The organism is Nocardia sp. PLKS1-43 (assembly GCF_059510335.1).
On sequence record NZ_JCAJZQ010000007.1, the window covers coordinates 286,063 to 342,861 of the forward strand.

Annotated in this window: 57 protein-coding genes and 1 other RNA gene (2 of these 58 cut by a window edge); 31 read left to right on the plus strand and 27 right to left on the minus strand. The window is 67.5% G+C overall.

Translation table 11 applies throughout. The features are described from left to right. Window positions 1-231, plus strand: the 3' portion of a protein-coding gene (locus AC5WS7_RS25395) for a class I SAM-dependent methyltransferase (protein ID WP_495957069.1). 486 nt of this gene lie to the left of the window's left edge; only the last 231 of its 717 coding nucleotides appear in the window; the start codon falls outside the window, past its left edge; the stop codon is at window positions 229-231. A gap of 428 nt (window positions 232-659) precedes the next feature. On the opposite strand, the gene ssrA is transcribed toward AC5WS7_RS25395, so the two are convergent. Further along, window positions 660-1,029, minus strand: a transfer-messenger RNA (tmRNA) gene (gene ssrA / locus AC5WS7_RS25400). Between the two features lie 271 nt (window positions 1,030-1,300). Here ssrA and AC5WS7_RS25405 point away from each other — a divergent pair. The 4 genes from AC5WS7_RS25405 to AC5WS7_RS25420 all read left to right on the plus strand — a co-directional run bounded on the left by AC5WS7_RS25405 (window position 1,301) and on the right by AC5WS7_RS25420 (window position 4,121). Next, window positions 1,301-2,722, plus strand: coding sequence for a WGR domain-containing protein (locus AC5WS7_RS25405; RefSeq protein ID WP_495957070.1), 1,422 nt, complete (start codon window positions 1,301-1,303; stop codon window positions 2,720-2,722). 113 nt (window positions 2,723-2,835) lie between these two features. Next, window positions 2,836-3,282, plus strand: coding sequence for a nitroreductase/quinone reductase family protein (locus tag AC5WS7_RS25410; protein WP_495957071.1), 447 nt, complete (start codon window positions 2,836-2,838; stop codon window positions 3,280-3,282). Between the two features lie 84 nt (window positions 3,283-3,366). Beyond that, a complete protein-coding gene (locus AC5WS7_RS25415) occupies window positions 3,367-3,606 on the plus strand; it encodes a hypothetical protein (RefSeq protein WP_495957072.1) in 240 nt (79 codons plus the stop codon). Between the two features lie 53 nt (window positions 3,607-3,659). Further along, entirely contained in the window at window positions 3,660-4,121 is a 462-nt protein-coding gene (locus AC5WS7_RS25420) for a nuclear transport factor 2 family protein (RefSeq protein WP_495957073.1), read from the plus strand. A 35-nt stretch (window positions 4,122-4,156) separates the two neighbouring features. Here AC5WS7_RS25420 and AC5WS7_RS25425 read toward each other — a convergent pair whose 3' ends face one another. The 3 genes from AC5WS7_RS25425 to AC5WS7_RS25435 all read right to left on the minus strand — a co-directional run bounded on the left by AC5WS7_RS25425 (window position 4,157) and on the right by AC5WS7_RS25435 (window position 6,903). After that, on the minus strand, window positions 4,157-5,020 hold the full coding sequence (locus AC5WS7_RS25425; RefSeq protein WP_495957074.1) for a DMT family transporter: 864 nt from the start codon (window positions 5,018-5,020) through the stop codon (window positions 4,157-4,159). Further along, the gene (smpB, locus tag AC5WS7_RS25430; RefSeq protein ID WP_495957075.1) at window positions 5,017-5,490 is read right to left on the minus strand and encodes an SsrA-binding protein SmpB; all 474 of its coding nucleotides are present in this window, start codon (window positions 5,488-5,490) and stop codon (window positions 5,017-5,019) included. The genes AC5WS7_RS25425 and smpB overlap by 4 nt, the downstream gene beginning before the upstream one ends. A 366-nt stretch (window positions 5,491-5,856) precedes the next feature. Further along, window positions 5,857-6,903, minus strand: coding sequence for a YeiH family protein (locus AC5WS7_RS25435; RefSeq protein ID WP_495957076.1), 1,047 nt, complete (start codon window positions 6,901-6,903; stop codon window positions 5,857-5,859). Between the two features lie 101 nt (window positions 6,904-7,004). Between AC5WS7_RS25435 and AC5WS7_RS25440 the strand changes: the two genes are divergently transcribed. Then, complete coding sequence (locus AC5WS7_RS25440; protein WP_495957077.1) at window positions 7,005-7,931, plus strand: LysR family transcriptional regulator; 927 nt, start codon at window positions 7,005-7,007, stop codon at window positions 7,929-7,931. Here AC5WS7_RS25440 and AC5WS7_RS25445 read toward each other — a convergent pair. The 10 genes from AC5WS7_RS25445 to prfB all read right to left on the minus strand — a co-directional run bounded on the left by AC5WS7_RS25445 (window position 7,916) and on the right by prfB (window position 17,356). Next, a complete protein-coding gene (locus tag AC5WS7_RS25445; protein WP_495957078.1) occupies window positions 7,916-8,554 on the minus strand; it encodes a DUF4232 domain-containing protein in 639 nt (212 codons plus the stop codon). The genes AC5WS7_RS25440 and AC5WS7_RS25445 overlap by 16 nt on opposite strands. A gap of 682 nt (window positions 8,555-9,236) precedes the next feature. After that, a complete protein-coding gene (locus AC5WS7_RS25450; protein WP_495957079.1) occupies window positions 9,237-10,202 on the minus strand; it encodes a helix-turn-helix domain-containing protein in 966 nt (321 codons plus the stop codon). Window positions 10,203-10,311: 109 nt separating this feature from the next. After that, complete coding sequence (locus tag AC5WS7_RS25455; RefSeq protein WP_495957080.1) at window positions 10,312-10,554, minus strand: WLR motif membrane protein; 243 nt, start codon at window positions 10,552-10,554, stop codon at window positions 10,312-10,314. 89 nt (window positions 10,555-10,643) lie between these two features. Then, window positions 10,644-10,877 (minus strand): WLR motif membrane protein, encoded by a 234-nt coding sequence (locus AC5WS7_RS25460; RefSeq protein WP_495957081.1) that lies wholly within the window; start codon window positions 10,875-10,877, stop codon window positions 10,644-10,646. A gap of 53 nt (window positions 10,878-10,930) precedes the next feature. Next, the gene (recQ, locus tag AC5WS7_RS25465) at window positions 10,931-13,024 is read right to left on the minus strand and encodes a DNA helicase RecQ (protein ID WP_495957190.1); all 2,094 of its coding nucleotides are present in this window, start codon (window positions 13,022-13,024) and stop codon (window positions 10,931-10,933) included. A gap of 391 nt (window positions 13,025-13,415) precedes the next feature. Further along, window positions 13,416-14,321: a permease-like cell division protein FtsX gene (ftsX, locus tag AC5WS7_RS25470; protein ID WP_495957082.1), complete on the minus strand. Its 906-nt coding sequence runs from the start codon at window positions 14,319-14,321 to the stop codon at window positions 13,416-13,418. Continuing rightward, complete coding sequence (gene ftsE, locus AC5WS7_RS25475; protein WP_495957083.1) at window positions 14,321-15,010, minus strand: cell division ATP-binding protein FtsE; 690 nt, start codon at window positions 15,008-15,010, stop codon at window positions 14,321-14,323. Before ftsE ends, ftsX begins: the two co-directional genes overlap by 1 nt. Window positions 15,011-15,083: 73 nt before the next feature. Further along, window positions 15,084-15,242 carry an Rv3103c transmembrane domain-containing protein gene (locus AC5WS7_RS25480; protein ID WP_495957084.1) on the minus strand — a complete coding sequence of 53 codons (159 nt, stop codon included), beginning with the start codon at window positions 15,240-15,242 and terminating at the stop codon, window positions 15,084-15,086. Further along, a complete protein-coding gene (locus AC5WS7_RS25485) occupies window positions 15,229-16,089 on the minus strand; it encodes a mechanosensitive ion channel family protein (protein WP_495957085.1) in 861 nt (286 codons plus the stop codon). The genes AC5WS7_RS25480 and AC5WS7_RS25485 overlap by 14 nt, the downstream gene beginning before the upstream one ends. 148 nt (window positions 16,090-16,237) lie before the next feature. Then, complete coding sequence (gene prfB / locus AC5WS7_RS25490) at window positions 16,238-17,356, minus strand: peptide chain release factor 2 (RefSeq protein ID WP_495957086.1); 1,119 nt, start codon at window positions 17,354-17,356, stop codon at window positions 16,238-16,240. A 345-nt stretch (window positions 17,357-17,701) separates the two neighbouring features. On the opposite strand from prfB, the gene AC5WS7_RS25495 reads away from it, so the two are divergent. Continuing rightward, window positions 17,702-18,505, plus strand: coding sequence for an SDR family oxidoreductase (locus AC5WS7_RS25495; protein WP_495957087.1), 804 nt, complete (start codon window positions 17,702-17,704; stop codon window positions 18,503-18,505). Between the two features lie 30 nt (window positions 18,506-18,535). After that, window positions 18,536-19,321 (plus strand): histidinol-phosphatase, encoded by a 786-nt coding sequence (gene hisN / locus AC5WS7_RS25500; protein ID WP_495957088.1) that lies wholly within the window; start codon window positions 18,536-18,538, stop codon window positions 19,319-19,321. Between the two features lie 3 nt (window positions 19,322-19,324). Here the strand turns inward: hisN and AC5WS7_RS25505 are convergent, their stop codons facing one another. Further along, on the minus strand, window positions 19,325-19,534 hold the full coding sequence (locus AC5WS7_RS25505) for a hypothetical protein (RefSeq protein ID WP_495957089.1): 210 nt from the start codon (window positions 19,532-19,534) through the stop codon (window positions 19,325-19,327). A 186-nt stretch (window positions 19,535-19,720) separates the two neighbouring features. Here AC5WS7_RS25505 and AC5WS7_RS25510 point away from each other — a divergent pair, with 186 nt between their 5' ends. Both AC5WS7_RS25510 and AC5WS7_RS25515 read left to right on the plus strand, forming a co-directional pair. Continuing rightward, window positions 19,721-21,112: an acyl-CoA dehydrogenase family protein gene (locus AC5WS7_RS25510; RefSeq protein ID WP_495957090.1), complete on the plus strand. Its 1,392-nt coding sequence runs from the start codon at window positions 19,721-19,723 to the stop codon at window positions 21,110-21,112. Between the two features lie 70 nt (window positions 21,113-21,182). Continuing rightward, on the plus strand, window positions 21,183-22,421 hold the full coding sequence (locus AC5WS7_RS25515) for an acyl-CoA dehydrogenase family protein (protein WP_495957091.1): 1,239 nt from the start codon (window positions 21,183-21,185) through the stop codon (window positions 22,419-22,421). A 110-nt stretch (window positions 22,422-22,531) separates the two neighbouring features. Here the strand turns inward: AC5WS7_RS25515 and AC5WS7_RS25520 are convergent, their stop codons facing one another. Beyond that, window positions 22,532-22,783, minus strand: coding sequence for a hypothetical protein (locus tag AC5WS7_RS25520; protein ID WP_495957092.1), 252 nt, complete (start codon window positions 22,781-22,783; stop codon window positions 22,532-22,534). A gap of 118 nt (window positions 22,784-22,901) precedes the next feature. Between AC5WS7_RS25520 and AC5WS7_RS25525 the strand changes: the two genes are divergently transcribed. After that, window positions 22,902-23,165, plus strand: a complete 264-nt coding sequence (locus AC5WS7_RS25525) for a Scr1 family TA system antitoxin-like transcriptional regulator (RefSeq protein WP_495957191.1) — start codon at window positions 22,902-22,904, stop codon at window positions 23,163-23,165. A gap of 152 nt (window positions 23,166-23,317) precedes the next feature. Here AC5WS7_RS25525 and AC5WS7_RS25530 read toward each other — a convergent pair whose 3' ends face one another. Beyond that, window positions 23,318-23,995, minus strand: a complete 678-nt coding sequence (locus AC5WS7_RS25530) for a hypothetical protein (protein ID WP_495957093.1) — start codon at window positions 23,993-23,995, stop codon at window positions 23,318-23,320. Between the two features lie 197 nt (window positions 23,996-24,192). On the opposite strand from AC5WS7_RS25530, the gene AC5WS7_RS25535 reads away from it, so the two are divergent. The 7 genes from AC5WS7_RS25535 (at window position 24,193) to AC5WS7_RS25565 (ending at window position 33,560) form a co-directional block, all read left to right on the plus strand. Beyond that, complete coding sequence (locus tag AC5WS7_RS25535) at window positions 24,193-24,762, plus strand: dihydrofolate reductase family protein (protein ID WP_495957094.1); 570 nt, start codon at window positions 24,193-24,195, stop codon at window positions 24,760-24,762. 14 nt (window positions 24,763-24,776) lie between these two features. After that, window positions 24,777-25,130: a YciI family protein gene (locus AC5WS7_RS25540; RefSeq protein WP_495957095.1), complete on the plus strand. Its 354-nt coding sequence runs from the start codon at window positions 24,777-24,779 to the stop codon at window positions 25,128-25,130. A gap of 13 nt (window positions 25,131-25,143) precedes the next feature. Beyond that, a complete protein-coding gene (locus AC5WS7_RS25545; protein ID WP_495957096.1) occupies window positions 25,144-26,424 on the plus strand; it encodes an RNA polymerase sigma factor in 1,281 nt (426 codons plus the stop codon). Between the two features lie 313 nt (window positions 26,425-26,737). Then, a complete protein-coding gene (locus tag AC5WS7_RS25550; RefSeq protein WP_495957097.1) occupies window positions 26,738-28,390 on the plus strand; it encodes an acyl-CoA synthetase in 1,653 nt (550 codons plus the stop codon). A 147-nt stretch (window positions 28,391-28,537) separates the two neighbouring features. After that, complete coding sequence (locus AC5WS7_RS25555) at window positions 28,538-30,196, plus strand: acyl-CoA synthetase (protein WP_495957098.1); 1,659 nt, start codon at window positions 28,538-28,540, stop codon at window positions 30,194-30,196. Between the two features lie 57 nt (window positions 30,197-30,253). Further along, window positions 30,254-30,832: a hypothetical protein gene (locus tag AC5WS7_RS25560; RefSeq protein WP_495957099.1), complete on the plus strand. Its 579-nt coding sequence runs from the start codon at window positions 30,254-30,256 to the stop codon at window positions 30,830-30,832. A 781-nt stretch (window positions 30,833-31,613) separates the two neighbouring features. Beyond that, on the plus strand, window positions 31,614-33,560 hold the full coding sequence (locus AC5WS7_RS25565) for a PepSY-associated TM helix domain-containing protein (protein WP_495957100.1): 1,947 nt from the start codon (window positions 31,614-31,616) through the stop codon (window positions 33,558-33,560). A gap of 47 nt (window positions 33,561-33,607) precedes the next feature. On the opposite strand, the gene AC5WS7_RS25570 is transcribed toward AC5WS7_RS25565, so the two are convergent. After that, window positions 33,608-33,784, minus strand: a complete 177-nt coding sequence (locus AC5WS7_RS25570; RefSeq protein WP_495957101.1) for a hypothetical protein — start codon at window positions 33,782-33,784, stop codon at window positions 33,608-33,610. A 397-nt stretch (window positions 33,785-34,181) separates the two neighbouring features. Here AC5WS7_RS25570 and AC5WS7_RS25575 point away from each other — a divergent pair, with 397 nt between their 5' ends. Continuing rightward, on the plus strand, window positions 34,182-34,784 hold the full coding sequence (locus AC5WS7_RS25575; RefSeq protein WP_495957102.1) for a TIGR03086 family metal-binding protein: 603 nt from the start codon (window positions 34,182-34,184) through the stop codon (window positions 34,782-34,784). Between the two features lie 38 nt (window positions 34,785-34,822). Here the strand turns inward: AC5WS7_RS25575 and AC5WS7_RS25580 are convergent, their stop codons facing one another. Then, window positions 34,823-35,413: a TetR/AcrR family transcriptional regulator gene (locus tag AC5WS7_RS25580; protein ID WP_495957103.1), complete on the minus strand. Its 591-nt coding sequence runs from the start codon at window positions 35,411-35,413 to the stop codon at window positions 34,823-34,825. 71 nt (window positions 35,414-35,484) lie between these two features. On the opposite strand from AC5WS7_RS25580, the gene AC5WS7_RS25585 reads away from it, so the two are divergent. After that, window positions 35,485-36,417 carry an NADP-dependent oxidoreductase gene (locus AC5WS7_RS25585; RefSeq protein ID WP_495957104.1) on the plus strand — a complete coding sequence of 311 codons (933 nt, stop codon included), beginning with the start codon at window positions 35,485-35,487 and terminating at the stop codon, window positions 36,415-36,417. A gap of 228 nt (window positions 36,418-36,645) precedes the next feature. Here AC5WS7_RS25585 and AC5WS7_RS25590 read toward each other — a convergent pair whose 3' ends face one another. Both AC5WS7_RS25590 and AC5WS7_RS25595 read right to left on the minus strand, forming a co-directional pair. Continuing rightward, window positions 36,646-36,882, minus strand: a complete 237-nt coding sequence (locus AC5WS7_RS25590; RefSeq protein ID WP_495957105.1) for a hypothetical protein — start codon at window positions 36,880-36,882, stop codon at window positions 36,646-36,648. A gap of 12 nt (window positions 36,883-36,894) precedes the next feature. Continuing rightward, the gene (locus AC5WS7_RS25595; RefSeq protein WP_495957106.1) at window positions 36,895-38,640 is read right to left on the minus strand and encodes a sodium:solute symporter family protein; all 1,746 of its coding nucleotides are present in this window, start codon (window positions 38,638-38,640) and stop codon (window positions 36,895-36,897) included. 228 nt (window positions 38,641-38,868) lie between these two features. Between AC5WS7_RS25595 and AC5WS7_RS25600 the strand changes: the two genes are divergently transcribed. The 4 genes from AC5WS7_RS25600 (at window position 38,869) to AC5WS7_RS25615 (ending at window position 42,824) form a co-directional block, all read left to right on the plus strand. Continuing rightward, entirely contained in the window at window positions 38,869-39,417 is a 549-nt protein-coding gene (locus AC5WS7_RS25600) for a pyruvoyl-dependent arginine decarboxylase (protein ID WP_495957107.1), read from the plus strand. After that, on the plus strand, window positions 39,414-40,034 hold the full coding sequence (locus AC5WS7_RS25605) for a hypothetical protein (protein WP_495957108.1): 621 nt from the start codon (window positions 39,414-39,416) through the stop codon (window positions 40,032-40,034). Before AC5WS7_RS25600 ends, AC5WS7_RS25605 begins: the two co-directional genes overlap by 4 nt. Beyond that, window positions 40,034-41,728, plus strand: coding sequence for a diguanylate cyclase (locus AC5WS7_RS25610; RefSeq protein WP_495957109.1), 1,695 nt, complete (start codon window positions 40,034-40,036; stop codon window positions 41,726-41,728). Before AC5WS7_RS25605 ends, AC5WS7_RS25610 begins: the two co-directional genes overlap by 1 nt. Before the next feature lie 325 nt (window positions 41,729-42,053). After that, window positions 42,054-42,824, plus strand: coding sequence for a PRC and DUF2382 domain-containing protein (locus tag AC5WS7_RS25615; protein WP_495957110.1), 771 nt, complete (start codon window positions 42,054-42,056; stop codon window positions 42,822-42,824). A 93-nt stretch (window positions 42,825-42,917) separates the two neighbouring features. On the opposite strand, the gene AC5WS7_RS25620 is transcribed toward AC5WS7_RS25615, so the two are convergent. Beyond that, window positions 42,918-43,676, minus strand: a complete 759-nt coding sequence (locus AC5WS7_RS25620) for a DUF6319 family protein (RefSeq protein WP_495957111.1) — start codon at window positions 43,674-43,676, stop codon at window positions 42,918-42,920. A gap of 378 nt (window positions 43,677-44,054) precedes the next feature. Between AC5WS7_RS25620 and AC5WS7_RS25625 the strand changes: the two genes are divergently transcribed. From AC5WS7_RS25625 to AC5WS7_RS25640, 4 genes are all read left to right on the plus strand, one after another. After that, window positions 44,055-44,840 (plus strand): DinB family protein, encoded by a 786-nt coding sequence (locus AC5WS7_RS25625; RefSeq protein ID WP_495957112.1) that lies wholly within the window; start codon window positions 44,055-44,057, stop codon window positions 44,838-44,840. 134 nt (window positions 44,841-44,974) lie between these two features. After that, window positions 44,975-45,784: an SAM-dependent methyltransferase gene (locus AC5WS7_RS25630; protein ID WP_495957113.1), complete on the plus strand. Its 810-nt coding sequence runs from the start codon at window positions 44,975-44,977 to the stop codon at window positions 45,782-45,784. A gap of 29 nt (window positions 45,785-45,813) precedes the next feature. Next, window positions 45,814-47,127, plus strand: coding sequence for a diguanylate cyclase domain-containing protein (locus AC5WS7_RS25635; RefSeq protein ID WP_495957114.1), 1,314 nt, complete (start codon window positions 45,814-45,816; stop codon window positions 47,125-47,127). A gap of 77 nt (window positions 47,128-47,204) precedes the next feature. After that, window positions 47,205-47,846, plus strand: a complete 642-nt coding sequence (locus AC5WS7_RS25640) for a trimeric intracellular cation channel family protein (protein WP_495957115.1) — start codon at window positions 47,205-47,207, stop codon at window positions 47,844-47,846. Between the two features lie 12 nt (window positions 47,847-47,858). Here the strand turns inward: AC5WS7_RS25640 and AC5WS7_RS25645 are convergent, their stop codons facing one another. Both AC5WS7_RS25645 and AC5WS7_RS25650 read right to left on the minus strand, forming a co-directional pair. Continuing rightward, window positions 47,859-49,463 (minus strand): ABC transporter substrate-binding protein, encoded by a 1,605-nt coding sequence (locus AC5WS7_RS25645; RefSeq protein ID WP_495957116.1) that lies wholly within the window; start codon window positions 49,461-49,463, stop codon window positions 47,859-47,861. Window positions 49,464-49,519: 56 nt separating this feature from the next. Then, a complete protein-coding gene (locus tag AC5WS7_RS25650) occupies window positions 49,520-50,473 on the minus strand; it encodes a transporter substrate-binding domain-containing protein (protein ID WP_495957117.1) in 954 nt (317 codons plus the stop codon). 332 nt (window positions 50,474-50,805) lie between these two features. Between AC5WS7_RS25650 and AC5WS7_RS25655 the strand changes: the two genes are divergently transcribed. Continuing rightward, window positions 50,806-51,372 (plus strand): TetR/AcrR family transcriptional regulator, encoded by a 567-nt coding sequence (locus AC5WS7_RS25655; protein ID WP_495957118.1) that lies wholly within the window; start codon window positions 50,806-50,808, stop codon window positions 51,370-51,372. Between the two features lie 31 nt (window positions 51,373-51,403). Here the strand turns inward: AC5WS7_RS25655 and AC5WS7_RS25660 are convergent, their stop codons facing one another. Further along, the gene (locus AC5WS7_RS25660) at window positions 51,404-52,252 is read right to left on the minus strand and encodes a hypothetical protein (protein ID WP_495957119.1); all 849 of its coding nucleotides are present in this window, start codon (window positions 52,250-52,252) and stop codon (window positions 51,404-51,406) included. A 212-nt stretch (window positions 52,253-52,464) separates the two neighbouring features. Between AC5WS7_RS25660 and AC5WS7_RS25665 the strand changes: the two genes are divergently transcribed. Both AC5WS7_RS25665 and AC5WS7_RS25670 read left to right on the plus strand, forming a co-directional pair. After that, window positions 52,465-53,001 (plus strand): hypothetical protein, encoded by a 537-nt coding sequence (locus AC5WS7_RS25665; protein WP_495957120.1) that lies wholly within the window; start codon window positions 52,465-52,467, stop codon window positions 52,999-53,001. A 98-nt stretch (window positions 53,002-53,099) separates the two neighbouring features. Continuing rightward, entirely contained in the window at window positions 53,100-54,455 is a 1,356-nt protein-coding gene (locus tag AC5WS7_RS25670) for a hypothetical protein (protein WP_495957121.1), read from the plus strand. Here AC5WS7_RS25670 and xdhC read toward each other — a convergent pair. Then, on the minus strand, window positions 54,446-55,330 hold the full coding sequence (xdhC, locus tag AC5WS7_RS25675; RefSeq protein ID WP_495957122.1) for a xanthine dehydrogenase accessory protein XdhC: 885 nt from the start codon (window positions 55,328-55,330) through the stop codon (window positions 54,446-54,448). The two genes, AC5WS7_RS25670 and xdhC, sit on opposite strands and share 10 nt — an antisense overlap. Then, window positions 55,323-56,799, minus strand: the 3' portion of a protein-coding gene (xdhB, locus tag AC5WS7_RS25680; RefSeq protein ID WP_495957123.1) for a xanthine dehydrogenase molybdopterin binding subunit. 1,007 nt of this gene lie beyond the right edge of the window; the window shows 1,477 of its 2,484 coding nt (coding positions 1,008-2,484); its start codon lies off the right edge, out of view; its stop codon occupies window positions 55,323-55,325. Before xdhB ends, xdhC begins: the two co-directional genes overlap by 8 nt.

Sequence of the window (56,799 nt, forward strand, 5' to 3'; positions counted from 1 at the left end):
GCCGAACACGGCGAGCTCTACTCACCACACCCGGTGTCCGAACAACAGCTCCGCACCGCCTTCTCGGAGCCGACCTGGTCCGTCACCACCCTGCGAACCGATCGACTGGAAACCAACCCAATGCCCGCCCATATGCTCGAACGATTCGCACAACACAACTTCCACCCCGAATTCACCGAGACAGGAGCACTATTGCTACCCGTGCTCGTCCTCGAGGCAAGCAAGGCCTGACACGCACCAGAGCCGTGGTTGAAGCCGGGACATCCGGCTTCATTCCGCAACGTTGCGGTCAGGATTGTCGATTACCGGACCGGGGGCCGCCCCAAACATGTCGATCGGCCTTTCCGCCTACGACGACAGCACCCTCGGGAATGCCGCGTACGGCGCCGAACAGATCAGGGAAGCGGACCACGTAGGTCAACATCATCCAGCACAGCGGCGCGAATGTGAAGACGATTCAGCGCCAACTCGGGCACCTGACGGCGACCATGACGCTCGACAACTATGGGCATCTGTTCGAGGACGACCTCGATGGCGTGGCTGTTCGGATGGGCACCGGATTGCGGGCCGCTGCGGAGAAGTGTGCCCGAAATGTGCCCAGATCTACGACTGGTCGGGCATGAAAAGGCCCCTCACCTGCGGTGCAGGTGAGGGGCCTGTGGTGGAGCTGCCGGGAATCGAACCCGGGTCCTCCGCCGCTTCTCCAGGGCTTCTCCGTGTGCAGTTCGCGTTGTCTCTGCTTGGATCTCCCGGTCTTGCGAACGAGCCGAGATGACGATCCCAGTCGCTGTTGGATGTCCCGCCCTACTCCGCGACCGAGTCGGACGGTGAGCCTTCTAGCTGATGCCAGGGGCCGGGCCGAAGGCGAACCCGGGCTGACAGACACGCTCTACTGCTTAGGCAGCGAGAGCGTAGTCGCGCTGATGAGAATCGGCGCTTATAGGGTTGCAGCGACGCTTACGGTGGTCTCCTGCCTGCACCGACACGCTTCCCCTGAATCGACGCACGTAGTCGAAACCGTTCAGCCCCGTACTTCAATCCAGTTGCCCGGCTTGTGACCGGGCTGTTCATAGTAACACCTCGTGTACGGAAGACATTCCCGCCATGCCACGGCCCGCGCCGACCGGCCGCCCCTCCGGCCGGATCCGCCGGACCGCCGACCGGAACAGCACGCGCAACAGGCAGCGCATCAGCGACTCCGCCGCGTGACGGCGGGCCGGGGAACGCGGCGATCGAAACTTGTCGGTACCCCCTGATACGTTCTGGCCCATACCGATGATTCGAAACATGAGGCGATGCAATGACTTTCGGGGGCACAACCTATCTCGAGCTGTCCGAGGCGAACGGCTCTGCGCACAAGTTCTACGAGGTCGCCGTCGCGGGCACCCAGGTCACGATCCGCTACGGGCGGATCGGGGATGCCGGTCAGACACAGGTGAGTTCGTTCCCCACGACGGAGAAGGCCGCGGCGGCGGCCGGTAAGAAGGTCGCCGAGAAGATGCGCAAGGGCTACGCGCCCGCGGTCCTTGGGGCGCGCGCCAAACGCCAGGTCACCCGCCGGGCCATCGTCAGCCAGCGTTCGACGGCGAAATCCGCTCCGGTGCTGTGGACGTTCGACTCGGGCGCACCCGCGTACGGCATCTTCGTCGACGAGTCGCGCTGCTGGGTCGGCAACGAGGCGGGCGATGTGTTCACGCTGACGCCCGAGGGCGCCCCGATCGGCCGGTTCCGGCTGCCCGATTCGGTGAAATGCATTGTGGCCGACGATTTCTGGATCTACGCGGGCTGCGACGACGGACGTGTCTACGACCTGTCGGGCAAGGTGCCCCGGGCGGCGTACGACATCGCCTCCGATGTCGACATCTACTGGCTCGACATCCACGACGGCATCCTCGGCGTCTCCGATCGGCAGGGCGGGATCACCGTGATCGATCACGAGGAGGAGTCGTTGTGGAGCAGGCGCAGCACCGGCGATTCCGGGTGGATGGTCCGCGTTTCCCGCGAGGGCGTCTGTCACGGTCACTCCCACGGAGTCACCGCGTATGACCTGACCAGCGGCGAATCCCGCTGGCACGTGAACACCGGACCGGTGCTGTTCGGCTGGCAGGAGACCACCTCGGTCTACGCCGGAACCAGCAGCGGGGAGGTGCGCCTGATCGCCGAGAACGGGCGGTCCGAGCGCGTCTACCAGTGCGACGCGGCCGTATTCTCCTGTGCCACATCACCGGACGGCCGCTACGTCTTCGCCGGCGACAATCACTCCTCGGTCTACTGTTTCGACTCCGCCGGCCGGCGGCTCTGGAAACTGGCCACTGGCTGCGGCTCGGCGTTCTCGATGCAGTATCACGCCGACCGGCTCTACCTGGTGACCACCAATGGCACGCTGGCCTGCCTGGATGTCAGCGAATCGGGCATTCGCGACGCCGAGCAGGGCGTGCTGCCGCAGACGGTGTCGGTCAAGGCCCCCGAGATCGCCGCGGTAACCCCCAGCGCCGCCCTCGAGGTGACGGCCGATCCCGGCACGGGCGTCGTGGTGGAGTGTGTCCGCGAGGGCGGAAAACTTCGCGTCCACGTGGCCTCCCCCGGTTATGACGGTTCGTGGAATGTCCAGTTCCCGAAGGAGATTCGCGAGTACGGCGCGCGATACGTCGTCGATGCGGTCAGCGAGTCCGCGCGTGGCGGCTTCTATCGCGTCCGCGGCGACATCCGCAGACTGCACTGATCCGCGCCCGTGCATCGCCAACGGGCCGGACGTCCACGGGCGAGACCGCGGCCCGAACAAATATGATGTTCGCACTATATGCGCCTCGTATCATTCGGCGTACGATCGATCGCATGAACGCAGACAGATACCGCCGGATGACCAACACGATCAACAAGGCCATCACCGGGCTGCAGCGCCTGGGCATCGCCTTCGGGCCGATGCAGCTGCTGACCGTCCCGGGCCGGCGCAGCGGGCGATTGCTCACCTTCCCGATCGCGGTGAACGAACTCGACGACGGCGGCCGATATATCTTCCAGGCGTTCCCGAAGGCCGCCTGGGTCGCCAACGTGCGCGCGGCCGACACCGTCACCCTGACGCGCGGCCGCAGGTCCACCACGGCCCGCCTGGTGGAACTGCCGGTGGATCAGCGCGGTCCGGTCCTGCGCAATCTGGTCGCCACCAGCCCGGCCAGCGTCGGGTCCCGATTCGTCACCACGGGTCTGGCGGACGAGGCGACACCCGACGGAGTCGCCGCGGCCGCGGCCCGGATCGCGGTGTTCCGCGTCGAACCCGCCTGATCCGACCCGCTGACACCCCACCGCACTGGCCCGCCTGGCCGGGTGCACCCGGCCAGGCGGGCTTTGACCGGGACTCTGGACCGCATGCGGAAGGCGGGCTGGATCGTGCCCGAGCGCGATCCGGAATCACCCGACCGCCGCGCGGTCACGCTGCGGCTCGTGCGTGACCGCAATCGCGTTCTGTTCCAACTCTTCTCGGGAATGGCCCAGCGGATGGACGCGGTCTGCGCCAACCATTCCGAGGCCGAGCTGGGGGTCATCACCGACTTCCTGCGACGCACCAGCGCCGCCGGTCACGAGTCCGTGGCGGAACTGGAACACTAGTTGTCGCCGGTCATGACTCCAGCACCGACAACCCTGCCGAAGGAAGGTCACCGATGAGCGAACCCCGCCCGCCGTTCCCGCCGTTCACCGCGGAGACCGCACGCCAGAAGGTGCAGGCAGCCGAGGACGCGTGGAATACTCGCGACCCGCAGCACGTGGCGCTGGCCTACACGCCCGATTCAGTGTGGCGTAACCGCGACGTGTTCGTCACGGGCCGCGAGGAGATCGTCCGGTTCCTGACCGCCAAGTGGGAGCGCGAACTCGACTACGCCCTGCGCAAGAGCCTGTGGGGTTTCCGGGAGAACCGCATGGCGGTCCGGTTCCAGTACGAGTGGCACGACTCGGCCGGTCAGTGGTGGCGCAGCTACGGCAACGAGTTGTGGCAGTTCAGCGCGGCCGGCCTCATGGAACGACGCGAGGCCAGCATCAACGACGTACCGATCAGCGAAGCCGACCGGCGGATCTTCGGCCCGCGATCCGACGACGATCTCGGCGTGGAGATTCCCCTGCAGTAGCCGGGACAGCGACTCGCCCGACGGGGGCGGCCGGTTCAGGCCGTGGCGATCAGCGCGACGGAACCCAGCGCCATCGCCATACCGATCTTCTGCAACGGTCCGGCCCGCTCGCCGAGCAGGACCATCGCCAGCAGGACCGTTGCCGCCGGGTAGAGCGAGCCGATCACGCTGATCAGGGACAGCAGGCCGGAATGGAACGCATACTGCATGGCCACGTTCGCGATCACATCCAGGACGCTGACGTAGCACGCCAGCCGCAAAGGCTCACCGCGCGGCGCTCGGAATTGACCGGCCGCCAGCGCGGCCACCCAGACGACCAGGGTCGCCGCGACGCGCGAGAACAGTACCGGCCAGATGCCCGACGCGGTCGTCGTCTCGTGCAGACAGACGAAGGCGAGTCCGAACGCCAGACCCGAGCCGACCGTCAGCAATGCGACGCGACGGTCGAAACGCAACTTCCGGCCCCCGGTGATCTCCTCGGTCACGTCATCGGGCGATTCCTTGCTGACCAGCACCACCGCGATCAACGCGAGGCCGATCCCGACATAGGCCGGCGGACTCGAACGTTCCCCGATCACCATCCCCACCAGCACCGGAACACCGGCGACCAGCACCGCGGTCAGCGGTGAGACCACCGCCATCGGCCCGCTGGCCAGCGCCGCGTAGAACCACCACACGGCCAGCCCGCTGGCCACACCCGACGCCACGCCCCACAGCAGCGAAGCCGTGTCACAATGCCCGCCGACCAGCGGCGCGACGACCGACAAGATCAGCACCGACAGCGGATAGGACACGATCACCACCCGCAACGCGGCAACTCGCCGGGACGCGACCCCACCCGCGAAATCGCTCACGCCGTAGCCGATTGCCGCCAGCAGCGCCAGCAGCACTCCGATCAACGGATGCCCTTCACACGCCGACCGAGCTCCCGAGTCACCTCCCGCTCCATCGTGCGGCGGGCCAGATCCTGACGTTTGTCGTAGTCCTGCTTACCCTTGGCCAACGCGAGCTCCACCTTGACCTTGCCGTCGGAGAAGTACATCGACAGCGGCACGAGCGTCTGATTGCTCTCCTTCACCTTGCCGGTGAGCTTGTCGATCTCCCGGCGGTGCATCAGCAGTTTGCGGGTGCGGCGCGGTGAATGATTGGTCCACGTGCCGTGCCCGTATTCGGGAATGTGCAGCCCCCGCAGCCACACCTCACCGTCGTCGATGGTGGCGTACGCGTCCACCAGCGACGCCTTACCCTCGCGCAGGCTCTTGACCTCGGTACCGACCAGCGCGACCCCGGCCTCGTAGGTATCGAGGATCGCGTAGTTGTGCCGCGCCCGCCGATTGGTGGCGATGACCTTGCGCCCCTGCTCCTTCATGTACACCCTTCTAACACATTCGCCCTGGTGAGCGGCAATCGATTTACCCCCGCCCGCCGCACGCCCACATCGCCCGACCAGCTTACGGACGCGGACGGGCCCAGCGCATACGTCAACAACCCGGCGGCCCGAAAACGTCCGACAGAAGGCAAGCACGCGCGTACGTCACATTCGGCGCTGGATTCGCCATCCCCGGCAAGGTCTCGGCCGATGATCGCGCCAACGGGATGGGCCCGAGCCGGCCGGAAACCATGCGGTGCTCCGAACTTGTTGTGCACCAGACTATTTCACGTACAGCGGCCACCCCCGGGCCCTCGAGGCGCGGCCGGACGCGGCGGCGGCCGGGCGCAAAGCCCGGCGGGTGAATCACGACGCGATCAGCACACCGACGAGGGCGATCGTCGCCACCCAGACGGTGGAGGCGACGGCGAGGATCAGGGGGCGGGCGCCGACCTTCGCGATGGTGGTCGCGCGGACGCCGCAGCCCAGGGCGAACATCGCGGCGGTCAGCAGGAGTGTCTGCGCGGTTTTGGCATCGTCGAGAATCACGGTGGGCAGCAGGCCGGACGAGCGGAGCAGAACGCAGCCGAGGAAGGCCACGACGAAGAAAGGGACCAGCGGTGGGCGCTTCACGTCGAGGTCCGCGCTGCCCCGGTTGCGTTGGCGCACACCGAGAACCAGCATGACCGGGGCCAGCATCAGCACGCGGGCGAGCTTCACCACCACCGCGACGCCCAGTGCCGCACCGCCGATCGCGCTGCCGGCCGCGACCACCTGAGCGACCTCGTGGATCGAACCGCCCGCCCACAGACCGGCGGTCGCATCGGACAGGCCGAGCGCGTGCGACAGCAACGGGACGATCGGAATCATCAGCGTGCCGAACAGGATGACCAGCGCGACCCCGGCGACCACCTCCTGCTCGTCGGCATCGACCACACCGTCGACCGCGGCGACCGCCGCCGCGCCGCAGATGGAGAATCCGCAGGCGATGAGCAGTCTTTGCGTCCAGCCGATGCCGAGAAGTTTTCCGGCGAACATCGTCCCGCCGATGCCCAGGAAGACGATCGCCATCACCACGACGATCATTCCCCAGCCGAGGTCGAGGACATTTCGGAGCGTCAGTTGCAGACCGAGAAGTGCCACGCCCGCTCGCAGAAGCCGCTTCGCGGAAAAATGTAATCCGGGCTGAATTCGCACGGGTATTCGTGTCACATTGGCCAGAACGGCTCCGAGCACTATCGCGATCAGCAACGGGCTGACGGCCGGCAAGAAATGATTGACCGTCATCGCCGCCGCCGTGGCCAGGATGCACAGCGCAAGCCCCGGCGTCAGCGCGGCAATACTGCGTGAACGGCGTGATCGAGTCACGCCAACGGCCGATATCTCCGCTTCACCATTCACCCGAGTGCTCATGCGTTCACGATCGAGTATTCCCGGAAGATGCGGAAGACGGATTCTTCGCATGGGGCCATATCAGATGGACATACCCCAGCGCGCGGCTATATCGTCGACGCATGTCTCGGCGGTTCCCGGATTTCGCTGCACTGGAACTACTGGTGGGCGTCGACGACTACGGAAGCCTCAGCGCCGCGGGCCGTAAGCTGGGGATTCCACAACCCAATGCGAGCAGGGCCGTCAAACGCCTGGAACGGCAGTTCGGGCTGCCGCTGCTCGAACGCAAGACCAGCGGCTCGTCGCTCACGGCGCAGGGAACCGTCGTCGCGCACTGGGCGCGAATCGTTCTCACCGACGCGAACAAACTCCTCGATGTCGCCGAGGGGCTACGCATCGGACATGCGCCGGAACTCACGGTGGGCGCGAGTATGACGGTCGCCGAGCACCTCCTGCCGCGCTGGCTCGGCCGCCTGCGCGGATTGCATCCGGAAATCACCGTCCATCTCCAGGTATACAATTCCACTCGGGTATTCGAGCAGGTAATCAGCGGTGAATGCGGAGTGGGCTTCGTGGAGTCACCCACGGTTCCACCCGAATTGCACAGTATCGCCGTCGCCCGGGACAGCCTCGTCGTCGTGGTGCATCCGGAACATCCGTGGGCCCGACGCGGCAAGCCGATTCCGATCGCCGAATTGGCAGCCACGCCACTGGTGGTTCGAGAACCCGGATCGGGCATGCGGAACACGCTGGACGTGGCGTTGCAGGAATACGACCGGGCCGAGCCGCTGCTGGAATTGGGCAGCGCCGCGGCTATTCGCACCAGCGTATTGGAAGGGGTCGGTCCCGCCGTGCTGAGCACCTTGGCGGTCGCCGACCACCTGGGTTCGGGCGCACTGCGGACCGTCGAGGTCGATGGCCTCGACCTGTCGCGGCTGCTTCGAGCGGTGTGGCGCTCACCTCGCCGCCTCGAAGGCCCCGCGGGCGAACTCGTCGACCTGGCCTGCCGAGGCGATCGAGACGGTGGCGACCATCAGGCTCCGGCCTGAATCGGCTGGATGTGCGCAGCGGCGGTACCGGACGCCTGGTCCGCGTTGTCGACCGGATTTCCGACACTCCACGGCACCGACAGTTGCGTGGTTTCGTTCGGCGGGGTGACCGAGACCTTCGTCGGCGTCCACAGCGACCCCTGCTCGCCTGGCGGGAGACTGCCAGAGGGGTCGATGTAGTAGATGACACTGTGCGCGCTGGCGCCCGGGGCGAGGGTCACCGGAGACGCGTCGCCGACTCGCGGCAGGGAGTAGGCCGAGCCCGGTCCGACCAGATCGACGCCCGGGAAGCCGGACATGACGCAGGCATGCGCCGAGTGATTGGTGAAGATGAGCGGCAGATCGTAGTGCGTACCAGCGGCTCCCAACTGCCCCTGGGCGTTCACGGGGACCTGCTTCTGCGCGCCGAGCCGCGCCGAGAGGTCCGCGGTGCGGCAGGGCGAGGCCGCGTTCGACTGGCGCTCCTGCGTGCCGGCGGAAGCCGCGGCGGACGCCGCCTGCTGCGCGGACGATGCCTGCGGTGTCGTCCCCGGCGCCGCCGAATCGTTCCCCTGACAACCCGAGACCGACAGCGCGAGCCCGGCCGCGGCGACAGCGATCCCCACCGAATTCCCGTATTTCACGCCCACTCCCATCGGAATTGCGAAAGAGGTTTCGCCAACCTCACATGGTGTCCTGAATCCGGTGCAGACCTTACCGCGTCACCACCGCATCCGTGGCACGACGACCTGTTCGCGCCGAATTCCGATGTGCGCGATTTTTCACAGGTCCGGCTTGTAAACGCCGCACCGCTGCGGTGCGATATTCACCGGACCTCGGTGCGGAATTCGGCGACACCCAGGCGACCCGAGGGGACGCCCGGGATCGGCGTGGCAGTCACCTGCGACGCATCGGAATTCCTCCGATGCCATGGAACCGGTCGAAGTCGTCCGCTATCCCCGTGCGGGCGACCCGGCGAAACCGGCGAGACAATCCGCGCTGTGAATGTATTCCCCTCCGAAACATCACAGTGCCGGTCATCGCGGTCGCAGCCCGGACCACGCAACTTTCTCTTTGTGCAACACACTATGCGGGTTGTCGGCGTGAGTAATTTGCTATCGGTATCAATTTCTACTTTTTCCTGGGGTGCTCCGAGCAGGCCCGGCGGGCGGGGTTCGCTTCGTTCGAGAACGTTAGGCGTCGACGTGGCCGGGTCTCTACCGTTTTCCGGCAAAGTTGCGACGTTTTTCGGCAAGCCGGGTGCCGTATCTCGTCATCGCGGCATCGCAGCCGTATTGTGGTGCACCGCAGGATGATTCGTGCCGGTTATCCGGCGTCGTCCACGCCGAGCAGCTGAGCGCGCCACTGGGCCGGGCTCTGCCCGAAGTGCTGGCGGAAGCTCTCGCGGAACCTGCGTGTCGTGCTGAAGCCCGTCTCGAAGGCGATCCGATCCATATCCACCGGAAACGGGGTGGACAGTCTCCGCCGTGCGCGGTCCAGGCGGATCGTGCGCAGCATCGCACCCGGCGCGAGCCCCTCGGCCTGTTTGAGGGCGTTGTACAGCGTGCGCGGGGAGCAGCCGCACATCTTGGCGATGGCCTCCGGTGTCACCGTGTGGTCACCGGCGTGAACCTCCATGAACGCACGCGCCCGTCGAGCCACGCCGGAGAGATTGTCGGGCGCGACGGGCCGGACCGGGTCGAGCATGCCTTGGAGCAGGGTGAGCGCACCGGAGAAAGCGACGGTGAAATCTTGCGCGGTCCACTCCTGGCGGCAGTCGACGAGCTCGCGGACCTGATTCGCCAGCAGGCGTACCAGCGGTCGTCTCTCGTCCAGGGCGAGCGGGGCGTCCGCGGCGCGGGCGAGGGTGACGGACTGCTCGGGAACGGTCATGATCAGCGCACGAAGCGTTTCGTCCTGCCGCATGTACATGGGCTGGCCCCAGTGGAAGAACGCGAGCTTGCCCGGCTGAATGATCTCCCGCGAATCACCCTGTGCGAACTCGAATTTCCCTTCCAGCGGGATGAGGAGCCGATAGCTGTTGTCACCGTCGTCTCGGACATTCCGCTGCGAGCGCTGGTAATCCAGCGGGTCGGACTGGAACTCGACGATCTGGAGCGGGCCCACCTCCTGGGCGAACGCCGCGGAGTGGAAGTCCTCGCCGCTGCGGAAGGCGAGCCCGACCGACCCCTGCCTGGTATGAAGATAGTTGTGCCAGAGCGCGGTTCGGTCGGCTTTGGTTTCGACATCGTTCGTCGAGACATGTTCGGTCCGGTACTCGGGATCGGTCACACGGACACCCTTTCGCGTACCGCTTCGAGGCTACAAGGGCATCAACATATCAAGGAACCGAACCGGACGTGCCCGCCCGACATCCGAACTCCGTTGTGCTCGAACCGGATCAGCCGGTGTGTACCTCGAGGTACAGGACGAACAGCGCGACCCACACGAGCAGCAGCAGGATCGTCGACACGCGCGGATGCCCCAGATGACGGTAGGTGTGCGGACGCAACCAGCCGGTGTCGACGGTTCCCTCGAGCACCCGAACGCGAAGGCCGGCCGGCTCCGGAGCGTCCGGCGCATCCCGATCGGAACCACCGGACTGCGCGTCGCCGCCATCGGACTGATGGTTGTGGTGGACCATGCCGGAACGCTATCCGGGTACGCGGGCGAGTGGGGGAAACTTGCCCGAATCGAAATGGGTTCGTGCGGCGGTGGCAGGCCCGCACGGACTCATGCCGGGCGTACCTCCAGGTACAGCGCCAGCACCGCGATCCAGACCGACATGAGCACGAGCGTGGACACCCGAGGACGACCCAGCTGTTGCCGACGAGGCCACAGCCGGTGCCGGCGAGTGTGGCCCGCGCCGGCCTGCTGCGCCTGCGGGTCGGGCCCTGTCACCGTGAGGGTCGGCTCCTCGGTGGGAGCGCCGCCACCACCGGTGACATCATCGTTACCGAGCGTCATATCGGAAAGTTACCCACGTTTCGGGTCGTGATAAACGGATCGTCCTGGCACGTTCAGTACATATCGTCCGGCGGTGGTTCGAAATCCCAGTCCGGGGGCGGTTCGTGATCCCGTGCCGAGGCCGGCGAAACCGGTTCCCGGGCCGGTTCCGGCCGGGCGGCGGCCCGAGTCCGCGACGACGCGGAAGCCGGGCGGGCCGGCGACGCGGAAGCAGCCGGGCGGGCGGGCGCGTCGGTCCGGGGACGAGCCGGGGGCCGGCTCGGGGCCGCCGCGGCGGATGTGTCCGACCCCGGCTCCCCCGTGACCGTCTCCAGCACGCCCTCGCCGTACTTGGCGAGCTTGTTCTCGCCGATACCGCTGATCTCGCCGAGCTGAGCCAGGCTCGCGGGCCGGCGCGCGGCGATCTCCCGCAACGTCGCGTCGTGAAAGACCACGTACGCCGGAACCCCCTGCTCCTTGGCGGTTGCCGCACGCCAGGCCCGCAGCCGCTCGAACAGCCCGGCATCGGCCGGAGCCAGATCGGCGGCGGCGAGCCGAGATGTCTTGGCGCGCGGCGCTTTCGCCACCTTGACGCGTTCGGGTTCCCGGCGCAGCGCCACCTGACGCCCCTTGAACAGCACCTCCTCGCTGGCCTCGGTGAGCACGAGAACGCCGTAGTCCCCGTGCACGGCCAGCAGGCCCTGCGCGAGCAGTTGCCGAATTACGCCGCGCCATTCGATATCGCGCAACTCTGCCCCGACGCCGAAGACCTTCAGCTCGTTGTGCTTGTGCTGCACCACTTTCGGATTGGACTTGCCGACCAGGATGTCCACGATGTGCCCGGCGCCGAAGCGCTGCCCCCGCTCGCGCTCGAGCCGCAACACCGCCGAGAGAACCTTCTGCGCGGGCACCGTGCCGTCCCAGGATTCGGGCGGATTCAGGCAGGTGTCGCAGTTGCCGCACGCTTCACCACGCTGGCCGAAATATGCCAGCAGCTGAGTGCGGCGGCACTGCACCGTCTCGCACAGCGCGAGCATCGCGTCCAGATGCAGTTGCAACTGACGGCGGTGCGCGGCATCGCCTTCCGAGGAGTCGATCATCTTGCGCTGCTGCACGACATCGTTGAGGCCGTACACCATCCACGCGGTCGAGGGCAGGCCGTCGCGACCGGCGCGACCGGTCTCCTGATAGTAGCCCTCCACCGATTTGGGCAGATCGAGATGCGCGACGAACCGCACATCGGGCTTGTCGATGCCCATGCCGAACGCGATGGTCGCCACCACGACCAGCCCGTCCTCACGCAGGAAACGCGACTGGTTGGCCGCGCGGGTGCGGGCGTCCAGGCCCGCGTGATACGGCACCGCCTCGATGCCGTTGCGGGTGAGGAATTCCGCGGTCTTCTCCACCGAGTTGCGCGAGAGGCAGTAGACGATGCCCGCGTCACCGGCGTGCTCGGCGCTGATGAAGCTCAGCAACTGCTGATCGGCCCGGTTCTTCGGCTCGATCCGGTACTGGATATTGGGGCGGTCGAAGCCCGCGACGAAATGCTTGGCGCCGGTCAGATCCAGGCGCTCGGCGATCTCGCGGCGGGTGGCCTCGGTGGCGGTTGCGGTCAGCGCGATGCGCGGCACATCGGGCCAGCGCTCGTGCAGTACCGACAACGCCAGATAGTCCGGCCGGAAATCGTGGCCCCACTGCGACACACAGTGCGCCTCGTCGATGGCGAACACCGACACCTTGCCCTTGTCCAGCAGTTGCAGCGTGGACTCCAGCCGCAACCGCTCGGGGGCGAGGTAGAGCACATCGAGTTCGCCGGCCAGGAACTGCTGTTCCATCGTGCGGCGCTCATCGGGGTACTGGGTGGAATTCAGGAAGCCCGCGCGCACGCCGAGGGCGTTGAGCGCGTCGACCTGATCCTGCATCAGCGCGATGAGCGGCGAGATCACGACGCCGACCCCGGGCCGCACCAGCGCCGGAATCTGATAGCACAGCGATTTGCCCCCGCCGGTCGGCATCAGCACCAGCGCGTCGCCGCCCTCGATGACCTGCGTGACGATGTCGTGCTGTAATCCGCGGAAACTGTCGTATCCGAATACCCGCCGCAGAACCTGTTGCGCCGCATCGGGTTCGGCGCCCACGCCGGACTGATCGATCAGCGAATCGGCCACCGTCTCGAGCGTCTCCCGCGAACTCACCTTCGACATGCTATCGCCAGCCCGCCGCCCCGGGGCTCCAGCGGGTCGTAAGGGACGCGCAATTCGCCGCTTCGGGCCGGCGGCGGGACGTCTTCAGTTCTGGACATACCCGCAGATTTCCCATATACATGCGAAATCAATTGTCGCGCAGCGAGAATCGATCGATCTGTGCGTGCGCGGGATGGGAGCCGATCATGCGTCGCCGCACACCTTCCACATGGCAATCGCACCCGTTGCACATGGCGAACGCATATTCTCCGTGGGACAACCGCACCCTTTCGGGGATCGCAACCGCACCCTTACTCCAAAAAGCCGCACCCGCTGCCTCGACGGGAGCGGGTGCGGCTTCAGTGGACGCGCGAACTCACTCGCGAACGTAGTAGCGCAGCGTGCCGTAGGCCGTCACGGCGGCGAAGACGATGCCGACCGGAATGATCGTCATCGCGACCAGCGTGACGTCGTCGCCGGTGATGCGCGGGAACACCTTCGACTCGAACAGCGAGCCCAGCGCCCGATCGATCACCAGCGGCCGGGCCGCGAGCAAGCCCAGCACCGCCAGTACCGAACCGACGACCGCCGCGGCCACCGCCTCGAGCAGGAACGGCAACTGCGTATACCAGCGGCTCGCGCCGACCAGTCGCATGATGCCGACCTCCTCGCGTCGGGTGAACGCCGCGATCTGCACCATGTTCGCGATCAGCAGCACCGCCGCGAACGCCTGGAGCACCGCCAGACCGAACGCCGCGTTGCGCAGACCGTCGAAGAGACTGACCAGCCGGTCGACCACGTCCTTGTCGTTGCGCACGAACTTCACCCCGGGCCGGGCCTGGAATTTCTGCAGGATGCTCGGATACGTCCCGGCATCGGTCATCTTGACCCGCAGCGAGGCGGGCAGCGGCGACTGCGCGACGTAGGCGGCCAGCTCCGGCTGATCCTTGAACGTCTTCTCCTTCGCCTCGCGGACCGCATCCGCGCGGTTGAGGTACTGCACCGACACCACGCCCGAGGTGTCCTTCAGATCCGCCAGCAGCGTCTTGCACGGATCCTTCGAACAGTCCACATCGGTCGCGGACACGGTGTCGTCGAGGTACAGCCGCACCTCGAGCCGGTCCAGGAAGTACTGCTCGGTCTTGTCGGCCATCTTCACCGCCAGCAGACCGCCGCCGAGCATGGTCAGCGATACCGCGGTGGTCAGGATCATCGCGATGGTCATGGTGACGTTGCGGCGCAGGCCGTTGAGGACCTCGCTGAGTAGGAACGCTCCGCGCATTACCGGCCCACCCCGTACACGCCGGTCGCCTCGTCGCGGACCAGACGCCCGCGATCGAGTTCCACCACGCGCCGGCGCATCGCGTCGACGATGTGGTTGTCGTGCGTGGCCATCAGCACCGTGGTACCTACGCGGTTGATCCGTTCGAGCAGGGTCATGATGTCCTGACTGGTATCGGGGTCGAGGTTGCCGGTGGGCTCGTCGGCGAGCAGCACCAGCGGCCGGTTCACGAACGCCCGCGCGATCGCGACGCGCTGCTGCTCACCGCCGGACAGCTCACTGGGCAGCCGGTCGGCCTTACCGGACAGGCCCACCAGATCCAGCGCCTCCGGCACCGCGCGGTTGATGAACTTGCGGTTCTTGCCGATCACCTCGAGCGCGAAGGCCACGTTCTGCTCGACGGTCTTCTGCTGCAGCAGCCGGAAGTCCTGGAAGACGCAGCCGATCCGCTGCCGCAGCTTGGGCACCTTGCGCCCGGCCAGGCGGTCCACCCGGAAGTCCGCGACGTGGATCTCGCCGGTGGTGGGCCGCTCCTCCTTGAGCAACAGGCGCATGAACGTCGACTTACCGGAACCGGACGGCCCGATGATGAACAGGAACTCGCCCTTTTCCACCTCGACCGAAACATTGTCCAACGCGGGACGCGTCGAGGTTTTGTATGACTTGGTGACGTTCCGCAGGGTGATCACGAGGTGCCAGTGTAACCAGCAATGCAAGTGCGCTCTCCGGCACACACCCGGTAATTGCCTCGGGACATTCGCGTCACTTGGTCTGAGTGGACGAAATCACCGATTTCGGAATCGTATTGGCAATCGGTGAGAACCCGCTGCGATCGGGCGTAGTGGGCTTGACGAATACGTACAAAACGAACGTGGCGACCCAGACGGCGATCAGGGCCGCAGTGGATTTACGCAGTTTCACTCATACCCTCCCGGCGTAATGCCGCGGCAACCCGCACCCGGAGCTCGCGGCCGACTTCGAACTGTTTGCCCGGCAGCGTCCGGGCAACCATGCGGATGTTCATCTGGTCGACGGTGAGGTCCTCGAGTCCCATCACCGTGGGCTCGTCCAGCAGCAGCGATTTCAGTTTGCGGTCGGCGAACGCCTTCGCGCCGACATCGTGCAGGATCTCGTTGACCTTGGTGATGTCGGCGGTCGCCGGAACCGGCACGTCGATCGCCGCGCGCGCCCAGTCCTTGGACAGATTCGTGACTTTCACGATCTGCCCGTTGGGCACGGTGATCACCTCGCCGTCGGGATTGCGCAAGGTGGTGATCCGCAACGTGATGTCCTCGACGGTCCCCTCGGCCGGGTAGGTCTGGCCGGTGACCGCGATACTCACCACATCGCCGAACCCGTACTGCCGCTCGGTGATCAGGAAGAATCCGGCCAGCAGATCCTGCACGATGCGCTGCGCGCCGAAACCGAGCGCGGCACCGATCACCGCCGCCGGGGCCACCAGGCCGCCGAGCGGAAAGCCCAAGCGCTGCAACACTTCCAGCGCCACGAGGAAGTAGACGACGGACAGCAGCACCCAGGTGACCACCTGCGCCAGGGCGTGCCGGTGCTTGGCCGCCTCCGAGCGGACCAGTGAATCACTGCCCTGGAAGCCGGCGTCGATCCGGCGAATGATGCGGTCCCGGACGAACTGGGCGAACCGGCTGAACAACATCGCGCCGATCACGAACAGTACGATCTCCAGCCCGCCCGAGCGCGCCCAGGCCCCGACTCCGGCCAGCGTGGAGCCGTCAGCGAGATTCGCGGTCATTCCCTCACCTCTGCCGATCTCGGCCCACACCCGTCACAATCTGCCCTCTGGCCACCCGAACACACGCCCAACAGGCTACTACGGTGCGCGCGGCGATCGAAACGTCGTGATTGCGCCGTGATTGGCGCGAGCACGAGCAAACCGCGGATTACTCCTCCGCGCCCTGGCGCATCCGCCAGCGGATTCCCTCTTCGATGAAGCCGTCGATCTCACCGTCGAGTACTGCTGTCGGATTGTTCACCTCGTAATTGGTGCGCAGATCCTTGACCATCTGATACGGGTGCAACACATACGAACGCATCTGATTACCCCACGACGCGCCCTCGGTGGTCTTGAGCGCGTCCATCTGGGCGCGCTCCTCCTGCCGCTTGCGCTCGAGCAGTTTGGCCTGCAGCACACGCATCGCGGAAATCTTGTTCTGCAACTGCGATTTCTCGTTCTGGCAGGTCACCACGATGCCGGTTGGGATGTGCGTGATGCGCACCGCCGAGTCGGTGGTGTTGACGCTCTGGCCGCCGGGCCCCGAGGAGCGGTACACGTCGACGCGGATATCGCCCTCGGGCACGTCGATGTGGTCGGTGGTCTCGACCACGGGCAGCACCTCGACCTCGGCGAAAGAGGTCTGGCGGCGGCCCTGGTTGTCGAACGGGCTGATCCGCACCAGCCGGTGCGTGCCCATCTCCACCGACAGCGTGCCGTAGGCGTACGGCGTCTTGACCGCGAAGGTCGCGCTCTTGATCCCGGCCTCTTCGGCATAGGAGGTGTCGTAGATCTCCACGCCGTACTTGTGCCGCTCGGCCCACCGGACGTACATCCGCATCAGCATCTGCGCCCAGTCCGCGGCGTCGACGCCACCGGCGCCGGAGCGGATGTTCACCAGCGCCTCGCGCTTGTCGTACTCGCCCGACAGCAGCGTGCGCACCTCCATCGCCTCGACGTCGGCGTGCAGGGCGGCGCGTTCGGCGTCGGCGTCGGCGAGGGCCTCGGTGGCCGCCTCGCCCTCCTCGGCCTCGGCGAGTTCGTACAGCACCGGCAGGTCGTCCAGGCGCTGACGCAGCTCGCTGACGCGGCGCAACTCACCCTGGGCGTGCGACAGTTCGCTGGTGACCCGCTGTGCGTGCTCCTGGTCGTTCCACAGGTCCGGATCGGCGGCCTGATGTTCGAGCTCATCGATGCGACGGCGCAACTCGTCGATGTCGAGCACCGACTCGACCGTCTTGAGAGTCGTGTCGAGTTCGGCGAGATCAGCGGTGACGTCGGGATGCACGATTTCCCAATCTACCGTCCGCGCTCGGCACGAAGAAATACGACGTCGGCGGCGCTGTCCGGAACATCGCTCGCGGAGCGGGGCGCGGTCGGGGCGGCGGTGGCGCACATGTGGCGGATCCGCCGCCCGGACAGCGGATTCCGTGCGCCGGGCCAGTCCCGCTGAGCGGGATCCAAAGCCCTGCGGCGCTTGTAACCTCCGAGGCTGAAGGGTGGAATCGCCGCGACGAGGAGGTTGTATGAGAGCGATGAGCACGGCCGGACAGGGTTCCGGAACGGGCGGGAAGCGTGCGGGCGAACCATCCGCACCGCGTGCGCCGAAGCCGAGCACCGGCGAGGTGCGGTCGTGAGTGTGCTCGCGGTCACCGGCAGCGCGTCGGGAATCGGCGCGGCGGTCGTCGCGCGTCTGGAGCAGGACGGGCACCGCGTGATCGGCGTCGATCTGCACGACGCCGACGTCACCGCCGATCTGTCCACCGCCGACGGCCGCGCGCACGCGATCGCCGAGATCACCCGGCTGAGCGAGGGCGTCCTGGACGGTTTCCTGCCCTTCGCCGGGGTCGCCGCGGCCACCGGGCGGCCCGGGGATCTGGTCGTCTCGGTCAACTACTTCGGGGCGATCACCGTGCTCGAGGGCGTGCTGCCGCTGTTGCGCGAGTCCGACTCCGCGGCGGTGGTCCTGGTTTCCTCGAATTCCACGACGACGCAACCGAATTGGCCGGTCGATCTGGCCGAGGCGTGTCTGGCCGGGGACGAGGATCGCGCCCGCGAGATCGCGAACTCCTTCGGCGAATGGGGCGCCATCCAGGCGTATCCGGCCACCAAGGCGGCCCTGGCCTGGTACGCCCGCACCCGTTCGGCGGATCTGATCAAGGACGGCATCCGCATCAACGCCATCGCCCCCGGCATCATCGACACCCCGATGACCCGGGAGGGCACCACCGACCCGCTGGTCGGCGAGGGCATGAAGGGGTTCCTGGGCGCAACCCCGATCGGCCGGGCCGGGCGGCCGGAGGAGATCGCCGAACTGGCCGGATTCCTCGTCTCGGATCGGGCCTCGTTCTTCGTCGGATCGGTGATCTTCTGCGACGGCGGCATCGACGCGGCGTTCCGCGGTAAGGACTGGCCCGCGCGGTGGAGCTTCGAGTAGTCGTGCACGGGCCCGGTAACCTGTGAGGCCGTGACCGACCACACCGCCGATCTCGACCTCGCCCTTCGTCTCGCCGAGGAGGCCGACGCGATCACCCGCGCCCGCTTCGGGGCGCTGGATCTGAAGGTCGACAGCAAGCCCGATCTGACGCCGGTCTCCGACGCCGACCTGGCCGTGGAGAAGGCGCTGCGGGCGACGCTGGGCCGGTACTGCCCGACCGACGCGGTGCTGGGCGAGGAGTTCGGCGGCAACGCCGAATTCTCCGGCCGGCAGTGGGTGATCGACCCGATCGACGGCACGAAGAACTTCGTGCGCGGCGTGCCGGTGTGGGCGACGCTGATCGCGCTGCTGCGGGACGGTGTTCCGGTGGTGGGTGTCGTCAGCGCGCCCGCGCTGTTCCGGCGCTGGTGGGCGGCCACCGGTTCCGGGGCCTGGATGAGCTTGAACTTCGGTGAGCCGCAAGCGATCTCGGTCTCCGCTGTCGCCGAGCTGGGCTCGGCCAGCCTGGCCATCTCGAGCCTGTCCGGCTGGCGCGATCTGGGTCTGCGCGACCAGCTCGTCGGGCTCACCGACGAGGTCTGGCGCACCCGCGGCTACGGCGACTTCTACAGCTACTGCCTGCTCGCCGAGGGCGCGGTCGACATCGCCACCGAACCCGAGGTCTCACTCTGGGACCTGGCCCCGCTGGACGTGCTCGTCCGCGAGGCAGGCGGCGCGTTCACGGCGTTGAACGGCACCTCCGGCCCGCACGGCGGCAGCGCTGTTGCGACCAACGGACTGCTGCACGACCAGGTCCTCGCTCGACTGGAGAAGTAAGCGTCAGCCTTCCCAGGGCGTCCACTGTTCGGTCGAGATCTCGAATCCGAACGGCGCACCGATCCTGACCGTCTCCCCGAAGTCCCAGGACCGAACTTCCTTGTACATGCCGGATCTGCGCTCCGGCATGCCGTACAGCGTGGCCTTCGCGGCACGTGGATCGCGGTCGATCAGCAGATAGTACGGGATTCCCGAGTGCGCGTAACGCTCCATTCGGTCCCCGCCGGACGCCGACCCGCCTTCGACTTCCCGGCGGCAGACCGGTGCGGAGCAGGACGTTGTCGTTGGGATTGCGGTGAATGTGCTCCCGGTTGGCGGCGTTCTTACTCTGGAGTAAGATAGACTTACTCTCAAGTAAGAAGCTGGGAACACCCGATCACCCCCACCACGAGAAGACTGGTGATTATGAGCACTCGAGACACCGCAACGAAGCGACGTCCGGATTCCGCCGTCGGGCTGAACCCGGTCAAACGCGACTGGATGGGCGCGGCCATGCGGGTCATGACGACCATCACGGGTTCTGAGCTGGCCGAGAAGTACAACTTGCGCAAGCCCATCGAACGATGGACCTACGAGAGCACCAAGACCGGCTTCCGCACCCTCGGCGCGGCCACCCGCGCATTCGCCAAGGTATCAGGCGGTGGTAAGCCGAAGCGGCTGCCCGCCAACGAATCTCGCCGGAAGGACTACTTCGACCTCACCCCGTCCGACGAGCAGCAGATGATCGTCGAGACGGTGCGCGACTTCGCCGGAGAGATCCTGCGCCCGGCCGCCCACGACGCCGATGCCGCCACCCGGGCCCCGCGCGATCTGCTCGAGCGCGCCGCCGAGCTGGGCATCACCCTGATCAACGTGCCCGAGGAGCTCGAGGGCGCGGCCACCGAGCGCGGCGCGGTCACCAATTCCCTTGTCGCCGAGGCACTCGCGTACGGTGACATGGGTCTGGCGCTGCCGATCCTGGCACCCTCGGGCGTCGCGGTGGCGCTGTCGCAGTGGGGCACCGACGCGCAGCAGAAGACCTATCTGGGCGCGTTCACCGGAGAGAACGTGCCGCAGTCCTCGGTCGTGATCAGCGAGCCGCGCGCCCTGTTCGACCCGTTCGCGTTGTCCACCAAGGCAACTCGCTCGCCCAGCGGCTACCGGCTCAACGGCGTCAAGAGCCTCGTCCCGGCCGCGGGCGATGCCGAGCTGTTCATCGTCGGCGCCGAACTCGACGGTCGCCCAGCGCTTTTCGTCGTCGAATCGGACACTCCCGGAGTGGTGATCGAGGCCGATCCGAGCATGGGGCTGCGCGCCGCGGGCCTGGGCCGGTTGATCCTGGACAACGTCCCGGTCGCCACCGACGCGCTGCTGGGTGACGGCGATGCCGCACAGCACGCCGAGGACTACGCCGACGCGGTTCGGCTGGCCCGGCTGGGCTGGGCGTCCCTCGCGGCCGGCACCGCCGGGGCCGTACTCGACTACGTCAAGCCGTATGTGAAGGAGCGCGAGGCGTTCGGCGAGCCGATCGCCCATCGCCAGGCGGTGGCCTTCATGGTCGCCAACATCGCCATTGAACTGGACGGCATCCGCCTGGTCACCCTGCGCGGCGCGTCTCGCGCGGAACAGGGCCTGTCCTTCGCCCGCGAGGCGGCCCTGGCCAAGAAGCTGGCCACCGACAAGGGCATGCAGATCGGCCTGGACGGCGTGCAACTGCTCGGCGGCCACGGCTACACCAAGGAGCACCCGGTCGAGCGCTGGTACCGCGATCTGCGGGCCATCGGCGTCGCCGAGGGCCTGATTCTGGTCTGACCAGCCCCCGAATCCAACCGGTGTCGCGCGGGCAGTCCCGCGACCCCCATCCCTCGATGGAGCCGAATCCATGATCAATCTCGAACTACCCAAGAAATTGCGGGCCAGCGCCAATCAGGCCCACCAGGTCGCCGCGCAGATCTTCCGCCCGGTCTCGCGCAAATACGATCTGTCCGAACACGATTACCCGGTCGAGCTGGACACCATGGCCGCCATGGTGGAGGGCCTGGCCGACTCCGGCACCCAGGACATCTCCGGGGCCACCGGCGGCCGCAAATCCGAGAAGGGCGACGGCGAGGAGAACTCGCACGCCACCGAGCTGCTCGGAAACTCCAACGGCGGCAACATGTCCGCGCTGCTGAACGCGCTGGAGACCTCCTGGGGCGATGTCGGCCTGATGCTCTCGATCCCCTACCAGGGTCTGGGCAACGCCGCCATCGCCGCGGTCGCCACCGACGAACAGCTCGAGCGCTTCGGCAAGGTCTGGGCCGCGATGGCCATCACCGAACCGTCGTTCGGCTCGGACTCGGCCGCAGTGACCACCACCGCCACCCTCGACGGCGACGAGTGGGTTCTCAACGGCACCAAGATCTTCGTCACCGCGGGCTCGCGCGCCACCCACATCGTGGTGTGGGCCTCGGTCGACCGCAGCAAGGGCCGTGCGGCCATCAAATCCTTCGTCGTGCCGCGCGATGCCCCGGGCCTGTCCGTGGCCCGGCTCGAGCACAAGCTCGGCATCAAGGCCTCGGACACCGCCGAACTGCGGCTCGAGGACTGCCGGATCCCGAAGGACAACATTCTCGGCAGCCCGGAAGTCAACGTGGAAAAGGGTTTTGCCGGGGTCATGCAGACCTTCGACAACACCCGCCCGCTGGTCGCCGCGATGGCCATCGGCGTCGGCCGCGCCGCGCTCGAGGAGCTGCGCACCATCCTGACCGATGCCGGGGTGGAGATCTCCTACGACATCCCCGCCATGAACCAGCACGCCGCCGCCGCGGAATTCCTTCGCCTGGAAGCGGATTGGGAGGCGGCGTACCTGCTGGCCCTGCGCGCGGGCTGGATGGCCGACAACAAGAAGCCCAACTCGCTCGAGGCTTCCATGTCCAAGGCCAAGGCCGGCCGGATGGGCACCGACGTCACCCTCAAGGCCGTCGAATTGGCCGGCGCCCTGGGCTATTCCGAGCGCACCCTCCTGGAGAAGTGGAGCCGCGACTCCAAGATCCTGGACATCTTCGAAGGCACCCAGCAGATCCAGCAGCTCATCGTCGCCCGGCGCGTGCTGGAACTTACCAGTAACGAGCTGAAATAGCCTGTTGCACAACCGAAACCGGTGCGATCCCAATTGGTGGCTCGCACCGGAATCGCGTCGTCGTCAGGTCATCGACAAGCTGGATGTCCCGACGGCGTCGGGTAACTGGATCACTCCTCCGGAGTGTAGTCGGCATACCGGGGCCGGAACGGAACCACGATCATCAGCTCGTGCGATGCGTCGTTGAGAGCCTTGATAGCTCGGTGTTCCGGCCCCAGGTACGGACTGATCTCCTCCGCGATCGCCTGTAGTCGGTCGCGCAGCTCCAAGGACAACTCACGCGGGAGCTTGCCGGGGAACTCAGGAGGGTTCTCCGGGTCGATCGGCAGGCTCACCGGCCGAACCATCTCGTCGTCGGACATCGGTGCGTAGTCCTCTCAGAATCTCGGGTGGCACACGGAAGCGGGTACGTCCACAGTGCCGGGGTGGTCCTGGAATTGGAATGTGTGACCCTGGATCGTTCCGCGGATTGCTACAGCGATCCGCCATGTTCCGGCACGCCGCCGACCACTCGGCCAGCCATCTCAGTTGTCACCTACCCGTGCAGCAGCCCCGTTCGTGATGTTCGATGACAAGTTGGTGAGAGTAGAAGGACGCACAGCCGAGTTGACGATCACCCAGCCTGGAGAGATAGCGCTATACGGCAAAGCATTCGATGTACTCGCCGCACAATCCGTTACCGGGGATGCCGCCCGGACATTGATCCGCCGGGCGCTCGAGACCCGGCAGGGCCGAAGCAAGTAATTCATACCCGCAGGGCAGGCACGGACCAGCCCGCTGAATGGCCATCAGGGTCGCAGGCAGCGCACATCGCGACCCAGACAGCGTCACTCAACCGGGACGGTACTTCGCGGCCCGTGAATCCTTTTGTCCCTCAAGGTGTTCGGTGGTCGCACTCAGCAGCCGTAGAGTTTGCCGATGCCCTCGGTGGGGGTCTTCTCGCTCAGGCAGCCGAAGGGCAGGATGCCCGCGTCGCTGATCCGGATGGCGGATTGGGTGGACTTGTCCTCGCAGATCAGTCCGCTCGAATCCGAGCGGCAGGTGTAATCGCCCGCGGCGATGCGTGATCCGTAGGGGAGCTTGTTGCCGTAGCCGCGCACGAAGGGGCCCGGGTCGCCGTGCATGGAGCCCACGGACGCCTTCGTTCCGGTGAAATCGATCCAGTTGGCCACGTACTCACCCTCACCGCTGTGGGCCGGCTGAGCCGGCGGATTCCGCAGATCCACCAGACAGGAAAGCCCCGGCATACCCTCCTCGGCATCGGTGGTGCACTTGATCTTTCCGGTGGGACTGGTGAACGCGACGTCGCCGTCCTTCAGCGGGGTGGATTTACCGTCCTGAGTCGTCGCGGTGGCGTACTGGGCCGCCTCGACCGCGCTACCGGCCCGCACCCAGGCGTCGACCGTGGCGAACGACGCTCCGCGTCCCGGCGCGGCACCGGATGCGGCAGTGGTGGAGGTGGTCGAGGCGGAAGAGGCCGGCTCGCTCGACGGAACGGGGTGCGCGTGCTGATCGGTCGCGGTCGAACAGCCCGCCACCGCGAGTACGAACACTGCCAGTGCCGCGATACGCATGCGATCCACCCTAGGGGCACAGCGCCGTTCCCGCGAAAGCGCCGCGCGGCGTACCCCGCTGCCAAGCTGGGACATGCGAGGGGAACCGATCGAAAAATATCCGAGTCCGAAGCACATCGATGTCGATTCCCGGGATGTTCGTTCGACGGGTAGGTGAAGGGGCCGCAAGACGGCCGCACAACCGGAAGGATCGCAAAATGCGCAAGATCGTAGCGTTCGAACATCTCACCCTGGACGGTTTCGCCTCGTCGAGGCAGGGTTCGGGGTTCGAATGGACCCATCGCGCCTACAGCGAGGAGCTCGCGGAGTACGCCGCGCACATCCAGGCCGATTTCGACACCGCCGTATATGGCCGCGAGACCTACCTCGGTATGTACGGCTACTGGAGCAACCAGCCCACCGAGGAGAGTTCGGCGCACGAGCGCGAGCACGCGGAATGGGTGAACGCGGTCGACAAGATCGTCTGCTCGACCACGCTCGAGTCGGCCGAGTGGAACAACACGCGCCTGATCACCGGCAATCTGGCCGAGGAGTTCACGAAACTCAAATCCGCGCCGGGCGATACGATCGCGATCTACGCCAGCCCGAAGCTGGTGCACTCGTTTCTCGAGCTGGGACTGATCGACGAGTTCCGGCTCGTGGTGCACCCGGTGGTCATCGGTTCCGGGACTCCGCTGTTCCCGGAGAAAACGGCCCTGGACCTCGAGCTGACCGAATCGAAGTCGTTCGAGTCCGGCGCGGTGTATCTCCGCTACCGGACCGCCTGAGCAAAGGACATCCGATGCGCCACCTCCTTCTGATCCGTCTCGATCCGTCGGCCCAGCCGGTCGCCGGACCGGACCCCTCGCTCGCAGCGGATATGGACAAGCTGCTCGAGGAAATGACCAAGGCGGGGGTCCTGCTGGACACCGCCGGCCTGTGGCCGATCGACGAGGCGACGCGGATCCGGCTCTCGAACGGCGAACTCACCGTCCTGGACGGACCGTTCACCGAATCCAAGGAGATCATCGGCGGCTACTGCCTACTCCAGACCCGCTCTCGGGACGAGGCAGTGGAGTGGGCCTCGCGATTCCTGCGCGTGCACGGACCCGAGTGGACGATGGAGATCGAGGTCAGACAGCTGGATCAGCCGTGAGCTCGCACCGGCGATGAGCACCGAGCCCGCGCGACGGGCCGTCGAGGCGGCCTGGCGGATCGAATGGCCGCAACTGGTCGCCGGACTGACGCGCATCGTCGGCGATATCGATACCGCCGAGGAATTCGCCCAGGACGCACACGTGGCCGCGCTGGAGCAGTGGCCGCGCGAGGGCGTGCCCGCCAATCCGGGCGGCTGGCTGATGTCAGTGGCGAAACGCCGTGCGATCGACCGGTTCCGGCGCGATGCGACCTTCGCTCGCAAGCTGGCTCTGCTCGGACGGGATCTCCTGGACGAGCAGAGGTCGGGGTCTCCCGGTGCCGATACGACCATCGGCACCGGGATCTCCGATGACATGCTGCGGATGATCTTCACGACCTGTCATCCCGCACTCCCCCGCCAGGCGCGCGTGGCGTTGACCCTGCGGATGGTCGGCGGCCTGACGACAGAGGAGATCGCGCGCGCCTACGTGGTAACGAAATCGACTGCGGCACAGCGGATCGTGCGTGCGAAACGCATCATCAAGACGCTCCGCATCCCGTACGAGGTACCGGAGGACGGCGAACTCGCGGCGCGGATGGACGCCGTACTCGAGGTGATCTACCTGATCTTCAACGAGGGGTACGCCGCCACCTCCGGCGAGCAGTGGACGCGCGGCGAACTCTGCGACGACGCGCTGCGCCTGGCGCGCATCCTGAGCGCGTTGTTGCCTGCCGAACCGGAGGTGCACGGCCTCGCCGCGCTGCTGGAATTACAGGCATCTCGGCTCGACGCGCGCAGCGATATCGCCCGCCGCCTGGTGCCGCTGTCCGATCAGGATCGCTCGCGCTGGGACCAGTTGCTGATCCGCCGCGGTTTCGCCGCGCTCGCCCGAGCGCACGCCAGCGCCCGCCAACGCGCGGCCTCACCCGGACCGTACGCGCTGCAGGCCGCCATCGCCGCCGCGCACGCCTCGGCCCGCACCTCCGCCGACACCGATTGGCAACGCATAGCCGGACTGTATGCCCTTCTGGCCCAACGCCTTCCGTCTCCAGTCGTGGAACTCAACCGCGCCGTGGCCATCACCATGGTGCACGGCCCCGCGGCCGGACTCGAACTGGTCGACGCCGTCGAACAGACCGGCATGCTCGACGGTTACCACCTGCTGCACGCGGTCCGCGGCGATCTGCTCGCCCGGCTCGAACGCCACACCGAGGCACGAGGCGAATTCCTCCGCGCCGCCGAACTCACCGCGAATACCGCCGAACAGTCGTACCTGCGAGCACGCGCCGCGGATCGCCCGCAGCCGGATTGATTTCGGGGCCGCACGGTAACGATTCGGGGGCCGCACGATGCGGTTCCCGCCGGTCTCCGAATCGGCCGGTTTGAAGTTCGCGGCCGTCACGATCCCGGCACGACGCGGCCCGCGGCACGCTGTTCGGATACGGCGGTCGACCACGCGCGGTCTGTCCGGCGTCGTCACGTTGCCGATCGCAGACCTCACGGTTCTCCTCGGTCACAGTTGGCCGAATTTCTGTATCCCACGTCACACCGGGCTGCTACCGTCCACAACACTCGGTCGGTAGGCGCACGGTGTGCGCACGGTAGTCGTGTGGAGGTGATCGCAGGTGACGTCGGTTCTGGAACAGTTGCAGCGCAAGGTGATTCACACGGTCGAGGCGGTCCGGGGTATCAACGTGCTGCGCGAGCGCGGCATCATCGATCCGCGCAATCTGCAGGAGACGCTGCGCACCGCGAAGGAGGGCGCGGTCCTCGGCTCGCAGGCGACCGCGGTGCGGCGTGCGACGCGGCTGTGGCCCGACCGGACCGCGGTCGTCGACGAGCGCGGCTCGCTGACCTATCGCCAGCTCGACGAGCAGTCCAACGCCCTGGCCCGCGGCCTGCAAGGTATGGGCATCACACCGGGCACGGTGATCGCCATCCTGGCCCGGGACCACCACGGCCTGCTGCTGGCGATGGCCGCGGCGGGCAAGGCCGGCGCGCGGGTCGCGCTGATGAACACCGGCTTCGCCAAACCACAGTTCGCGCAGGTGTGCGAGCGGGAGAAGGTCAAGGCCGTACTGCACGACAGCGAGTTCGTCGGCCTGCTCGACGCGCTGCCCCCGGATCTGCCGCGGGTACTCACCTGGGTGGACGAGGGCCACGAAATCCCTTCCGGTGCAACCACTATCGAACAACTCATCGCAGCCAACCCGACCACCGAACTGCCGTTCCCGGAGACGGTCGGCGGCTTCGTCATCCTCACCAGCGGCACCACCGGCCTGCCCAAGGGCGCGCCGCGCGGCAAGATCTCGCCGATGGCGACGGTCCAGGTGGTCGACCGGATCCCGTTCCCTCGCCAGGGCACCGTGATGATCGTCTCGCCGATCTTCCACAGCACCGGCCAGGCCACCTGGCTGGTCGCGGTCGCGCTGGGCAACACCGTCGTGACCACCCGCCGGTTCGACGCCGAGGACACGTTGCGCAAGATCGCCGAACATCGCGTCGAGATGCTCGTCGCGGTGCCGACGATGTTGCACCGCATGGTCGAACTCGGCCCGGAGATCCGCGCGAAGTACGACCTGACCTCGCTGAAATCGATCGTGCTCGCGGGCTCGGCGCTCTCGCCCGAGCTGACCGTGCGCGCCACCGAGGCGTTCGGCCATGTCCTGCACAACCTCTACGGCTCCACCGAATGCGCCGTCGCGACGGTGGCCCAGCCGCAGGATCTGGCGATCGCACCCGGAACCGCGGGCCGCGCGCCGGTCACCTGTGAGGTGGTGCTGTTCGACGACGACGGCCACCGCATCCACGACAAACACGTCACCGGGCGCATCTTCATCCGTTCCGGCTCGCCCTTCGAGGGCTATACCGACGGGCGGCACAAGCAGATCATCGACGGCTACATGTCCTCCGGCGACGTCGGACACTTCGACGAGCACGGCCTGCTGTTCGTGGACGGCCGCGACGACGACATGATCGTCTCGGGCGGTGAGAACGTCTTCCCGCAGGAGGTGGAGAACCTGCTGCTGGAACGTCCCGACGTCTTCGACGCCGCGGTGGTCGGGGTGGACGACGTGGAATTCGGTAAACGACTGCGCGCCTTCGTGGTTCCCGAACCGGGCGCCACACCCGACGCCGAGGAGATCAAGGCGTACGTGAAGGGCAACCTCGCGCGCTACAAGGTGCCCCGCGATGTGATCTTCCTCGACGAACTCCCCCGCAACACAACCGGCAAACTGCTGCGTCGTGAACTGGTCGAGTATCGGATCACGGAGTAGGCCCGACCTCGCTCTTTGGGGGTACCGTCGGTTACAGAGACACTAACCACATACGAGCAGGTCTGCTTGCTAGTGTTAGCACGCACTGGATCTCGATGTTGCGGTCAGCCCGGCCCAGGTCAGGCGGGATCGCGGAAGGTTGTACCTATGTCAGCTGTCCTTCCGTCGGCAAGCAGCACCCTCCGCAAGGTCGGGGATTTGGCTCTGGGGGCCAATACGATGCGCAGACGCGGACTGTTCAACCCGCTGCGACTCGATCACGCCGTGCGCTCGGTCGTGGCGATCGGCAAGTACGGCCCGTTCGCGGGTGTGGTCGTCCATTCCGCGCAGACCCGCCCGGACTCCCCGGCCATCGTCGACGAGCGCGGTGAGCTGACCTTCGGCGAATTGGATCGGCAGTCGAACGCGCTGGCCCGCGCGCTGGCCGCGCAGGGTATCGGCGAGGGCGACGTGATCGCGGTGCTGGCCCGCGATCACCGCGGCCTGGTGCTGACGCTGCTGGCCACCGGCAAGCTCGGCGTGCGTGCGGTGCTGATGAACACCGGATTCGCCAAACCGCAGTTCGCCGATGTCGCCGCCCGGGAGAAGGTCAAGGCGATCCTGCACGACAGCGAGTTCGTCGAGCTGATGAGCGCGATCCCGGACGACGTTCCGCGCATTCTGACCTGGTCCGACGAGAAGGACGGCGTCGATCCGTCGGTACCGACGCTCGATTCGCTGATGGCCGGCCAATCCACCGATCCGGTCAAGCTGCCCGCGAAGCCTGGCGGCATGGTGATCCTGACCAGCGGCACCACCGGCACTCCGAAGGGTGCGCCGCGAGACAAGGTGAGCCCGTTCATCTCCGCGCAGTTGGTCGATCGGATTCCGGTGCCGCGCGATGGCACGATCCTGATGGCCGCGCCGATCTTCCACGCCACCGGCCTGTCGCAGTTCACCATCGGCCTGGCGCTGGGCAACCGAATCGTGTTCCAGCAGAGGCGTTTCGACCCCGAGGCGACGCTGGCCAATATCGAGAAGTACCGGGCCGAGGAACTGGTCGTGGTGCCGACGATGTTGCAGCGCATGCTCGATCTGCCCGCCGATGTGCTCGGTAAGTACGACATGTCCTCGCTGAATGTCATTTTCGCGGCCGGATCGGCGATCCCGCCGGATGTGGTGACCCGCAGCCTGGACTACTTCGGCGATTCCCTCTACAACGTGTACGGCTCCACCGAGTGCGCGGTGATCACCGTGGCCACCCCGCAGGAGCTGCGTCGCGCGCCCGATACCGCGGGCAAGTCGCCGGTGGGCATCCGCGTCGCGCTGTACGACGAAAACCGTAAGCGGATCACCGAGCCGAATGTGACCGGCACGATCTTCATCGAGAATCCGCACTCGTTCAAGGCCTACACCGACGGCCGCACCAAGGAGACCGTGGACGGCATGATGTCCAGCGGTGACGTCGGCCACTTCGACGCGAGCGGCCTGCTGTTCATCGACGGCCGCGACGACGACATGATCGTCTCGGGCGGTGAGAACGTCTTCCCGCAGGAGGTCGAGCATCTACTCGCCGACCGGGCCGACGTGCTGGAGGCGGCGGTGGTCGGCGTGGACGATCGCGAATTCGGAAAACGCTTGCGCGCCTTCGTCGTTCCCAGCCCGGACTCCAAGCGCGATGTGCAGGAGATCAAGGATTACGTCAAGGCGAACCTGGCGCGGTACAAGGTGCCGCGCGAGGTGATCTTCCTGGACGAACTCCCGCGCAACGCCACCGGAAAGCTGCTGCGCAAACCGCTGACGGAAGTGGACGTCCCCGCCGAGTAGCCGGTGCGGCACTGCCTCAGCGATGGTTCGGCGGTGCCGTCTCGGTATCATCCTCGGGTGTTCTTCGACCCCGGCCGGTCCCCGGCCCGCGATTCGGCTACGGCGCAACGGCGTCACCGCACGGTCGCGCGGCTGCGCGGGGGATCGGCCGGAGCCGTCTCCGGCGCGCTGGCCATCGAGGCGCACGGCTGGGCCGCCGGGGCCATGCCGTTGCAGTCCAGAACGCTGCTGTTGCTCGTCGCCGCCTGTGCGGTCGTCGGCGCCCTGGTGACGACCCTGCGGCCCCTGCGCACCACCCGAACCGGCCTGGTCATGGCCCTGATGGGCGGACAGCTGCTGGGCCATGCGGTGATGTCGCTGGACATGCTGGACATGGCCCATCCGGGCTCGATGTGGGGCCCGGCGATGCTGGCCGCGCACATCGCGGCCGCATGCGCCGCGGGCGTCGTGATCCAGGGCGCGGAGGCCGCCTGCCGAATCCTCGTCGCGGCGCTGTCCCGGGCGCGGCCGATGCTGGTTCGCGCCCCCGCGGGCCCGGCCTCGTCGCCGGTGCCGATCGCGCACCGCGACCACGTCATTCACCGAATTCTCGCCGCGAATCCCGGCCGGCCCCGCGGCCCGCCCCTGTCGGCCTGATACCCCAATTCATCCGTACACCCGTGCGCGAGAACAGGTTTCGCATGCTGTAGCAGAGCGTATCGTCCCCGCGATCCTCGCGCCGCCGGGTGAATCCTCGCATCACACAATCGGATCGACAGTGGGGCACACCGGATTCGGTGGGCCACGGACGTTCACGCACGCGCTCTCGTATGCCGGCGGAGACCGGTACCGCGCCGGTCGGACGGCAATATGGGCCGAACGCGTTGCCGCGCAACGTCGGTGGCTGCGCCGAACACGACGCCGGGGCAATCCGGCTCGAACCGGGAACCCGTGGCGTCGGGATCGGTATCGCGCCGATCACCGGCCTGGCGATGGGCAACTGCCGCCTGGGTGAATCCGACCGGACACTGCCGGACCGGTCGGATCGCCCGGCAAGGACAACCCTGCCGACCTCGGCCGAAGCGGCGCTTACCGATTCGGGAGGTTCGCCACGAGCGCACCGGATGCCCTCCGGCGTGATCGTGAGGCCGTGCATCGGTACCGCCATCCGGGGGACGCGGTCGAACAGGCATCGGCCGGGATCCTGAATCGCCGGAACTGTCCGTATGTGATCGGCGTGATTGCGGCCAGGCGTCACGTCGATGCGACCAGCGCTACCGGTCTCGTCGATCCGATGCGAATGGTGTGCGGTGGGCGTACCTGCCGGACCGCCCACCACGCCGAAGACGTCCGCAATGAGGGGCGGCCGTCCTCGGCCACCGAGGGTTCCCCCGGCGGGCAACGCTCGCACGGGTGACAGCCAACCAGGAGCAATGCCGTGAGCATCAACAATCCGCCGATTCCCGACGCCGCCACCGAACCGCCGGCCGGCGCGGGCGACAATCCGGTGACCGCACCGGCCACCGAACAGCCTGCCGCACAACCGATCACGCGACGGGCGGCGGCGCTCGCCCGCGAACTACCGCACAGCACACCGCATGTGGACGATGCGCATGGTCAGCCGACCACGCCTGTCGCCCCTTCGACCGACGACGGTGATGGACCACCGGTCGAGCGGCCCGCAGCGTCGACCGCAGCCGTGCGAATCGATCGGTCGGTCACGCCGGACGCGGAATCTCCTGCCGCACCAGCGGGTTCGCCGAGCGGAACCGCCGACGCCGAATCCGGCGAAGCGGACCGGATCACGGCAACGGTCGAGCGAGGCGCCGATGAACTTGCCGGCCGGCCGACCTCGACCACCAGCGAAACAGACCACGTTCCACGGTCGCGCCACGGATCACTTGACGAACCGGTCGACGAGTCAGCGACCGCGACAGCCATGAAACAATCGGCGGCACGGACGAATTCACTCGGGGCACTGGCCGCACTGGCGATGCGGTTGCACTTCTATGCGGGGATGTTCGTCGGGCCGTTCATTCTGATCGCGGCGCTCACGGGGGCCTTGTATTCGCTTGCTCCGACCATCGAGTCGGTTGTGAATCACGGTCTGTTGCACGTCGATTCGTCCGGACCGGCGCGTCCGCTGGCCGACCAGGTGGCCACTGCCGTGGCGATGGAGCCGAAACTCGCTCTGGCGGCGGTCGATCCGGCACAGCATCCGGGCGATACGACTCGGGTTTTGTTCACCGACCCGTCGCTGGATGAATCCGAGCAACGTGCCGTATTCGTGGATCCGGTGACCGCGAAGTCGGTCGGCGTGAGCGTGGTCTACGGCAGCACGGGAGCCTTGCCGCTGCGGACGTGGATCGATCAGCTGCATCGGAATCTGCATCTGGGAGAACCGGGTCGGCTGTACAGCGAGACCGCGGCATCCTGGTTGTGGGTGGTCGCGCTCGCCGGGCTGGTCGTATGGCTGCGCCGGGCGGGCTCGCGATCCCGGGGCCTGCGGCGGCTGGTGTGGCCGGATCGCAGCCGCAAGGGGCGTTCGCGAACGATGAATTGGCATGGGGCGGTGGGCATGTGGGTGCTGCTTCCGGCGCTGTTCCTGTCCGCGACCGGTATGACCTGGTCGACCTACGCGGGCGCGCACGTCGATGCGCTGCGGGCGCAGTTGAGCTGGACGACGCCCTCGGTGAGCAGCGCGCTGCCGGGGTCGGGCACACGACCGGACGGCTCGTCGAACATGCCGGGCATGTCCATGCCGGGGATGAGTATGCCCGGCATGGACATGCATTCGGGCACACCCGGCGGTACGGATCAGCCATCCAACGGCCGAATTGCTCAGGTGGACAAGGTATTCGCCGTGGCGCGCGGCCGCGGACTCGACGGCGCGGTCGAAATTACCGTGCCCACAACGGATCACACGGCGTTCGTGGTGAAGGAACGCCGCATCTCCGGCTCGCTCGCCCAAGACGCGATCGCCGTCGACGGCGTCACCGGCGATGTGACCGGCACGGTCCGTTACGCGGATTGGCCGCTGATGGCCAAGCTCGCGAACTGGGGTATCGCCCTGCACATGGGCATGATGTTCGGCCTGGCCAATCAACTGCTGCTCCTGCTGACGATGATCGCGCTGATCACCGTCATCGTGCGCGGCTACCTGATGTGGTGGCGCCGCAGGCCCTTGCGCGCGAGCCGATTCGCCCTCGGCGCCCCACCTCGACGCGGGGCCCTGCGCGGCGTACACCCGGCCGTGCTCGCCGGTGCGGCCGTGATCGCCGCCGCCGTCTGCTGGTTCGCCCCGATGCTCGGCATTCCTCTGCTGGGCTTCCTGATCATCGATATCGCCATCGGCCTAGTGCAGCGTCGTCGCGCCACACCATGAACCGGCGGACTCGGTATCGACCGCCGCTCGCACATCCCGTGGTCACCTCACCTGGCACGATCGGTGAGGTGACCGCCTCGCAGTTCACCATCTGCGACGGATACGACGTCTACCCCGGCCCGACGACCACCGGGCCGCGGCACCGTCATGCCGCCTTCCAGGTCGCCATCGGCATCACCGTGCAGATGCAGGAAGGAGGTGAACAGATCGATGGGCGTGGTCATGGCGAAACAGCCTCTCTCCGTGAGTATTTCGAACGGTTCGTAGTCATCCGGCCAGCCCGCGCCGCGGGGCGGCGGCGAATCCGGACCGTTCGTGGTGTGAGGCGCGCACCGCCTTGCGTTTCACCACCGACCGCAGACCTGTTGTGCACCATGACGATCTAGGTGCGCCGGCACTGCTCGACCGCATACCTCCGAACCTGGTGCACCTACACCACAGCAGCGTGGCACGCCGCCTGGAAAATTTGGGCAGGACAATGGGTTTCGACCTCACCGACCCCGCCGGGCGCGCGGGGATCGCCCTGACGCTGTGGCGGTTGGTCGGCGACGGACGGGACGGGCGATGAGGGTGTCCGAAAGTCGCCAGCGATCGGTGCGCCGCACTGCCAGGCTGGATCGGGTGATCGATGAGTTCGTCCTTGCCAGTGCGGAGTTCGAGCGAGTGCTGCGCGATGTCCGGCGGGAGCAGTGGGATCGGCCGACGCCCTGTTCGGAATGGGATGTGCGCCAACTGGTGAACCACATGACGCGAGGCAATCTGAATTACGTGATGCTGGCGGAGGGCGGGACTGCGGCGGATTTCCTTCGCATGCGCGATGTCGACGCGCTCGGGACGGACCCGCTGGACGCATTCGTCCGAGCGGCCGAGCGGTGCGCCCGCGCATTCGCCGAACCCGGTGCGCTGGAACGAATTTTGGACTATCCGCTGGGGAAGATCTCCGGCCGTCGAGCGCTCGCCGTCCGCACCGCCGACAGCACGATCCACACCTGGGATCTGGCCCAAGCGCTGCAAGCGGACGCCACGCTGCACCCGCGACTGGTGAACTGGATCAGCGACCACCTCGAGGAAATCTACGCCGACCTGGCCGAAACACCGGCCGACCCCGCAACCACGCACAAATTCTTCGCCGCGCCCACCGGCACCCCCGGCTCATCGAAACAGGACCAATTGCTCGACCGCATGGGCCGGTCGGCACTGTGGCGCTCAGCCATCGGCGCGTGAAGTATCACGGAAGCCAGGGATTCGGTGGTGCGGTCGGCTCACCGCCTCGACAGCGGCCGGCTCTGGGATTCCGCCACGGCTTGCACTTCGGCCAGTGTTCGCCGAGCGAGTTCGCCGAACTCGTCCTGGTTGAGCGGGTCGCTCCAGCGCTCGAAGGCGATCTTCCAGGCCACGCCGCACAGTTCGGCGGCGACGCGTGCGGTCAGGCCGGGCACGCCGCGGCGTTCGAGCGCTTCGATCATCGATGCGGTGAGGCCAAGGCCCTTGAGCGCTTCGCGTTCCCGCAGTTCCGGATGGGCGGCGATGACCGCCTGACGCCGGGCGGCGAACTCGCGGCGCTCCGGGGGAAATGCCTCCCGCCCGATCACGTCCAGGGCATGCGCCACCGCTTCGAGCGGACCGGCCTCGGGCGGGGCAGCGGCGATCCCGTCGACGAGTAGCCCGGTCATCGTGCCGCCGCCGAACAGGACTTCCCGCTTGTCCGGGAAATGGCGGAAGAAGGTGCTCTTGGTGATTCCGGCGCGCTCCGCGATCTCGATCACCGTCGTGTTGTCGTAGCCGCGCTCCTCGAACAGTTCGAGTGCGGCGAGCGCCAGTCGCTGTGACGTATCGGGCTTCCAGCGTGCCATGGACACATGGTACCGAGACTTGGTCCCGTCACTGCGGTACGGTGATGGCACTATGTCCCGTTACTAGTTACATGGAGGTCATCGTGAGCCGAGCCGTCATCTACGAGACGTTCGGGGGTCCCGAGGTACTCGAGCTTCGGGAGGTCCCCGAGCCCCACGCCGGACCGGCAGAGATCCGCGTCCGCGTCACGGCCGCCGGTCTGAATCCGATGGATTGGTTGCTCGCCGCAACGCCCGAGGCGGCGGCCCGGTTCGGCATCACCGTGCCGTCCGGTTTCGGTTACGACTTCGCGGGTGTGGTGGACGAGGTCGGTAGCGCAACAACGGGTTTCGCGGTGGGCGACCGCATCTACGGCGGCGCGATGGGCCGGGCCGCCGCAGATTTCGTGGTGATCGACCCGCGCGCCGGGGGCATCTGGCATACCCCGGCGGGCATCAGCGACGAGGTGGCGGCCACACTTCCCGTTGCCGGCATGACGGCCGCAGCGGCATTGGCGGCGATCGACCTGCGATCCGGCGACACCGTCCTGATCGGCGGTGCGGCGGGCGGAGTGGGCGTGTTCGCCGTACAGCTCGCGAAGCTGGCCGGCGCCAGAGTGCTCGGGACGGCCTCGGAAAGCACGTTCGAATTCCTGCGCGGATTCGGCGCCGAACCCGTGACCTACGGCCCGGGATTGGCGGATCGGGTGCGCGCCCTGGCGCCCGAAGGCATCAGCGCGGCAACCGACCTGTTCGGCACCGAAACTGCGGAAACAGCACTCGCACTGGGTGTTCCGCCCGAGCGGATCTCCACGATCGCCGCGGGTCCCAACCCTCCCGGCGGCGTTCGCACGACCGGCGGATTCGATGCGGATCCGGGCGCGATGGCGCAGATCAGCGATGCGATCCTGGCCGGCACGATCACCGTGCCGATTGCCGCGACCTTCCCGATCGAGAAGATTCGCGATGCCGTGGCGCAGCAGGCCGGCCGCCACGTACACGGCAAGATCGTGATCACTGTCTGACCGCCGCCTGCACCCGGGCCGCGAAGTTGACTCCAGCCTCCGACAGGCTGTCCGGTCGGCACGAAAACCCACCAACCGGAACCGAACCCGGCTTCGGCCGCTCCGGCCCCCCGGGAACAGCCGACGGCTCCCACCCGCGAAAGCTCGGCTGACCCACCCGTACACGACTCGGCCGCGACGGCGCATACCGTCGCGGCCGGTCGTCTCACTACCGCGAACGCGCCCCGGTTACTCTGCGGGACCGCTGGATTCGGTCCGCCGCGGCACCTGCGTGGGCCGCAACCGAACCCAGATCAGGAACCCTACGGCGAAGACCGCCATCACGATCCCCGACCACAGATTGGTATTCCAGCCGCCACTGCGCTGCAGATCCGCCGCGCTGTGGTTGACGGCCCCGACGACGATCAGAATGACGCCGTAGATGCCGAGCAACCCGCCGACGATGGTGCGGATATCGAAAAGCATTACGTCACTTCCTTATCCGAAGAAGATGTTCAGCGCGATGACCAGGACGAGGGAAATCCCGGCGAGCAGTACCGGACGCTGATACCACGGCAGCGTGGCGGCGTCGGCATCGGTCAGGCTGGCCTTGGGCGTCTGCGAGTACACCAGTCCGACCAGCTCGGACTCGGGCTTGGGCGTGGTCACCAGACTGACCACGACGCTGAGCACGATGTCCACGACGAATGCCACGCCGGCGGCCAGGAAGCTCGAGCCCTGTCCGGACAGGTTGATCACCCCGGTCTCGCTGAGGATGAAGATGAAGATCGCGGACAGGGTGCCGAATACGAGGCCGACCCAACCGGCGGTCGCGGTCATCCGCTTCCAGAACATGCCGACGATGAACGTGGCGAACAGCGGCGCGTTGAAGAACGAGAACAACGTCTGCAGGTAGTCCATGATGTTCGCGAAATTCCCGGCGATGAACGCGGTGAAGACCGCGACCACCGTGGCGCCCACGGTCGCCCAGCGGCCCATCTTCAGGTAGTAGCCGTCCGGCTTGTCCTTGACCACGTACTGCTGCCACAGGTCGAAGCTGAACACCGTGTTGAACGCGGAGATGTTCGCCGCCATGCCCGCCATGAACGCGGCCAGCAGACCGGTCAGCGCCACACCCAGAAGTCCGTTGGGCAGAACGTCCTTCATCAGGTACAGCAGCGCGTCGTTGTAGGTGACATCGCCCTTGCCGGTCGCCTTGTATTCGGCGATCTGCGGCACGATAAGCGCGCTGACCATGCCGGGAATGACGACGATCAACGGGATGAACATCTTCGGGAACGACCCGATGATCGGGGTGCGCCGCGCCGCGGAGATCGAATGCGTGGCCAGCGCGCGCTGCACCTCGACGAAGTTGGTCGTCCAGTAACCGAACGAGAGCACGAAACCCAGGCCGAACACGATGCCGATCACCGACAGCGCGCTGTTGGAGAAGCCGCTGAGTTCGTTACCGGGCCAGGAGTGGATCTGCTGTGAGGCGTCGGGCAGCTTGGTGGCGATCTGGTGCTTCAAGCCGCTCCAGCCACCGACACGGTGCAGGCCGACCAGGGTCAGCGGCAGCAGCGCGGCCACGATGACGAAGAACTGCAACACCTCGTTGTAGATCGCCGCCGACAGACCGCCGAGCGTGATGTAGGACAGCACGATCGCCGCGGCCACGATGATCGACACCCACAGCGGCCAGCCCAGCAGCACGTTCACGATCGAGCCCAGCAGATACAGGTTCACGCCCGCGATGAGCACCTGGGCGATCGCGAAGCTGAGCGCGTTGACCAGGTGGGCGCCGGTGCCGAACCTCCGCCGCATGAACTCCGGCACACTGCGCACCTTGGAGCCGTAGTAGAAGGGCATCATGACCACGCCCAGGAACAGCATGGCCGGGATGGCGCCGATCCAGTAGTAGTGCATGGTCGGCATGCCGTACTGGGCGCCGTTCGCGGACATGCCCATGATCTCGACCGCGCCCAAGTTCGCCGAGATGAACGCCAGACCGGTCACCCAGGCGGGCAGCGAACGCCCGGACAGGAAGAAATCGATGCTGGAGGACACGCGCTGCCGGGCCAACAAGCCGATGCCGAGCACGAAGACGAAATAGATCGCGACGAGGACGTAGTCGACGGCCGAGGCGTCCAGGCGCAGCCCGCCGCCCTCGGCCAAAATTTTCGGTGCCGGCCCTCCTGCCAGCACCGATTCGACAATTCCTGGTGGCGCTGCAGCGGGTGGCATGCTGCCCTCCTGTCCGGTAAATCATCCTTCGACCACTTGGTCGTGTCCGGATCTTAGCGGGCCGTTAGCGTTCACATGGAGGTATGCACCGACCCGCGGGCGGCCGACCGGCGCGACCGGGGCCGATACCCGACCGATATGAAACGATGTTTTTCACTTCGATGGATTTTTGCCGCAAGATCAGCCTTCAAAATGCAACACTGAGATCCCCGGGGGAAGGATCACAGAATGCTCACCACCCACCGACACCGCGGCACGTTCGGTACCGGAAGTACCGCCCCGCCCCGCCCCGCCGCGCTGACCATCGAGGTCGGCGCGGCGGTCGGAGTGGGGTCGACCAGGATCTCGGCGTTCGATGCCGCACTGCGGGAACTCGGTGTGGGAGAAGCGAATCTGATCCGGCTGTCGTCGGTGATCCCGCCGCACGCGACGATCGAACGGACCCGCAGGGTCCGCAGGCCCATCGCCTGGGGCGACCGGCTGTACTGCGTGTACGCGGTGGAATTCGCCGACACCGAGGGCGCGACCGCGGCGGCCGGCATCGGCTGGTCCGTGCGCGCCGACAGCTCGGGCGCGGGCCTGTTCGTCGAACACGAGGCCGAAACCGCCAGGGAGGTGGACCAACTCATCCACCTGAGCCTCACCGAGATGACCGCCGCGCGCGCGGGGGTCTTCGGGCCGGTGTGCACCAGCACGGTCGCGGCCACCTCGGACGGGCGCCCGACCTGCGCTCTGGCCCTCGCGGCGTACCACACAACGGGATGGAACCAACCGTGACCGAAGCCGAGGAACCGGAAAGACGAAGGGGGACAGCGATTTCGGCTGCCGAGGGCATCCGGGTCAGCGTGGAGACCACGATTCCGGACCCGCAGATCGAACGCTTCCAGCTGCTCTACGAGGAGGCGTTCGGCCCGTTACGCACTCGGGCGATCGCACGTCAGGTTCTGCATCCGGGCGAATTCCATCAGGAGATGACGGATCCGCGAATCCAGAAGCACGTCGCCCGCGCACCCGACGGCGAACCGATCGGTCTGACCACGCTGACCCATCACCTGGAAACCGTCCCATGGATCAGTCCGGATTATTTCGCGGCGCGTTTTCCGCAACACGCCGAGCGGGACGCGATCTACTATGCGGGGTTCACATTGGTCGCCCCCGGCGCGCGACAAGGGGCCGCATTCCATGTCATGATCGAATCAGTCGTCCGGATATTGGCGGCGGAGCGTGCGGCCGTCGGCTGGGACATCTGCTCATACAACAACTCTCACTTCTCCTTCGCCGACGCCCTGCGATCGGCGGTCGGGGAGCGGGCCACCGTCGACATCGCAGTGGAGGATGCACAGACGTACTACACGGCACGGTTCATCGGGGACGGAGCGGACAAGGGGGACTGATGATGCTCAGCGAACAGCACACGGTCGACCTCCGGCATCTGGCCGGGCCACTGTGGCGGGCATTCGTGCCGATGATCGCCGCGTTCATGATTGCCCTACCCCTACTCACTTCCACGGACGCTATCGTCACCGCCGCGCTGGCGGTGGTCGTGGCGATGACCGTCACGATGATCGGCGTAGGCGTGCACCGACATCGCCCGCCCGCGCCGATGCCCTGGTATCTGCTGGCCGGATCGGCCGTGCTCTTCGGTTTCGGAATCGCGCTGCGCGATCTCTCACCCACCGAGCGGTACGTCTTCGGCGATATGTTCACCCTGTCCGGATATGCCGGGGTGCTGCTCGCGGCACTGCTGTGGCTCGCGCCGCGCCGGGTGCACGGCGGCGGCAACGATCTGCTGCTGGACTCCGGATTGATCGGCCTGGGCGCCCTGCTGGCCTCCTGGACCTTCCTGATCTCGCCGATTCTGAGCGGCGGGTACAGCGCGAGCGCGGTGATCGCGGCCTGCTACCCGGTCATCGATGCGCTGTTGCTGACGGTGGTCACCCATTCGGTGGTCACCGCGATGCGTTCGGAAACCTCGTTGCGCCTGCTGCATGCGAGTCTGCTGGCGATCCTGATCGCCGATTTCGGTTACAACCTGGTGGCGGCCGGGTCGATCCACCCGCCGTTCCAGATTCTGCTGATTCCGCTATTGGCCGCATACCTGCTGGTCGGGTCGGCGGCGATGCATCCGACCATGATCACCCTGGGTCAGCAACAGCGCATCCGGCCCGATCAGTCGCGTCAGCGGGCCAGTTTCGTCGCGGTCGCGCTGGTGGTGGGCTCGCTGGTGCCGACCATGGGCCACCGGCCCGGGGTGGTGGACCGAGTGGTCATCTCGACATTGCTGGCCGGACTGCTGATCGGCGTGCTGGCCCGCAGCGAACGCGCCATCGGGCGCAGTGCCCGCAGCGAACGACGCGCCCAGTACCAGGCCGATCACGATATGCTCACCGGCCTGCTGAATCGCTCGGCACTGCTGCGCGCCCCCGCCCGCAACCGGGAACGCTGGGCGGGGCGCACGCTGTGCCTGCTGTTCATCGATCTGGACGGCTTCAAATCCGTCAACGACAGCTATGGCCACGCGATCGGCGACGAGCTGATCGCCAACGCCGCGGCCCGCATTCGCCGCGTGATCCGGCACGACGATGTGGCCGCGCGCTACGGCGGCGACGAGTTCGTCGTACTGACCTGCTCGAACCGCTCGGACACCGCCACCCTCGCCGAACGGCTGATCGCCGCGTTCGGCAGTCCCTTCGAACTCAGCGTCGGCGCGGTCTCGATCACGGCCAGCATCGGCATCGCCGTGGGCTCACCCCGGCCGCCGGGCTCGGTCCACGACATCCGGGGTCATATCGCCCCGTGCCCGGAACCCGCGCCCGCTCTCGTCCATGAGGTCCCCGCCCTCGACGAGGGCATCCCCGAACCGCTGTCGCCCGCGCCCGCAACCGTGGAAGCCTCCGTGTACGACCTTCTGCGCGAAGCGGATTCGGCCATGTATCACGCCAAGGAATACACCCTGGGTTATGTCTTCCACGACGAGATGCGCCGTCAGGGCCACCCCGAATCCCGCCGGGTCTGGCGCCGGGACGGCCGTGCACCACGCGATGCCCGTCCGCCGCTTCGCGACCTGAGCGAGTCGTTGGGTACGTAGTGTCCGGCCGAGGCATCGCGGTCGGTGAATCCGAAAGAGCGCGGGCCGTTTGCTCACTGGACCCCAGGGTATTGCCAGAATGTAGCTGATGATCATGACAGGCTCGACGCGATCTCACAGTGAGCCTGGTAATCGTCCGGTTACAGGTATCGCCGAGCGGTAGCGGGAAGTTTACCCGAGCCGCTGTCGGGATACGGGTGTCGTGGTCGTACAAACCCGAGTGCGAGCGGCACGACGTCGAAAGATCGAAATCCGTTCCACGAACAATGCGGTGTCGGCTGCCCGCACCGGTGGTCGGCACAGCATGGCGACCCGAGGAGGAGCCATGGCACAGACGTTGGAATCCGTGATCGGCAATACCGTGTACGACTCGGCCGGCGACAAGATCGGCAAGGTGAAGCAGATCTACGTGGACAACGCGTCCGGGAACCCGACCTGGGCTGCGGTGAGCACGGGAATGTTCAGCAGCGACTCCATGGTGCCGCTGGCCGGCGCGCAACATGAGCCGGACAAGGGCACCCTGCAGGTCGGGGTGGACAAGGCACACGTCAAATCCGCGCCGTACCTGGACGACGACGGACGCATCTCGCCCGCGGCCGAGCAGGAACTGTTCCGCCACTACGGCGTCAACCCGCAGCACGCGGGCTGGAGCCAATACGGCCGTCAGCAGGTCCGTCCGGGTCCTGACGAACCGATGACGCACGGCCGCGATGCCGACATGATCCGTTCCGAGGAGCGGCTCGAGATCGGCAAGGAACGGCAGGAGAGCGGAACCGCACGGCTGCACAAGCACGTGGTGACCGAGAACCAGACGGTCGAGGTCCCCACCACCCACGAAGAGGTGCGCGTCGAACGCGAGCCGATCACCGACCCCTCACAGGTCCGCTCTCGCGGCGACATGGGCGATCAGGACCAGGAGGTCACCCTGCACGAGGACCGGGTGACGGTGCAGAAGGAATCCGTCCCGGTGGAGCGGGTCCGTCTCGCCGTCGACGAAGTCGAGGATCACCAGACCGTGTCCGACACCGTCCGCAAGGAGCGCGTCGACACCGAGGGAATCGACGACCGGGACAAGCCGGGCCGGAGCGACCGGTAACCACAACGCGGGAGGCCGGAGGCGCGGTCCTCCGGGCCGCGTCCCGGCTCCCCCGCCCGCGTTCCGGCGGCCGCCCCTCTCGTCGGCGTACCGCTATCCCGACAGTTCGTCCAGCACGCGGCGCGCCTGCTCGAGTTCGGACTGGAGCTGTTCCACCTTGGCGCGCTGGGAGTTTCGCACCGACTCCAGAACGGAATCGACCACCTCGGAGACTTCGGGGTGCAGCAGTTTGGCGGCCTGGGCCACCGACGAACCCGCGACGCTCAGGCCGCGCACGGTGCGCTTCTTACCGTTGACCACGTCGACCGTCCACTCCCCGTCGGCGGTGCCGGACAGGGTGACGGTGACCTCCGGCGTCTTCGCCTTGCGGGCCGGGGCCGCCTTGGCGGGCCGGGCGGGCTGTTTGGCGGCGCCGCCCTTGCCGCTCTCGGCCCCGGCGTCGGACTCGGCGGCGGGCCCCCGCGCAGCGGGCTTGGCCGCGGCCGGCGCCGGCTGCGCGGGGGCCGGACGCGACGGAGCGGCACTCTCCGGAGCCGGGCTCGGCGGGAGCGGCGACGGGGTCACGGACGACGGCATGCTCACTGGGGTGTCCTTCCTGGGTTTCGCGGCGGCCGCGGGCGCGGTGCGCCGGGCCGGTTTGGTCAGCGTCACTTCGGTGGGCGAGAACGACAGCACATCCTTGGAACCGGTGGGCCGAACCTGCAGAAAATCGCCCTCGGCGGGATCGCCGAGCGCGAGCACCTTGCCCGAGCGGCCCTCGGGCACTCCGACCGCTTCCGCGGTGAACCAGACCATCGGTGGGCGCCCCGCGGCGAGGTCCGCGGCGATCTGCCGAATTTCTGTGTCGGACAACGGCTGCGGCTTCGTTCGACGCGATGACATGGTGCACTCCGGGCGGGTTCGTTGACGTCTGCGTGCCAAGAGCATGCCCCATAGCACCGACAAGTCCACATCGCCGGACCCGACCCGATACCGCCCCGGAGAGCAGCAATCGTTTGGCAAAACCGCGCTGCCGCAACCGTACCGCCACCTTCGACCCGATTACGTTAACTCGACCAACCAGGAGAATCGTAGGGGCAGGAGACAACTCACGTTACCGGTTGCCACACCGGAACACGCCGATCTCATGCGACACAGCAATCTTCGGGTATTCCTCGCCGGCGCGGACAGCCGGGCCGTAACCGGGTAATGTCCGGACTCCATGAGGAGTCCGGCCGGCGGGACGGCGCGATGAGTTCGCCCTACCTTCCCGCGTTACGCGATGAGCGGCGCGCCGTGCTCGACTTCTGCCGCGATCTGAGTCCCGCGGAGCTGGCCGCGCCGAGTGCCGCGGCGGGCTGGTCGGTCGCCGACGCGCTCATCCACATGACCACCGTGTTGCGCGCGATCCTCACCCCGACCGCCGTCGCCTACATGACCACCCGCGACGTGGAACGCCTGAACGAGCGGCTCGTCGACGAAAAGCGTTCGCACACAACCGGTCAGCTGCCCGGCGAATTCGAAACCTGGAGCCGGCGCGGCTGTGCCGCACTCACCGCGCTCACCATGCCCGTGGTCGGTTCGATTCGCATCCCGCTCGGTGAATTGGGCTGGTACCCACTCGAACTCGCGCCCGCGATGATCCTGTTCGAATGGCACACCCACATCCGTCACGACATCGCTCCCGCGCTGGACCGGCCGACTCCGGCCACCGACGCGCGCCGGATGACCGCGATCCTGCGCTGGCTGACCGCGCTGCTGGAGCGTTCGCACCGGGAGGCGCTGAGCTGGCTCGAGGTTCCGGTGGCGCTGACCCTCACCGGTCCGGGCGGGGGCACCTGGCGGCTCGAACCGCGCGGCGGCCGGTTGCGGGTGCGGCCGGGACGCGCCGCCGGAGCCGCGGCCCACGTCGCGGCCATGTCGGTCGAGTTCCCGCAGTGGAGCACCCGGCGGGTGCCCTGGCGCGCCTGCGCCGTCGCGGTGACCGGTGATACCGAGATCGGCACCCGTGTCCTGGACTCGATCAATCTGGTCTGAGCGCCACTGTCCGAGATGCCGGTTCCGGTTCGCTCGCACGGTTAGCATGCAGATGCGTCCGTACCGGGGTGATCGGATGCGAGACGATCCGTCGCGCGTGGGCGGCTCGGATATCGAATATGAAGGGGTTGCGAGTGGACAGGCCGACATGGGCGCCCGACGGCGTCGACATGACCAAGGCGAGCCCGGCTCGGATGTACGACGCGCTGCTGGGCGGCTCACACAATTTCGAGATCGATCGCAAGGCCGCCGAAATGGGTAAGCAGCTGGTGCCGGATCTGCCGCGGCTGGCCCTGAGCAACCGGGCGTTCCTGCGGCGAGCGGTGCGGTACCTGTCCGACGCGGGTATTCACCAGTTCCTGGACATCGGCTCCGGCATTCCGACCGCGGGCAATGTGCACGAGGTGGCCCAGGCGCTCGATCCGCACAACCGCGTGCTGTACATCGATATCGATCCGGTCGCGGTCGCGCACTCGCGAAGCATCCTGGTGGGCAACGACTGCGCCGACGCTCTGGAAGCGGACCTGCGCAAACCGGCCGAGCTGCTGGCCCGCGCCGCGGACAGCGGCCTGATCGACTTCACCGAACCGGTCGGGGTGCTGCTGATCGCGGTGCTGCATCTGGTGCAGGACCACGAGGGTCCGCGCGAACTGGTCGGCGAACTGCGCGCGGCGGTGCCGGCGGGCAGCTATGTCGCGATCTCCCATCTGAGTTCGGCGCAGCGTCCCGGCGCCGCGGCCCGGCTCGGAGATCTGTCGGCGAACCAGTCCCACACAGGCATCCGATTCCGCGATCGCGCCGGCATCACGGCCATGTTCGACGGCTGGGAGCTGGTCGAACCGGGCGTGGTCGAACTGCCGCTGTGGCATCCGGAGTCCGACCGGGATCTACACGAGACACCGGGGCGCTCGCTCGGCCTGGCGGGCGTGGGCCGTAAGGTCTGACCGGGGGCGATTCGGACAGGGGTGCTCGGGTGGACGCACACGATCTGGCGGTGCGCTGGGCGGACGCGCTCGACGGCGTCGTCGCCCCCACGCTGACCCGCACCCAGATCGAAGCCCTGCTCGCGGGGTTGAGCGAACGGTTGCTGGCCGCATTGCGCGGGGACAGCGACCTGGACTCCGCACGGATCGCCGCCACCGCGCTGGTCGCGGCCAATTACCGGGACGAGTCTGCGGTCAGCCGCACCGTATCGGTGATCTGCCGGGATATGGTCCGAGCCGTCGTCGAGACCCCGGATCCGCGACGGGAGTGGGAGCGCCACGATCCCGAGCGGGTGCGTGAGCGTGCGATCGATGTGGCCGGGGAGTTCGCCGCCGGATTCACCGCGGCCCTGCGCGGGGCGGCACTGGCCGAGCAGGAGGCCACCCTGGCCGCGGCGCTGTCGGCGGTGCGGGAGGCACAGGCGCAGCGGCAGTTGTCACAGGCGCGCTTCTCGGCCATCTTCGCGGGCGCGTCGGTGGGCATCGGCACCATCGACGTGCGCACCGGACGGGTGGTGGACGTCAATGCCGCGATGGCCGAAATGTTCGGCGCCCCAGTAGAATCCATCGCCGGACAGCCGGTTGCCGAGGTGCTCGGGCCGATCAACATCGGCCCCGCATACGCGCAGTTCCAGCAGTTACTCGAGGGCGGAATCGATCGTTTCCGGATGGAGACCGGATACACCCATCCGGACGGGCATCGCACCGCGATCGACCTGTCCATGTCGGCGGTCCGCGAGGAGGACGGCCGGATACGCTTTCTGATCGGCGTCGCGGTGGACATCACCGAGCGCAAGGCGCTGTCGGATCGGCTGTGGTACGACGCGCACCACGACAATCTGACCGGCCTGGCCAACCGGGTGCTGTTCTTCGACCGGCTCGCCGAGGCCACCCCGCCGATCGGCCTGTGCTATCTGGATCTGGACGGTTTCAAGGAGATCAACGACGCGTACGGGCACACCGTCGGCGATCGGGTGTTGCAGGCGGTGGCCGAACGATTGCGGGACGTCGCGGAACCCGACGGGCTCGCGGCCCGGCTCGGCGGCGACGAATTCATCGTGCTGACCGAGAAGTGCCGCGACGAGGGCGGGCCGCACAGCCTGTCCCGACGACTGCTCACCGCGTTGTCCGAACCGATAGTCGTTGCGGGACAGACTGTCTCGGTGGGCGCTTCGATCGGGACGGCACTGGTCGACGAACCACCCACCGCCATCGACGATCTCATGCACACCGTCGATACGGCCATGTACCGCAACAAGTCCGCGCGGTCGCGTCCGGGCCTGCGCACCCGGCGCAGGCGCTGAGGCTCCGCCCGCCCGCGCGCCCGGTGCGGCCTACTATTCTGCGATAGCCCGGAGTTGACCGGACGTGAGGGGATTCGATGATCGCGCTGACCTCGACGGCCGAGGATGTGCAGCGGGCCGCGGACCTGCTCGGCGTATTCGCCTTCGGGGTCTCCGGTGCGCTGCTGGCGGTGCGCAGGAACTACGACATGGTCGGCATCGGCGTACTGGCCTGCGCCACGGCCTTCGGCGGCGGGGTGGTGCGCGATGTCGTCATCGGGGCGGTGCCGCCGGTGGCGCTGACCGATCCGTGGTACATCGGCCTGCCGATCCTGGCCGCGGCGATCATCTTCCTGTGGCGGCCGCCGCCCCGGCTGGTCGCCACGCCGCTGGATCTCGCCGACGCCGTCGGCCTGGGCGTCTTCAGTGTCACCGGCACGGTCATCGCCTACCAGCACGGCCTGGCCACGGTGCCCTCGGCCCTGCTGGGGGTGCTCACCGCGGTCGGCGGCGGGCTCATCCGCGACGTGCTGGCCGGTGTTCAGCCCAGCGTGCTGCGCCCGGACCAGGAGATCTACGCGCTGCCCGCGCTGCTCGGGGCGAGTGTGGCCGCGACGCTGCTGCATTTCGGCGCGCTCGACGCCTGGACCGGTGCGGCGGCGTCGGCCGGTGCGGTGGTGTTCCGGGTGCTGGCCCTGCGCTACCACTGGCACGCGCCGCTGGCCAGGCGGCGGAGCTGAGCGCGCCGCCGGTCACCGGTGCAGCCAGGTGTCGAAGAACTGCAACCGCGCCGACGCCTCGAACTTCAGGTCGGAGACCACGGCCGACACCCCGATCGTCTGGGAGAGTTCGATGGTTGGGATCCACAGCCCGTCGTCCAGCACGCCCTGCTGCGCCCGGCCGATCAGCCCGGATCGCGCGGCCGGGTCGGTCGTCTGCAGCTCACCGGACAACGCCTGGTCCAGATCCGGAATCGGGCCGCGCAGGTTGTAGTTCTGGCCGTCCAATCCGAACACGGTGCGCAGGATGTCGCCGTCGGCGCGCGTGGTGTTGTAGTACAGCGAATCGAAGTCCTTGCGGCTCTGGCGCGCGGTGTACTCCGCGTCGGACGCGGGCTCGAGCCGCAGATCCACTCCGACGGTGCGCAACTGCTGCTGGATCAGCTCGAGGATCGCCTGGTTCCCGGCGAAGGCATGGCTGAACAGCACGCCGAAGGACAGCCGGGCCCCGTTCTTGGCCCGGATGCCGTCGCTGCCCGGCACCCAGCCGGCCTTGTCCAGCACCGACTTCGCGGTATCGGGCGCGTAGCCGAGATATTTCGAAAGATCCACGTACCCGGGCGTTTTCGAGGCCAGCGAACTGGTCGCGGTCTTGAACTGCGGACCCAGTACGGTATCGACCAGCTCCTTGCGGTTGATCGCGGTCAGCAGTGCGGCGCGCACCGCGGGATCACCCAGCGGGCCGCGGGTCAGATTCGGTTGGAGGCCGAACGGTACGCCGGGATTGGGCGTGACCTGCAGACGTCCACCCGAAGCCTCGATCTGGGAAGCGTCCTGCGGCAGCGCGTCACTCACCGCATCGAGCTGCCCCGAGGACAGACTGCCGGTGCGAACCCCGGACTCCGGAATCACGGTGAATTCGATCCGATCCAGATAGGCGGCGCCGTGATGACCGAAAACCGTTGAGCCCCAGTTATATCCGGCACGTTTTGCCAAGGTCGCCGACGCGCCCTGCCGGTACCCGGCATAGGTGAACGGTCCGCTCCCGATATCGTCGCCCTGGCAGCGCCGGTCGGCGGGTTCGGCGGTCGTGGCGTCGGCGAGGATGCCCAGCTGCGGAGTCGAGGTCGCCTGCAGGAACTGCGCGTTGGGGCGATCGAAGCCGACCCGCGCGGTGAGCGGATCCAGTACGGCGGTTCCGGTGTACCCGGCCAGATAGCTCGCTCCCAGTGGCGCTTTGGCTCCGGTGAGCGTGTGCACGATGGCGTCGAAGTTCTTCTGCACCGAGGTGGCGGTCAGCGCGGTGCCGTCGCTGAAGGTCACCCCCGGGCGCAGATGGAAGGTGAACGTCTTCGCGTCCGGACTCACCTCCCAGCTCTGCGCTAGCCAGGGCGTCGTCGCGCCGGTTCGGGGATCCTGATCGGTCAGCGAATCCACGATCTGCCGTGTGACATAGAGGGTTTGGTTGGTCCCGGACTGGGCCGGATCCGAACAGGTCGGCGCGAGCGAGAGTCCGTAGCGCAGGGTTCCGCCGGGCCGGGGCGGTCCGGCGGCACCGCCGGACGGGGTCGCCGAACCGCAGGCGGCGAGCGTGAGCGTCGCGGTGAGCGCGCAGAAGGAAGCGAGAAGGCGTTTCATGGTCGTTCTCCGGGAAGGCTGTGGTGTGAACGTCGTCCAGGCGCCGGGCCGGCCGGTCACGGGGTCTTCTTCGGCAGGCCGGGCGGATTGATCCGGCTCTGCTGCACCGCTTCCCCGCCCAGGCCCCAGCGGTCCAGCACCTTGCGGTACAGACCGTGGTCGATGGCGTACTGCAACGCCTCGTGCACCGGGCCGATCAGACCGTTGTCCTTCTTGGTGAGCACCGCGATCTCGGCCTGCAGCGCGTCGCCCGCGCCGGAGAACGTCGAGACGATCTTGGTTTGTCCCGTGGTGGCCACGTGGTACGCGGCATCCGGATCGGGGCCGAGGAAGCCGTCGAGGCGGTGCGAGGCCAGCGCCAGGTAGTAGTCCGTGGTCTTCTGGTAGTAGGCGATGTCGATCTTCGGCAGGCCCTCGGCCACGTTGCGCTGATCCCACTGCACCAGCAGCTGTTCCTGATTGGTGCCACTGCCCACGCCGATTCGCTTGCCCGCCAGCGATTTACGGTCCTGATAGGTCCAATTCGCATCCTTGGGCAGTTCGAGCGCGAGGGTGTCCTTGCGGTAGGTGGCGAAGTCGTACTTCTCCTTGCGTTCCTCGGTCACGGTGACGTTGGAGATGAACGCGTCCACCGCGCCGGAATCGACGGCGACGAAGTTCTGCGCCCAATCCGCGGTTCGCGGATCGAGTTTCAGCCCGAGGATGTCCGCCACCAGCGATGCGAAGTCGAACTCCGAGCCGATCACGGTGCGGTCGTCTGTGGCGTAGAACCGCAGCGGCGCACCGGCATCCGCTGATCCGGTGACGATCAGCGTGCCGCGATCGCGGATCGCGGCGGGCACCTGGGCGGCGATCGAATCCACCTTCTCCGCGTGCACCCGGCCCGCCTGCTGCGGCGACAGATCGTAGCTCTGCCCGTTCACCGAGCGGACCTCGTCACCGGCGCCGTCGCCGCCACCGCAGGCGCCGACCACCAGCGCCACCGTGCTGAGCACTGCGGCCAGCGCCATGCCGCGCCGCCGTAATATTGCCTGGACCCTCATCGAAACGCCTTGTCCTCCATCGATCCTGGCGGTAACACTGTCCCCCGCGAGCCGGATTGCCGCGACGTTCGCGAGCCAGGTCTGCACGACCGCTCCGGCCGGCAGCACAGACGCTAGGCCGAACCCCTTGGCGCGTCTGCACTCTCGATCGGCGTGAATCGAATGCTGTTTCCTGTGGGGCAGGTGTGCAGTGGCTTCGGATCGGCTGGGCAGCCACCGGAATCCGGGCCCGAGGAGTCAATCGGAGAATTTCTCCTCTTATCATGGGAGTCGGCAGTGTGCACCGCACGGGAGGACCCATGGACGCAGCGACGCGGCCGATGCGCGCCGATGCGCGCCGCAACTACGAGCGCATTCTCGAATGCGCGCGCCAGACGTTCGCCGAACTGGGCACCGAGGCCCCACTGGACGAGATCGCCCGCCGCACCGGCGTCGGGCCCGGCACCCTGTACCGGCACTTCCCGAATCGCGCGGCGCTCATCGAGGCCGTCTACCGCTCGAGTGTCGAGGCGCTCAGCCGGCGCGCGCAGGAATTGCTCGACTCGGACCACACGCCGTTGGAGACGCTGGACCTGTGGGTCCGGGCCCAGGTCGACTTCGTGATGAACCGTCGCGGTCTGGCGGTCACGCTCAAGGCGGCCCTGGACCGCGACTCGGACACCTTCATGCTCTGCTCCACCCTCGCCACCCAGGCCGCCGCCGCGGTCCTGCGCCCCGCCCAGGAGGCGGGACTGGTCCGCCCCGAACTCGAACCGCAGGATCTGATCCGGCTGGGTCACGGCGTCGGCGCCGCCTGTGAACACACTCCCGAGGCGGCCGAACGGCTGCTCACGGTCGTGCTCGCGGGCCTGCGCACGACGACCTGATATCTCTGGCATCGGCCCGCGGGGCGCGACGTCAATGCGCGGGCCCCAGCGCGAGTACGTAATTGCGGCAGCGGGCCGACAGAGTGAGCCCGGCCGTGGCCAATGCCGTGCGGATGCGCTGGTCGTCGTGCTCGAAAACGCGCAGCACCAGCGCCTGCGGCACCTGGTCGTGCAGTTCGGTGATGACCGCGCCGATCAGTGCGGCCAGGCCGCCGGGATCGACATCCTCATATCTGATCCCCTTCCCCGCATCGATGTACGCCGCACTGCCCAGGACCGAGGTGCTCACGCTGGCCACCGGCTCCACCGACCCCGGAGTCAGCAGTGCGACGACGAGCGCCTGACCGGGCGGTTCGGTGGATTCGGCGAGGGCGTGCAGCACACAGTCCACCGGTTCGGCGAAGGTCAGCGCCATCGGCGCCCGCCAGGTGCGCGGTTCGGCGGTCCACACGCGGGCGTATTCGCCGACCGCGACCGCGCCGAGCGCCACGGCCGCACGCCCCTCGGGTCCGATATCGGTACCGGGCCAGCGCAGCACCCGATATCCCATCGCCCGCGCATGCGCGGCCGCACCGGCCAGCAGGGCCGCCACGACGGCCTCCTCGGCATCGGTAGCGGGTTCGAAGTCGTAGTGCCCCAACTGGATCCGGCGAAAGTACCGAGAGACGTACACCGGCTCGGTCACCACCCGCGCATTCGTGTCCTCGGTCAGGGCCGCCCAGCCGAGCAGTTCGCCGTCGCGCCGGGCGGCCAGAATTCCCAGCCGGCCGGGCGCGGGGCCGAGATCCTCGGTGACGGCCAGCGCCCCCGCACCGGCCAGCTCGTTCGCCAGGCGCAGACCTGTCCCCGGATGCCGATCCCATTCGAGTACCAAGTCCATATCCGCACGATAGCCACGAAATTTGCTGTTCGATTACCAGACACGGTGAGGACTGCCGCACGGCTCGCTCTCGACCATCGTGACAACACCGACATAAGCGGTGTTCTCACGACTCTTCGCCCGCTCGAAGTGGTGATACCGTAAACGAATCCAAGATTGCCAATCGGTAACAGGGAATGTAGTTCAGTCGGGCTTCAGCAAGGAGAATTGCGATGACAAGCTCACTGCGACTCGGGCGCACCCGTACCGTCGCCGCATTCGCGGCGGCCGCTTGCCTCGGCGGGACAGCCCTCGCGAACGCCGTACCCGTCCCCCTCGATCCGCATCCCGGCGCGGCCGACAATCTGGTGACCAACGCGAATTTCCACAGCGGACTCAACGGCTGGTCCACCCACGTCTATCACGCGAACGTCGGCAGCAGCGGCGCGAACGTGCACGACAGCGGCTATATCGGCCAGGACGTTCCGGTGCGCAACGGCGCGAGGTACACCTATTCCGTCCGTGCCGGCGCGAATCCGGGCGGTTCGGTTCTCGCCCTGGCCCTGGATTCACGAACCGGCGTGGCGTACGTCAGCCGGTCGGTGACCGCGCCGACGACCGTCAGCCAGACTTTCACCGCGGTCGGCCCGACGGTGTACATCGCCTGCCAGGCCACCGGCGCGGGCGTGGGCGGATGGTGCAACGACTTCAGCCTCGTCGCCGCGCCGGGACCGTCCAGCGGGTCGGGCGGAACCGGCTCGGCAGGCTGAACCGCATCGCCGCAAGGCTTACCTTCCGACATTCAGCGAATTATCGGCTACCAGCGTTTCCGCTGTCCCATTCGGGCGATGCGGGTACTTTTGACCGAGTGCGGTATGCGCACGGAAGCGTCGAGGCGATCACTTCCTTCCTGGCAACCATCGTTGCCGGGCTGTCGTTGACGCTGCCGATCGATTTTCGCTGGGTCAACGACACTGGGCTGGTGCAGTTGAACGCCCTGGCCAACAGTCAACCTCGGGCAATCGCCGCGGGGGCGATCGTCGCGGTGATCGTGTCGACCTTCGCCGCGACCGCGTTGAACGAACTGGTGGCCTGGTGCACCGCGTTGTTCGGGATCGCGGTGCTGTTCGTCAACCACATCCTCGGGCAGTCGGCCGGGCCCGGCGCCTCGTTGACCACGTTGAACTTCCTGGACGCGCTCGCGGGTGGGGTACTGCTGGGCGGTCTCGGGGCGGCGGTGCTGCACCGGCGGATCTCGGCGTTCGGATGGACGGTCGGCGCCATCGCCGGCATCGTGATCTCCGAGGCGCTGCCTGCCCCGTTGCGCACCGGGATGACCGGTCACCACGTCCGGGCGAACTGGGTGCCGGGTAATTCGCCGCCGACGTGGGTGATCGGCGTGGTCATGGTGCTGGTCGCGATCAGCGCCTATCTGAACCGGCGTCAGCCCCCGGCGAACCGGCTGTCGGTGGAATTGCCGATGGCGCCGATCGTCACCGGCGTCATCTTGATCACCTCGCGGATGTTCCTCGCCGGGTGGATCGCGCGTCATGCCGACAGTGTGTGGTCCATCGCGATGGTCGCGACGATCACGGTACTCATCGCCGGCGTCGCCGCGCTGCTGCTGCCGGGCCGGGACGGGGTGTTCGTCCTGCTCGCCGCGGCCTTGACCGCGTCCGGGAACGCCATCGTGCCCGCCGATATCCCACAATGGTCCGTCCCGATCCTGATCGTGCTGTGCGGGGCCGGGGTGCTGATCGGGGTGCGCTGGTCCTCGCTGCCGCTCGCCCTGGCCGGCGCGGCGGCCCTGGCCTTGACCGCGGCACTGATGACCCACGTGCACAACTCCATCGCCGACGCGATCTGCGAGGTCGCGCTGGTGCTGATCGCGGGCTACTGCCTGGGGACCTCCCCGCCGCGGCACAGCGCGAGCCGGGTGCTGGCGATCGTGATCCTGCTGGTCCCCTCGGTGATCGTCGCGCTGCGCGCCAGCCTCAGCTTCGGCGCCTGCGATCTGATCGGTATCGACCGCGCGGTCGTGTGCGAATACGACGAGCGCTCCTCCGCGGCGCCCGGTTGGACGGCCTTGGCGATGATCATCGGATACGCGGTACTCGCCTGCGTGATCAGTCGCCGACCTGTGGTCGCCGACGCCGCCGCGGCCGCGCCGCAAGCGGCACCGCCGTACGACCCGATGCGCGACGAGCCGTTCGATCAGACCTGAGGCCCCGGATGCGGCAGGGGAATCCGGGGCTCTCCGGGTCGGCCCGGGGGTGCCCCGGCGGCGCGCTCGCGTTCGAAGGTCAGCAGCAGGTCCGCGGCGACGCTGACGGCAATGGTGGCCGGTTCCTTGCCGGTGATCTCCGGCAGGCCGATGGGGGTACGGATGCGGGCGATGGCTTCGGGTGTGTGACCGCCCTCGGACTCGAGCCGGCGGCGGAAGCGGGCCCACTTGGCCGACGAGCCGATCAGGCCGATCGAACCGAAATCACCGCCGCGCAGGGCAGCGTCGCAGAGCGCGGCGTCCTCGGCGTGGTCGTGGGTCATGATCAGCAGATGGGTCCCGGCCGGCAGTTCGGCCAGCACCTGCTCGGGCAGCAGCGGCACCTCGTGGACGTGGATGCGGGCCGGCGCGTCGCGCAGGACGGACAGCCGCTCGTCACCGAGCATGCCGGGGCGAGTGTCGATCAGATGCAGGTCGAGGTCGTGGCGAGTCAGGATGCGCGCCAGCTCCAGCCCGACGTGTCCGACGCCGAAGATCGCGACGGCGGGCACCACCGGCAGCGGTTCCAGAAGCAGCACAACGGTTCCCCCGCAACACTGCACCCCGTGACAGTTCGTCACCTTGTCGTTCAGCGCGAAATCCATCAGCTCCGGCCGCGGGTCCGCAGCGCCGATCAGCTCGCGGGCCCGCTCGACCGCGACCGCCTCGATATTTCCCCCGCCGATCGAACCCCAGGTATGCTGTTGTCCCACAACCAGTTTCGCACCGGCGCGACGCGGTGCATGACCGCGCACGGCCGCGACGGTGAGCAGCGCACCGGGCTCCCGGCGCGCCCGCAACAGCGCCACCGCATCCACCCAGGTCAGCTCACTCATACCCGAAAATTCCCGTACCGTAGTACTTCTCGTCCGTCGCGGGAAGTCCCGCTCGCCCCGCGCCGTTCCCGTCACCGGCCGCAGCGATGCCGGCGGCAACCGGGTCGATGAGCGAAATATCCTGCGTAGCAGCGTCGTCCGCGTGCAGACCGTGACGCGCGCGCTCGATCGCCCAGTACACCGCCTCCGGTGTCGCGGGTGCGGCCAGTTCGATGCTCATCTCCAGCCGGCCGAATGCGCCGACCGCCGCGCGCAACGCCTCGCGCACCGAGAACGCCAGCATCAGCGGCGGCTCGCCCACCGCCTTGGATCCGTAGACCGCGCCCTCCTCGGAGGCGTCGGCCAGCAACTCGACATTGAACACCTCCGGCATCTCCGAGAAGCTCGGCAGCTTGTAGGTGCTCGCGGCCTGTGTCAGCAACCGGCCGCGCCCGGGCCCGTCACCGGTGTCCCAGCGCAGGTCCTCGAGGGTCAGCCACCCCGCGCCCTGGACGAAACCGCCCTCGATCTGACCGATATCGATCAGCGGGGACAGGCTGTCGCCGACATCGTGCACGATGTCGACCCGCCGGATGCGGTATGCGCCGGTGAATCCGTTGACCTCCACCTCGGCGGCCGCCGCGCCGTAGGCGAAGTATTTGAAGGGCGACCCGTGCATATTCGCCGCATCCCAGTGCAGCCCCTCGGTCCGGTAGAAACCGGTCGCGGACAGTTGCACCCGCTGCCGGTAGGCGGTCCGCACCAGATCGGCCCAGGCGATGCCCTCGTCGGACGCGCCCAGCGGCCGGGCCACTCCGTCCACGATCCGCACATCCGCCGCACCGCAGCCGAGCCGGGTCGCGGCCACCTGCGAAAGTCGTTCGCGCAGTTGCTCACACGCGTTCTTGATCGCCGCGCCGTTGAGGTCCGCCCCGGAACTGGCCGCGGTCGCCGAGGTGTTCGGCACCTTGTCGGTGCGGGTGGGGGCCAGTCGCACCGTGCTCATCGGAACGCCCAGGGTGGTCGCGGCGACCTGCAACATCTTCGTGTGCAGGCCCTGCCCCATCTCGGTGCCGCCGTGATTGATCAGCACCGAGCCGTCCTTGTAGATCAGCACCAGCGCGCCGCCCTGATTGAACGCGGTCAGATTGAAGGAGATGCCGAATTTGACCCCGGTGACCGCCATCCCCCGCTTGGTATGCCGATGTGCGGCGTTGAACGCCTCGATCTCCCGGCGGCGAGAGCTCAGATCGGCGTTCTCGTGCACCCGCCGCCAGACCGTTTCGATCCGCTCCGGCGTGCGCACCGGCTGCCCGTACGGTGTGCACTGCCCCGCGGAATAGAAGTTGCGGCGACGCAATTCGGCCGGGTCCAGACCCAGCAGCGGGGCGCAGCGACCGAGCAGGTCCTCCATCACGAGCATGCCCTGCGGCCCGCCGAACCCCCGGAACGCGGTGCTGGAAGTCTTGTGTGTCTTGGCGATTCGGCCG

Bases quoted from the DNA above. Each gene is read 5' to 3' on its own strand.
- AC5WS7_RS25645 (WP_495957116.1), bottom strand. From the start codon at position 49,463: ATGAAACGCCTTCTCGCTTCCTTCTGCGCGCTCACCGCGACGCTCACG.
- AC5WS7_RS25595 (WP_495957106.1), bottom strand. From the start codon at position 38,640: ATGCCACCCGCTGCAGCGCCACCAGGAATTGTCGAATCGGTGCTGGCA.
- AC5WS7_RS25405 (WP_495957070.1), top strand. From the start codon at position 1,301: ATGACTTTCGGGGGCACAACCTATCTCGAGCTGTCCGAGGCGAACGGC.
- AC5WS7_RS25530 (WP_495957093.1), bottom strand. From the start codon at position 23,995: ATGCGTATCGCGGCACTGGCAGTGTTCGTACTCGCGGTGGCGGGCTGT.
- AC5WS7_RS25615 (WP_495957110.1), top strand. From the start codon at position 42,054: ATGGCACAGACGTTGGAATCCGTGATCGGCAATACCGTGTACGACTCG.
- AC5WS7_RS25455 (WP_495957080.1), bottom strand. From the start codon at position 10,554: ATGGTCCACCACAACCATCAGTCCGATGGCGGCGACGCGCAGTCCGGT.
- AC5WS7_RS25410 (WP_495957071.1), top strand. From the start codon at position 2,836: ATGAACGCAGACAGATACCGCCGGATGACCAACACGATCAACAAGGCC.
- AC5WS7_RS25640 (WP_495957115.1), top strand. From the start codon at position 47,205: ATGATCGCGCTGACCTCGACGGCCGAGGATGTGCAGCGGGCCGCGGAC.
- AC5WS7_RS25545 (WP_495957096.1), top strand. From the start codon at position 25,144: ATGAGCACCGAGCCCGCGCGACGGGCCGTCGAGGCGGCCTGGCGGATC.
- AC5WS7_RS25460 (WP_495957081.1), bottom strand. From the start codon at position 10,877: ATGACGCTCGGTAACGATGATGTCACCGGTGGTGGCGGCGCTCCCACC.
- ftsX (WP_495957082.1), bottom strand. From the start codon at position 14,321: ATGCGCGGAGCGTTCCTACTCAGCGAGGTCCTCAACGGCCTGCGCCGC.
- AC5WS7_RS25650 (WP_495957117.1), bottom strand. From the start codon at position 50,473: ATGGCGCTGGCCGCAGTGCTCAGCACGGTGGCGCTGGTGGTCGGCGCC.
- smpB (WP_495957075.1), bottom strand. From the start codon at position 5,490: ATGAAGGAGCAGGGGCGCAAGGTCATCGCCACCAATCGGCGGGCGCGG.
- AC5WS7_RS25520 (WP_495957092.1), bottom strand. From the start codon at position 22,783: ATGTCCGACGACGAGATGGTTCGGCCGGTGAGCCTGCCGATCGACCCG.
- AC5WS7_RS25660 (WP_495957119.1), bottom strand. From the start codon at position 52,252: ATGGACTTGGTACTCGAATGGGATCGGCATCCGGGGACAGGTCTGCGC.
- AC5WS7_RS25610 (WP_495957109.1), top strand. From the start codon at position 40,034: ATGATGCTCAGCGAACAGCACACGGTCGACCTCCGGCATCTGGCCGGG.
- AC5WS7_RS25665 (WP_495957120.1), top strand. From the start codon at position 52,465: ATGACAAGCTCACTGCGACTCGGGCGCACCCGTACCGTCGCCGCATTC.
- AC5WS7_RS25625 (WP_495957112.1), top strand. From the start codon at position 44,055: ATGAGTTCGCCCTACCTTCCCGCGTTACGCGATGAGCGGCGCGCCGTG.
- AC5WS7_RS25585 (WP_495957104.1), top strand. From the start codon at position 35,485: ATGGAGGTCATCGTGAGCCGAGCCGTCATCTACGAGACGTTCGGGGGT.
- AC5WS7_RS25420 (WP_495957073.1), top strand. From the start codon at position 3,660: ATGAGCGAACCCCGCCCGCCGTTCCCGCCGTTCACCGCGGAGACCGCA.
- xdhC (WP_495957122.1), bottom strand. From the start codon at position 55,330: ATGAGTGAGCTGACCTGGGTGGATGCGGTGGCGCTGTTGCGGGCGCGC.
- AC5WS7_RS25555 (WP_495957098.1), top strand. From the start codon at position 28,538: ATGTCAGCTGTCCTTCCGTCGGCAAGCAGCACCCTCCGCAAGGTCGGG.
- AC5WS7_RS25415 (WP_495957072.1), top strand. From the start codon at position 3,367: ATGCGGAAGGCGGGCTGGATCGTGCCCGAGCGCGATCCGGAATCACCC.
- AC5WS7_RS25600 (WP_495957107.1), top strand. From the start codon at position 38,869: ATGCTCACCACCCACCGACACCGCGGCACGTTCGGTACCGGAAGTACC.
- AC5WS7_RS25505 (WP_495957089.1), bottom strand. From the start codon at position 19,534: ATGGAGCGTTACGCGCACTCGGGAATCCCGTACTATCTGCTGATCGAC.
- AC5WS7_RS25515 (WP_495957091.1), top strand. From the start codon at position 21,183: ATGATCAATCTCGAACTACCCAAGAAATTGCGGGCCAGCGCCAATCAG.
- AC5WS7_RS25535 (WP_495957094.1), top strand. From the start codon at position 24,193: ATGCGCAAGATCGTAGCGTTCGAACATCTCACCCTGGACGGTTTCGCC.
- AC5WS7_RS25655 (WP_495957118.1), top strand. From the start codon at position 50,806: ATGGACGCAGCGACGCGGCCGATGCGCGCCGATGCGCGCCGCAACTAC.
- AC5WS7_RS25570 (WP_495957101.1), bottom strand. From the start codon at position 33,784: ATGACCACGCCCATCGATCTGTTCACCTCCTTCCTGCATCTGCACGGT.
- AC5WS7_RS25485 (WP_495957085.1), bottom strand. From the start codon at position 16,089: ATGACCGCGAATCTCGCTGACGGCTCCACGCTGGCCGGAGTCGGGGCC.
- AC5WS7_RS25440 (WP_495957077.1), top strand. From the start codon at position 7,005: ATGTCTCGGCGGTTCCCGGATTTCGCTGCACTGGAACTACTGGTGGGC.
- AC5WS7_RS25435 (WP_495957076.1), bottom strand. From the start codon at position 6,903: ATGAGCACTCGGGTGAATGGTGAAGCGGAGATATCGGCCGTTGGCGTG.
- AC5WS7_RS25590 (WP_495957105.1), bottom strand. From the start codon at position 36,882: ATGCTTTTCGATATCCGCACCATCGTCGGCGGGTTGCTCGGCATCTAC.
- AC5WS7_RS25580 (WP_495957103.1), bottom strand. From the start codon at position 35,413: ATGGCACGCTGGAAGCCCGATACGTCACAGCGACTGGCGCTCGCCGCA.
- AC5WS7_RS25540 (WP_495957095.1), top strand. From the start codon at position 24,777: ATGCGCCACCTCCTTCTGATCCGTCTCGATCCGTCGGCCCAGCCGGTC.